General features: G+C 72.3%; 41 protein-coding genes. 22 read left to right on the top strand and 19 right to left on the bottom strand.

Annotated elements, in window-relative coordinates:
- Nucleotides 1–36: 36 nt before the first annotated feature.
- A complete protein-coding gene (locus tag ABZW18_RS22370) occupies nt 37–1,164 on the bottom strand; it encodes an aminoglycoside phosphotransferase family protein (RefSeq protein ID WP_356190017.1) in 1,128 nt (375 codons plus the stop codon).
- Nucleotides 1,165–1,398: 234 nt separating this feature from the next.
- Between ABZW18_RS22370 and ABZW18_RS22365 the strand changes: the two genes are divergently transcribed.
- Nucleotides 1,399–2,871, top strand: a complete 1,473-nt coding sequence (locus ABZW18_RS22365; RefSeq protein WP_356190015.1) for a hypothetical protein — start codon at nt 1,399–1,401, stop codon at nt 2,869–2,871.
- Between the two features lie 192 nt (nt 2,872–3,063).
- Here the strand turns inward: ABZW18_RS22365 and ABZW18_RS22360 are convergent, their stop codons facing one another.
- A complete protein-coding gene (locus ABZW18_RS22360) occupies nt 3,064–4,551 on the bottom strand; it encodes a SpoIIE family protein phosphatase (protein ID WP_356190013.1) in 1,488 nt (495 codons plus the stop codon).
- A 330-nt stretch (nt 4,552–4,881) separates the two neighbouring features.
- On the opposite strand from ABZW18_RS22360, the gene ABZW18_RS22355 reads away from it, so the two are divergent.
- The 5 genes from ABZW18_RS22355 (at nt 4,882) to ABZW18_RS22335 (ending at nt 14,070) form a co-directional block, all read left to right on the top strand.
- The gene (locus tag ABZW18_RS22355) at nt 4,882–6,309 is read left to right on the top strand and encodes a HEAT repeat domain-containing protein (protein ID WP_356190011.1); all 1,428 of its coding nucleotides are present in this window, start codon (nt 4,882–4,884) and stop codon (nt 6,307–6,309) included.
- 313 nt (nt 6,310–6,622) lie between these two features.
- The gene (locus ABZW18_RS22350) at nt 6,623–7,759 is read left to right on the top strand and encodes a glycosyltransferase family 1 protein (protein ID WP_356190009.1); all 1,137 of its coding nucleotides are present in this window, start codon (nt 6,623–6,625) and stop codon (nt 7,757–7,759) included.
- On the top strand, nt 7,756–9,036 hold the full coding sequence (locus ABZW18_RS22345) for a glycosyltransferase (RefSeq protein ID WP_356190007.1): 1,281 nt from the start codon (nt 7,756–7,758) through the stop codon (nt 9,034–9,036). Before ABZW18_RS22350 ends, ABZW18_RS22345 begins: the two co-directional genes overlap by 4 nt.
- A gap of 233 nt (nt 9,037–9,269) precedes the next feature.
- Nucleotides 9,270–10,220, top strand: a complete 951-nt coding sequence (locus tag ABZW18_RS22340; protein ID WP_356190005.1) for an SGNH/GDSL hydrolase family protein — start codon at nt 9,270–9,272, stop codon at nt 10,218–10,220.
- Nucleotides 10,221–10,464: 244 nt separating this feature from the next.
- On the top strand, nt 10,465–14,070 hold the full coding sequence (locus ABZW18_RS22335; RefSeq protein ID WP_356190003.1) for a hydantoinase B/oxoprolinase family protein: 3,606 nt from the start codon (nt 10,465–10,467) through the stop codon (nt 14,068–14,070).
- Between the two features lie 18 nt (nt 14,071–14,088).
- On the opposite strand, the gene ABZW18_RS22330 is transcribed toward ABZW18_RS22335, so the two are convergent.
- The 3 genes from ABZW18_RS22330 to ABZW18_RS22320 are packed head-to-tail and all read right to left on the bottom strand — an operon-like array spanning nt 14,089 to nt 16,339.
- A complete protein-coding gene (locus ABZW18_RS22330; RefSeq protein WP_356190001.1) occupies nt 14,089–14,961 on the bottom strand; it encodes a biotin-dependent carboxyltransferase family protein in 873 nt (290 codons plus the stop codon).
- Entirely contained in the window at nt 14,958–15,578 is a 621-nt protein-coding gene (locus ABZW18_RS22325) for an allophanate hydrolase subunit 1 (protein WP_356189998.1), read from the bottom strand. The genes ABZW18_RS22330 and ABZW18_RS22325 overlap by 4 nt, the downstream gene beginning before the upstream one ends.
- Entirely contained in the window at nt 15,575–16,339 is a 765-nt protein-coding gene (locus ABZW18_RS22320; RefSeq protein ID WP_356189995.1) for a 5-oxoprolinase subunit PxpA, read from the bottom strand. Before ABZW18_RS22320 ends, ABZW18_RS22325 begins: the two co-directional genes overlap by 4 nt.
- A gap of 264 nt (nt 16,340–16,603) precedes the next feature.
- Here ABZW18_RS22320 and ABZW18_RS22315 point away from each other — a divergent pair, with 264 nt between their 5' ends.
- From ABZW18_RS22315 to ABZW18_RS22285, 7 genes are all read left to right on the top strand, one after another.
- Entirely contained in the window at nt 16,604–17,317 is a 714-nt protein-coding gene (locus ABZW18_RS22315; RefSeq protein WP_356189992.1) for a GntR family transcriptional regulator, read from the top strand.
- Between the two features lie 113 nt (nt 17,318–17,430).
- Nucleotides 17,431–18,153: a DUF969 domain-containing protein gene (locus ABZW18_RS22310; RefSeq protein WP_356189990.1), complete on the top strand. Its 723-nt coding sequence runs from the start codon at nt 17,431–17,433 to the stop codon at nt 18,151–18,153.
- The gene (locus ABZW18_RS22305; RefSeq protein ID WP_356189988.1) at nt 18,150–19,118 is read left to right on the top strand and encodes a DUF979 domain-containing protein; all 969 of its coding nucleotides are present in this window, start codon (nt 18,150–18,152) and stop codon (nt 19,116–19,118) included. The genes ABZW18_RS22310 and ABZW18_RS22305 overlap by 4 nt, the downstream gene beginning before the upstream one ends.
- Nucleotides 19,119–19,128: 10 nt before the next feature.
- Nucleotides 19,129–19,773 (top strand): pyroglutamyl-peptidase I, encoded by a 645-nt coding sequence (pcp, locus tag ABZW18_RS22300; RefSeq protein WP_356189985.1) that lies wholly within the window; start codon nt 19,129–19,131, stop codon nt 19,771–19,773.
- 221 nt (nt 19,774–19,994) lie between these two features.
- Nucleotides 19,995–21,515 carry a hypothetical protein gene (locus ABZW18_RS22295; protein WP_356189982.1) on the top strand — a complete coding sequence of 507 codons (1,521 nt, stop codon included), beginning with the start codon at nt 19,995–19,997 and terminating at the stop codon, nt 21,513–21,515.
- 112 nt (nt 21,516–21,627) lie between these two features.
- Entirely contained in the window at nt 21,628–22,545 is a 918-nt protein-coding gene (locus tag ABZW18_RS22290; protein ID WP_356189980.1) for a hypothetical protein, read from the top strand.
- A 37-nt stretch (nt 22,546–22,582) separates the two neighbouring features.
- On the top strand, nt 22,583–28,267 hold the full coding sequence (locus ABZW18_RS22285; RefSeq protein ID WP_356189977.1) for a hypothetical protein: 5,685 nt from the start codon (nt 22,583–22,585) through the stop codon (nt 28,265–28,267).
- Between the two features lie 321 nt (nt 28,268–28,588).
- Here ABZW18_RS22285 and ABZW18_RS22280 read toward each other — a convergent pair whose 3' ends face one another.
- The 3 genes from ABZW18_RS22280 to ABZW18_RS22270 form a co-directional block, all read right to left on the bottom strand.
- A complete protein-coding gene (locus tag ABZW18_RS22280; RefSeq protein WP_356189975.1) occupies nt 28,589–29,236 on the bottom strand; it encodes a hypothetical protein in 648 nt (215 codons plus the stop codon).
- Nucleotides 29,237–29,238: 2 nt separating this feature from the next.
- On the bottom strand, nt 29,239–30,387 hold the full coding sequence (locus tag ABZW18_RS22275; RefSeq protein ID WP_356189972.1) for an L-histidine N(alpha)-methyltransferase: 1,149 nt from the start codon (nt 30,385–30,387) through the stop codon (nt 29,239–29,241).
- 110 nt (nt 30,388–30,497) lie between these two features.
- The gene (locus ABZW18_RS22270) at nt 30,498–30,992 is read right to left on the bottom strand and encodes a hypothetical protein (RefSeq protein WP_356189969.1); all 495 of its coding nucleotides are present in this window, start codon (nt 30,990–30,992) and stop codon (nt 30,498–30,500) included.
- A gap of 403 nt (nt 30,993–31,395) precedes the next feature.
- Between ABZW18_RS22270 and ABZW18_RS22265 the strand changes: the two genes are divergently transcribed.
- The 3 genes from ABZW18_RS22265 to ABZW18_RS22255 are packed head-to-tail and all read left to right on the top strand — an operon-like array spanning nt 31,396 to nt 34,874.
- Nucleotides 31,396–33,987 carry a nitrate- and nitrite sensing domain-containing protein gene (locus ABZW18_RS22265; RefSeq protein ID WP_356189967.1) on the top strand — a complete coding sequence of 864 codons (2,592 nt, stop codon included), beginning with the start codon at nt 31,396–31,398 and terminating at the stop codon, nt 33,985–33,987.
- Nucleotides 33,984–34,424, top strand: a complete 441-nt coding sequence (locus ABZW18_RS22260) for a roadblock/LC7 domain-containing protein (RefSeq protein WP_356189965.1) — start codon at nt 33,984–33,986, stop codon at nt 34,422–34,424. Before ABZW18_RS22265 ends, ABZW18_RS22260 begins: the two co-directional genes overlap by 4 nt.
- A gap of 30 nt (nt 34,425–34,454) precedes the next feature.
- Nucleotides 34,455–34,874, top strand: coding sequence for a DUF742 domain-containing protein (locus tag ABZW18_RS22255; protein WP_356189963.1), 420 nt, complete (start codon nt 34,455–34,457; stop codon nt 34,872–34,874).
- Between the two features lie 34 nt (nt 34,875–34,908).
- Here ABZW18_RS22255 and ABZW18_RS22250 read toward each other — a convergent pair whose 3' ends face one another.
- From ABZW18_RS22250 to ABZW18_RS22240, 3 genes are all read right to left on the bottom strand, one after another.
- Nucleotides 34,909–35,886 carry a glycosyltransferase family A protein gene (locus ABZW18_RS22250; RefSeq protein ID WP_356189960.1) on the bottom strand — a complete coding sequence of 326 codons (978 nt, stop codon included), beginning with the start codon at nt 35,884–35,886 and terminating at the stop codon, nt 34,909–34,911.
- A 187-nt stretch (nt 35,887–36,073) separates the two neighbouring features.
- A complete protein-coding gene (locus tag ABZW18_RS22245; protein WP_356189958.1) occupies nt 36,074–36,463 on the bottom strand; it encodes a hypothetical protein in 390 nt (129 codons plus the stop codon).
- 214 nt (nt 36,464–36,677) lie between these two features.
- Entirely contained in the window at nt 36,678–39,101 is a 2,424-nt protein-coding gene (locus ABZW18_RS22240) for a glycosyltransferase (protein ID WP_356189956.1), read from the bottom strand.
- A gap of 431 nt (nt 39,102–39,532) precedes the next feature.
- Between ABZW18_RS22240 and ABZW18_RS22235 the strand changes: the two genes are divergently transcribed.
- On the top strand, nt 39,533–40,141 hold the full coding sequence (locus tag ABZW18_RS22235; RefSeq protein ID WP_356189954.1) for an ATP/GTP-binding protein: 609 nt from the start codon (nt 39,533–39,535) through the stop codon (nt 40,139–40,141).
- A gap of 80 nt (nt 40,142–40,221) precedes the next feature.
- Here the strand turns inward: ABZW18_RS22235 and glpK are convergent, their stop codons facing one another.
- The 6 genes from glpK to ABZW18_RS22205 form a co-directional block, all read right to left on the bottom strand.
- On the bottom strand, nt 40,222–41,733 hold the full coding sequence (gene glpK, locus ABZW18_RS22230) for a glycerol kinase GlpK (protein ID WP_356189952.1): 1,512 nt from the start codon (nt 41,731–41,733) through the stop codon (nt 40,222–40,224).
- A gap of 41 nt (nt 41,734–41,774) precedes the next feature.
- Complete coding sequence (locus tag ABZW18_RS22225; RefSeq protein ID WP_356189949.1) at nt 41,775–42,491, bottom strand: MIP/aquaporin family protein; 717 nt, start codon at nt 42,489–42,491, stop codon at nt 41,775–41,777.
- Nucleotides 42,492–42,854: 363 nt separating this feature from the next.
- Nucleotides 42,855–44,561 carry a GGDEF domain-containing protein gene (locus ABZW18_RS22220; protein ID WP_356189947.1) on the bottom strand — a complete coding sequence of 569 codons (1,707 nt, stop codon included), beginning with the start codon at nt 44,559–44,561 and terminating at the stop codon, nt 42,855–42,857.
- Between the two features lie 338 nt (nt 44,562–44,899).
- Entirely contained in the window at nt 44,900–46,090 is a 1,191-nt protein-coding gene (locus tag ABZW18_RS22215) for a lipid-transfer protein (RefSeq protein WP_356189945.1), read from the bottom strand.
- A complete protein-coding gene (locus ABZW18_RS22210; RefSeq protein ID WP_356190019.1) occupies nt 46,087–46,503 on the bottom strand; it encodes a zinc ribbon domain-containing protein in 417 nt (138 codons plus the stop codon). Before ABZW18_RS22210 ends, ABZW18_RS22215 begins: the two co-directional genes overlap by 4 nt.
- 149 nt (nt 46,504–46,652) lie before the next feature.
- The gene (locus ABZW18_RS22205; protein WP_356189942.1) at nt 46,653–47,000 is read right to left on the bottom strand and encodes a DUF962 domain-containing protein; all 348 of its coding nucleotides are present in this window, start codon (nt 46,998–47,000) and stop codon (nt 46,653–46,655) included.
- Nucleotides 47,001–47,138: 138 nt separating this feature from the next.
- Between ABZW18_RS22205 and ABZW18_RS22200 the strand changes: the two genes are divergently transcribed.
- Both ABZW18_RS22200 and ABZW18_RS22195 read left to right on the top strand, forming a co-directional pair.
- Nucleotides 47,139–48,104 carry a serine hydrolase gene (locus ABZW18_RS22200; RefSeq protein WP_356189937.1) on the top strand — a complete coding sequence of 322 codons (966 nt, stop codon included), beginning with the start codon at nt 47,139–47,141 and terminating at the stop codon, nt 48,102–48,104.
- Between the two features lie 274 nt (nt 48,105–48,378).
- Complete coding sequence (locus ABZW18_RS22195) at nt 48,379–49,305, top strand: alpha/beta hydrolase (RefSeq protein WP_356189935.1); 927 nt, start codon at nt 48,379–48,381, stop codon at nt 49,303–49,305.
- Here the strand turns inward: ABZW18_RS22195 and ABZW18_RS22190 are convergent.
- Nucleotides 49,233–50,072, bottom strand: coding sequence for a M15 family metallopeptidase (locus ABZW18_RS22190; RefSeq protein ID WP_356189933.1), 840 nt, complete (start codon nt 50,070–50,072; stop codon nt 49,233–49,235). The genes ABZW18_RS22195 and ABZW18_RS22190 overlap by 73 nt on opposite strands.
- A gap of 71 nt (nt 50,073–50,143) precedes the next feature.
- Here ABZW18_RS22190 and ABZW18_RS22185 point away from each other — a divergent pair, with 71 nt between their 5' ends.
- Nucleotides 50,144–50,737: an NUDIX domain-containing protein gene (locus ABZW18_RS22185; protein WP_356189932.1), complete on the top strand. Its 594-nt coding sequence runs from the start codon at nt 50,144–50,146 to the stop codon at nt 50,735–50,737.
- Here the strand turns inward: ABZW18_RS22185 and ABZW18_RS22180 are convergent, their stop codons facing one another.
- Complete coding sequence (locus ABZW18_RS22180; RefSeq protein WP_356189930.1) at nt 50,738–53,092, bottom strand: glycoside hydrolase family 31 protein; 2,355 nt, start codon at nt 53,090–53,092, stop codon at nt 50,738–50,740.
- Between the two features lie 262 nt (nt 53,093–53,354).
- Between ABZW18_RS22180 and ABZW18_RS22175 the strand changes: the two genes are divergently transcribed.
- Nucleotides 53,355–55,373, top strand: coding sequence for an acetoacetate--CoA ligase (locus ABZW18_RS22175; protein ID WP_356189928.1), 2,019 nt, complete (start codon nt 53,355–53,357; stop codon nt 55,371–55,373).
- Between the two features lie 87 nt (nt 55,374–55,460).
- Nucleotides 55,461–56,363 (top strand): hypothetical protein, encoded by a 903-nt coding sequence (locus tag ABZW18_RS22170; RefSeq protein WP_356189926.1) that lies wholly within the window; start codon nt 55,461–55,463, stop codon nt 56,361–56,363.
- Nucleotides 56,364–56,389: the final 26 nt, after the last annotated feature.

Below are 56,389 nucleotides of genomic sequence, written 5' to 3'. Positions count from 1 at the left end.
CGGCGAACCGGGCGCGCCTCTCTGTGCTGTCCCCCGTCAGCGTGTGCCGACGGCAGCCCGTACGGCCCGGCGGGCCATCGCGCAGTCGTCGTGCAGCCGGCGCAGCAGCAGTCGCTGCTCCTCGCCCGACGATCCAGGCGCGGCCGGGGCCGCCGGAGCGGGGTCGTGCATCGTCCGCTGCACCGCCGTCTCGTAGGTGCGGATCTCCCGGGTCAGCACCAACATCAGGTTGACCAGGAAGGCGTCCCGCGCCGCGGGGCCCGCGACCTGGGCGAGCTGGCTGATCTGGCGGCGGGCGACCGGGGCGTCCCCGAGAACCGACCACAGCGTCGCCAGGTCATAGCCCGGCAGATACCAGCCGGCGTGCTCCCAGTCCACGAGAACCGCGCCCGCAGGCGAGAGCAGGATGTTGGACAGCTGCGCGTCGCCGTGGCAGAACTGCGCCTGCCCCTGCTTGCCGGGTGCGTGCGCCAGTCCGTGCAGCAGCTTCTGCAGATCGCCCATGTCACGGTCGGTGAGCAGCCCCAGCTCGTGGTAGCGCGCGATACGGCTGGCGTAGTCCATCGGGGCGTCGAACATTCCGGCGGGCGGCTTCCAGAGGTTCACCCGGCAGATCGCGCCCAGTGCAGCCCGTACGTCCGTCCGCGGCGGGGCTTCGACCGGATGCCGCTGCAGCGAAGCCACCCGCCCGGGCATCCGCTCGATCACCAGCGTGCAGGCGTCCGGATCCGCGGCGATCAACCGGGGCACCCGCACAGGCGGGCGGTGCCGGACGAACGCGCGGTAAGCAGCTATTTCGTGCCTGAACCGTTCGGACCAGGCGGGGGAGTGGTCCAGTAAGCACTTGGCGACGGCGGTACTGCGGCCGGTGGTGCCGACGAGCAGCACGGAGCGGCCGCTGCGCCGGAGCACCTGCACGGGGCTGAACTCCGGACAGATCCGGTGTACGGACGCGATCACGGCGCGCAGCTGCGCCCCCTGGGGGCCGGACAAGTCGATTCTCCCGCTGAGGGGTTGGGGGCCGAGCCCGGGCGCCCGCCGAGTACGTCCGCCGCCGTACACCGCCTGCGCTGCGGGGTTGGGGTCGAGATACGGCCCTCCGCCCGGCTGTTGCGGGCGGTGCGGCCGGGGCGGGGCGGACACGGAGGACGATGCTGCGTACATGGGCGAAACAGATCCCTTCGTGTGCCGACGAGTTGAGCGCGCCCCCGGCGCCGGAGGACGGCCCGCACCCTGGGGAATGCGGTCCGACCTCCGGGTCGGGGAGGCGCGTTCCTACAGGACACCGCCCTACGGGTGGCACACCATCTGGCGCACCCTGGCGAACCCTGGCGAATAGTCGCCTGGCTCATGACGGGCCGTTACTGTCAACTCAGCCGAGGAACCTGGGGGCTTGACGTGACCAAGGAACCCAACACCCGACTCGCGGATCTGTTCGGCCTCGCCGGCTGGTCCAAGGGAGAGCTCGCGAGGCTGGTCAACCGGCATGCGGCGGCCATGGGGCACCTGCAGCTGGCGACCGACACCTCCCGGGTGCGGCGTTGGATCGACACCGGTGAAGTGCCGCGCGATCCCGTGCCCAAGGTACTGGCTTCCCTGTTCACCGAGCGACTCGGTCGTGTCGTGACCATCGAGGACCTCGGGTTCGGCCGGCACGGGCGCGCGGGATTACGGCAGTCCGCTGACGGACTGCCCTGGGCGCCCGAACGGACTGCCATGGTCCTCACCGAATTCACGGGAATGGACCTCATGTTCAACCGACGCGGCTTGGTGGGCGCGGGCGCCGCGCTCGCCGCAGGCTCAGCACTCACCGGCGCCATGCACGACTGGCTGCACACCGACCCGGCCCTCGCGGCCGACGGTCCCCGTACCGGCGATCCGCTCGCCGCCGACTCCGCCACCTTCGACCGTTACGAGGCGGCCCCTGTCGGGTCGCAGGAGATCGAGGCCCTCGAGCGCTCGGTCGAGGTCTTCCGCGCCTGGGACGCGGCCCGCGGCGGCGGGCTGCAGCGCAAGGCGGTGGTGGGCCAGCTCAATGAGGTGGGCGGCATGCTCGCCTACCATCACCCCGACCACCTCCAGCGCAGGCTGTGGGGGGTCGCGGCCAATCTCGCCGTACTCGCCGGCTGGATGTCCCACGACGTGGGCCTGGAGCCCACCGCCCAGAAGTACTTCGTGATCGCGGCGCACGCCGCGAGGGAGGGCGGCGACCGGCCGCGGGCGGGCGAGGCCCTGTCCCGGGCCGCCCGTCAGATGGTGCACCTCGGCCGGCCCGACGACGCCCTGGACCTGATGAAACTGGCCAAGTCCGGCTCGGGCGAGGAGACCCTGCCCAGAACCCGCGCCATGCTGTACACCATCGAGGCCTGGGCGCAGGCGTCGATGGGGCGCGGCCAGGCCATGCGGCGCACGCTGGGTGAGGCGGAGGAACTCTTCGCCTCGGACAAGGGCGATGTCCCGCCGCCGAGTTGGATGCAGATGTTCGACGAGGCGGATCTGCACGGTATGCAGGCTCTCGCCTTCCGTACGCTCGCGGAGCACGAGCCATCGGCCGCCGTCACGGCCCAGCGGCATGCCAAGGAGGCCCTGCGGCTGCGCGAGGGCGGCCGCCAGCGTTCGCAGATCTTCGACTACATCTCCCTGGCCTCGGCCTGCTTCATCGCCGACGACCCGGAGCAGGCCGACCGGTACGCCAGGCTGGCATTGGTGTCGATCGGGGAAACCTCCTCGCATCGCACCTGGGACCGGCTGCGCGAGATGTACCGGCTGACGGGTCAATTCTCCGGCTACGCCCGCATCGAGGACCTCAGGCAAGAGATCCAGCGGGCGCTGCCGAAGGGGATGGCCAAGGGCAGGAACGCATCCGTGTAACCCACGGCATCCGTTCGACCAACAGCGACTGCACCGAACGACTGAACCCGGTTGACCGGTCACCGGGGGTCGCCTACAGGCATACCCTCCGGCAGACTCGACGAGCCGACAGACTCGTCGGGCCGAGGCACTCAACTGGGAGGCGCTCAACCGGTTGGTACTCAACCGGTCGGCAATCCGTCGGCCGGAGCATCATGAAGAGCCGATCCGGGCGACCAGCACACAGGCGTCGTCCTCGCGCTCGGCGTCACCCAACTCCTCGACCACGATCCGTACGCACTCCTGCGCGCTGCGGGCCGCCGACAGCCGCGGCGCGAGGTCCAGCACCCGCTGGGCCCCTGTGGAGCGATCTTCCGGGTCGGTGTCGTGGACGCCGGTGACGCGTGGTGAGAGACCGTCGGTGTGCAGCACCAGCAGGTCACCGGGCTCCAACTGCTCCTCGGCCTGTCCGTACACGGCGCCCGAGGTCGCGCCGAGCAGTACGCCCTCGGGGGACCGGAGCGCGCACCCCGTCCCGTTGCGGAACAGCAGCGGGGCGGGGTGTCCTGCCTGCGACCAGACCAACGTCCGGCGACGGGCGTCGTACCGGCAGCAGACGGCGCTGCCGAGGGCGGGCTGGGAGGAGGCGTCGAGCAGCTGGTTGAGCCAGCCCATCAGCGCCCCGGGCTCCGCCCCGGTGACCGCCATGCCGCGCAGCGCACCGAGCAGCATGGCCATGCCGGAGGTTGCGGTCACGCCGTGCCCGGTGAGGTCGCCGACGCTGAGCAGCGTCTGCCCGTCGGGCAGCGGGAGCGCGTCGTACCAGTCACCACCGATGAGGGTGCTGCTGGCGGAGGGCAGATAGTGCGCGGCGAGGTCGAGGGAGTCCGGACCGCCGTGCGGGAGGCGCAGGGAGCCGCGCCATGGCGGCAGCACGGCTTCCTGCAGCTCGACCGCAACCCGGCGCTCGGTCTGCGCGATATGCCGTTGGCGCTGCAGCGAGTCACGGGTCTCGCGTACAGCCCGCTGGCTGCGCCGCAGCTCGCTGACGTCCCGCAGTACAGCCCACATCGAGGCCGTGCAGCCGTCGGCGTCGAGCACCGGCTCGCCCATCATGTGCAGTGTCCGCACCGTGCCGTCGGCTCGTACGATGCGGAATTCCCCGTCGATCGGCCTGCCGTCCACCAGACAGTCGGTGACCATCGCGGTCAGCAGCGGCTGGTCCTCGGAGGACAGCCAGGAGGGCAGCTCGTCAAGGGAGAGGGGGCCGTCCTCGGGGGACCGGCCGAAGATCCGGAACAGCTCGTCGGACCAGTCGACCTCGTCGGTGAGGAGATTCCACTCGGCGCTTCCGACGCGGCCCACGGGCGCGCTCCGCCGGGTTTCGGGCGGCGGCAGCGGTAGGGACAGCCCCGTGCCCGCGGATGCGGTGGTGGGAGACGTGGTCGCGGGCTCGAGGTTGGGAGGCAGGCCCTCGCGCAGCTGGCCGAGCTGCTGCCCCAGATCGTCGAGCTGGTGGACCGCGAGATCGCAGAGCGCACGCTGCCAGCGGATCTGTGGATCGTCCTGGTCCGACACGGCATCGCGCCGTACGGCGTCGACCCCGCCGCGCAATCGCCGGGTCTGCGAGATCAGTGCGTCGACCGCTCCGCGCTCGGGCGGCTGGGCGGCGGAACGGTCCGCAAACGTGTGGGACGGCATCACGTACTCCGATACAGGCGCGGCCAGTTCTGACGGAAGGGGCCGGTTACGACTGTTGCACAGGGAGCGATGACCCGTAAGGGATTTGGCAACACCCGATTCGGCGGTGCTTCTGGCATATGCCTCAGGCCCTCCTGGGGGCCCTCGCGGGGGCGCCCGGGGCTGCTGCGGCCCGGACTCGGCGGAATGCCGCGGTCCGGGTAGGCTGCGGCGCGCAAGGCAACGGAATCCCACACCGTTCGCCAGGAGTGGACCCCGTGGACACCGGCAAGGATGCCGGTCAGCGGAAATCCCGTTGCCAGCGAACCCACCGCACCGGATGCTGACCTCATGTTCGATCCAGACATAGCGCCCAGCGGCACCCTGCTCGGCCTCCTCCAGCGAGGCCGCGGCGACGGGACCCTGCACGCACTCGCGGCGCCGCGCGCCGAGGCGCTTGCCGCGCTGCACCACTGTGTGCTGCACGACCCCCGGCACGACTGGCAGATCGAGAACCGCTCCCTCTATTACGCGCGGCTCCACCTCGAGCTCGACGGCGGACTCGACGAAATCGAACAGCATCTCTTCCACCCCGGTGACCTGATCGACACCGCGGAGGAGCGCACCGGCCTCGCGCTGGCCGTCCTCGGCCACCTCGCCTCCTACGGCCGCGAGGACGCCCTGCAGCTTCTCCGCCGCTACGCAGCCGCCGGCGGCAACTGGACCTGGGCGCTCGACGAGCTCGCCCTCCGCGACGACGATGCGGCGCTGCGGGCCCTCGGTGGCCCCGTGCTCGCCAGATTCCCGCGCACGCCCGAGGGCGAGGCCGAGCTGGCAGCCGCCGTACGGGACGCCTTCGAACCCCGCCCGTGGCGGCTGTGGGCCGACAGTACGGAGGATCCGGCCTGCGCCGCCCGGCTGCGGGCCGCACGGGAACAGGGCTGCTTCGACCGCTGGCAGCGCCAGCTCCGGCCCACCGGGCCGCGGCCGGGCTGGAGCGTCCGGGAGGTCCTCGACTGGGCACAGCAGGGCCTCGACCAGCACCCCTCCCAGCCCCGTCATGCCGCTGCGGCCCGCTGTCTCACCGCAGTGGCGGGACCCGAGGACCGCCCGGAGATTGTCGCCGCGGCCGTCGGGGGGCCGGACGGCGCCCGCTGCACCGCACTGCGCTTCCTGGCCGAACAGCAGGATCCGGAGGCGTTCGACCTGCTGGACGCCGCCGCGGCGAGTCCGTCCTCCGTCGTCGCCGAAGCCGCCATCGCCTCCTTCGAACGCATGCGCAGTATGGCCGCGCTGGAGCGCGCTCGTGGCTGGGCGCACCGCACCGACGCCGTGGGTACGGCGGCCGCCGGCATGCTCGCCTGCCGGGGTGGCCGCGGCGACTCCGAACGCGTGCTCGCCGCGCTGCGCAGGACCGTACGGACCGAGGGTGCGGACGCCGGCGAGCTGTGGTCGCTCGTCGACGGCACGGGCCGGCTGTCGATCGCCTGCGCTGCGCCTGTACTCCGCCATATCTACCGCGAGACCTCCTCGTCGCATCTGCGCGGCAGGGCGGCCCGTGCTCTGGCCGCCACCGACCCCGGCTTCGCCGCCGGATTCGCCGTCGAGTGCCTGTGGGACTGCGAGGAGAGCACGCGCGAGCTGGCCGCCCGGCACGCGGCGATCGGGGACACCCGCGTCGTCGAGCAGCTGCGACGGCTCGCCGCGGATCCCGCGGAGGAGGCGGAGGTCCAGACGGCCGTCCGCAGCCGGATCGGGCCGGATATGCCCGCGGTCTGACGCGGCCGCGGCACTCCGCGCTGGGCCCTGCGGCCTGTTTCCTTCCTCCCCCTCGCAGCCCGGCCCGTGGCGCTGCTCCGGGCTCCCTCCGGCGATCCGGCTCGCGCTGCGCCGTACGTCGTACGGTGCACGGGAGGATGCGCGGCGGGCTTTGCGGCAGGTGCAGCGGTAGGAGAAATGGGCCTTCGTCACCGCTCATCCGCCCACTTCGGCCATGCTTCCTGCCATCGAACGGTCAAACGCTCATGGGACGTTCCCCCGGCGGAAAGATCCACGTGGCCGGGGAAACGTCCCGGGCGTCGACAACTCGGGTATGCGTGTCGTCATCGTCACCGAGTCCTTCCCACCCGATGTCAACGGCGTGGCCCACTGCGCCCTGCAAACCGCCCGGCACCTCGTCCGGCGCGGCCATGACCCCCTGGTGATCGCTCCGGCAGGGCCGCACGAGGCCCCCACCGGACCCGATGGCCTGTCCATCGACCCCTGCCCCGTCGTCCGGGTGCCCTCGCTCCCGCTCCCCGGCTACCCGCAGGTGCGGGTGGCACTGCCCAGCCGGAGGCTCGCCGCCGCGCTGGCGGCGCACCGCGCCGACGTCGTCCACCTCGCCAGCCCCTTCGTCCTCGGGGTGCGCGGTATGGCGGCCGCCGCCAAGCTCGACATCCCCGCCGTAGCCGTCTACCAGACCGACATCGGCGGCTATGCCCGCACCTATGTGGGCGCGGGCGAGGGCGCTGCCTGGCGGCGGATCCGCACCGTCCACAGCGCCGCGGACCGCACCCTCGCCCCCTCCTCCTCCGCCGTCCGCGACCTGCTGGAGCACGGGGTGCCGCGGGTCCGCCTCTGGCCGCGCGGAGTGGACACCGAGCGCTTCGATCCGGCACTGCGCGACCCGGAGCTGCGCCGCTCGCTCGCCCCGGGCGGTGAACAGCTCGTCGGCTACATAGGCCGGCTGGCCCCGGAGAAGCACCTCGACCTGCTGGCCGAGGCCGGGGCACTCCCGGGGGTCCGGCTGGTCGTCGTCGGAGACGGCCCCAGCGCCCCCGGACTCCACAGCTCCCTGCCGGGCGCGCACTTCATGGGACGCCGCACCGGAGACGAACTCGCGCGGATCTTCGCCTCGCTGGACGTCTTCGTGCACACCGGGCCGTACGAGACCTTCTGCCAGACCGTGCAGGAGGCGATGGCCAGCGGTGTGCCGGTCGTCGCACCGGCAGCCGGCGGACCGCTCGATCTGGTCGACCACGGGCGTACGGGCCTGCTGGTCGCGCCGGGTGACGCGGGCGCCGTACGGGACGCCGTGCGCTCCCTGGTGGCCGACCCGGCCCTCAGGGCGGAGTACGGACTGGCCGGGCGCGCGGCCGTGGAAGGGCGGACCTGGGAGGCCATCGGTGACCGGCTCCTGGAGCACTACGCCGAGGTGCTCAGCGAACGTACGGCGGTGGCGGCATGACCGGTCCGATGACCCGGAGAGGCTCGCTGCGTATCGTCCGGCTCGCCAACTTCGTCACACCCGCCTCGGGCGGACTCCGTACCGCCCTGCGTGAACTCGGTGCGGGCTACCGTGCCGCCGGGCATGAACCCGTTCTCGTCATACCCGGCGAGCGGGAACGGGACGAACTCACCGCCCAGGGGCGGGTGATCACCCTGCCGGGCCCGCTCGTCCCCGGCTCCGGCGGGTATCGCGTGCTGACCGACCGCCGGAGGCTGGCCCGGCTGCTGGAAGGGCTCGCCCCCGACCGGCTGGAGGTGTCCGACCGCACCACCCTGCGCTGGACGGGGGAGTGGGCGCGGCGTGTCCGCGTACCCGCCCTGATGGTCTCCCACGAGTCCGTCGACGGTGTCCTGGGCACGTGGGGGGTCCCGGAGGGCGCCGCACGGCAGGCGGCGGACCGCCTCAACCGGCGTACCGCCCGGGCCTATTCGCGCGTCGTGTGCACCACCGCGTGGGCGGAGCGCGAATTCACCAGGATCGGCGCGCGCAATATCGTGCGCGCCCCTCTCGGTGTCGACCTCGACGGCCGCTCCCCGGAGCGGCGCAGCGCCTCCTTGCGCGACCTGTACGCCGCCCCCGGCGACGTGCTGCTCGTGCTCTGCTCCCGGCTGTCGGTCGAGAAGGGGCCCGGTACGGCGCTGGACGCGCTCGCCGTTCTGCGCAGACGCGGGGTCCGGGCCGTACTGGTGGTCGCCGGGGACGGTCCGCTGCGGGCGCGGCTGGCCGAACGCGCGCGTGCGGAGCGCCTGCCGGTGACCTTCCTCGGTCATGTAGCGGAACTCGCCGACGTGGCGGCACACCAGGCCACGGCGGATATCTGCCTCGCCCCGGGACCGGTGGAGACCTTCGGTCTCGCCGCCCTGGAAGCGATGGCCTGTGGGACGCCGGTCGTCGCCAACGCGGGTTCCGCCCTGCCCGCGATCGTCGGCACCGGCGGCGCCGTCGCACCCGGCGAGGGAGCTGCCTTCGCCGACGCGGTGCAACGGCTCCTCGCCCGCCCGGAACAGGACCGCCGGGCGGCGGCCCGCGCACGCGCCGAACGCTTCGGATGGTCCGAGGCCGTCGAGGCATTCCTCGCCGCGCACGGCGCCGACGCGTCCGTGTCCCGCGAGAACGAAGGGGACGTCGCACCCAGGGTGGAGGACCGCACCACTGTCGTACGTGGCGCCGCCAGGGTCCCGGCCCCACGCGCCACGACCGAGGGCCGTGCCGGAGCAGGGGGAGCCGCCGCGTGAAGCCGCCGACGGCTCGGACCCGTGATGAGGTGCCCGTTCCCGGCGGGCGCGGGGCAGGGCGCGGCGTACCTGGCTCCGTGGACACGGTAGGCGCTCCTCAGGAGCCGCCGCGCGATCCCTTCTCCGGGGACTCACCCTTCGGGGACTCACCTTTCGGGGACTCACTCTTCGGTGATTCGCCGAACGAGGGAACCGGTGCCTGCGGTCCCGGTGGCCACGGGACAGTTCCTGGTGTGCAGGCGGCCGCCGCACGCGCGCGTGCGGCGGCGGACGGCGCAGCTGTCCGTACCGCCGCCGGACGCCTCCCGCAGGCGGTCCGCTACGCCGCCCTGGGCGACTCGCTCACCGAGGGTGTCGGAGACCCCGCCCCCGGCGGCTGGCGCGGCTGGGCCGCCCTGCTCTCCACCGGCCTCTCCGAGGAGGGCGGGCAGCTGTTCAACACGGCGTGCAGCGGAGCCCTCACCCGGGACGTCGCGCAGGAACAACTCCCGCTCGCCCGCGCCTACCGGCCGCATCTCGCGTCCGTCCTTGTCGGGGTGAACGACACACTGCGCGACACGTTCGACATCGACCGGATCACCGGCAATCTCGACACCGTCCTGGGCACTCTCCACCGGGACGGCACCGTGCTGCTGACTGCCTGTCTGCCCGACCCCGGCCGCATGCTCGGGCTGCCCGCGCTGCTGGGGCGCCCGCTCGCCCGGCGTATGCGGGCGGTCAACACCGTGGTGCACGCCCTCTCCCAGCGCTACGAGGCGCTGCATCTGCACGCGGCCGACCCCCCGTGGGTCGCCGACCGAGCCGCCTGGAGCGTCGACCGGCTGCACCCCAACGAGCTCGGGCACCGGATCCTGGCCCGTGAATTCCACGCCCTGCTCACCGAGGCCGGACTCACCGCCGCGCCTCCGCCGTCCGCCGGGACGGACACCGCAGGACCCGGCGCCGCCGCCCAGGCCTGGTGGATGGCCACGCGCGGCTCCCGGTGGGTGGTGGCCCGCTGCCGTGATCTGCTGCCCGACCTGATGCGGCTGGCGGCCGCTGAGGGCAGGCACCGCCTCGTGGGCAGCACCGCGGTCCTCGATCTACGCTCCCACCGCGCCGCCCTGCACGCCCTCGCGGCACTCGCCCCAGCGCAGCCGCTGCGAGGCCAGCCGGAAGAAGGGGCGAATGCTTCCCTGGTATGACAGGGGCATGGCAAGCACGGTGAACGGTCAGGGACCAGGACTCCTCGGCCCGCGTACGACCGTGCCCGCCGGAAGCGGTGGGCAGCCTTGTGCCCGCTCACGGAGCCCAGCCCGTATGCCGACTGCCGGGGCGCCGGTCCGTCGCCGGCCCGTAGCGCGGCGTGGGCGGGGGAAGAGGAAGCGGACGGCGTGCCCCGCAGAACGCTCCACGGAAATCCGCGGGAAGCGCTGCGACAATGGCCGGATGACAGGACGCTGGGAGTTCTGGATCGACCGCGGCGGGACCTTCACCGATGTCGTGGGCCGGCGGCCCGACGGCCGACTCGTCACCCGCAAACTGCTGTCGCACAACCCGGCGCGGTACCGGGACGCGGCGGTCGCCGGGATCCGCCTCATGCTCGGACTCGGCCCCGAGGAGCCGGTCCCGGCGGACCGGATCGCGGTCGTCAAGATGGGCACCACCGTCGCCACCAACGCCCTTCTCGAACGCAAGGGTGAACCCACCGTGCTGGTCGTCACGGAGGGCTTCCGGGACGCGCTGCGCATCGCGTACCAGAACCGGCCGCGGCTCTTCGACCGCCGGATCGTGCTCCCCGAAGCCGTCCACGACCGCGTGATCGAGGTCCCGGAGCGGGTCGACGCGCACGGCGTCGTCGTACGGCCACTGGGCCTCGGCGCCACGGCCGCGGCCCTGCGCGAGGCGTACGACGACGGCTACCGCAGCGCCGCTGTGGTCTTTCTGCACGGCTACCGCCACCGCGCCCACGAGCAGGCGGTCGGCGAGGCGGCCCGGCAGCTCGGCTTCACCCAGGTCAGCTGCTCCCACGAGGTCAGCCCGCTGATGAGGATCGTCTCCCGCGGCGACACCACGGTCGTCGACGCGTATCTCTCCCCGATCCTGCGTCGCTACGTCGACGACGTCGCCACCGAACTGCGCGGCATCCGGCTGCTGTTCATGCAGTCCAACGGCGGGCTGCGCGAGGCCACCCACTTCCGGGGCAAGGACGCGGTGCTCTCCGGCCCCGCCGGCGGCGTCGTCGGTATGGCGCGCTCCGCGTCCGAAGCTGGATACGACCGTGTCATCGGCTTCGACATGGGCGGCACCTCGACCGATGTGTCGCACTACGCTGGGGAGTTCGAGCGCGTCTTCGGCACCGAGGTCGCCGGGGTGCGGATGCGCGCTCCCATGATGAACATCCACACCGTCGCGGCGGGCGGCGGGTCGGTCCTGCACTTCGACGGGCGGCGCTACCGGGTGGGCCCCGACTCGGCCGGAGCCGAACCGGGCCCCGCCTGTTACCGGGGCGGCGGCCCGCTGACCGTGACGGACGCCAACGTGATGCTCGGCCGGGTGCAGCCGGGACACTTCCCCGCCGTCTTCGGGCCCGGCGGCGACCAGCCGCTCGACGCGGAAATCGTCCGCCGGAAGTTCACCGACCTCGCGGAGGAGATCGCCGGGGTGGTCGGGGACCGGCGGAGCCCCGAGGACGTCGCCGCCGGTTTCCTCGAGATCGCCGTGCTCAACATGGGACACGCCGTCAAGAAGATCTCGGTGCAGCGCGGCCGTGATGTCACCCGCTATGCCCTGACGAGTTTCGGCGGCGCGGGCGGCCAGCACGCCTGCGCGGTGGCCGACGCCCTCGGCGTCGACACGGTGATCGTCCCGCCGCTCGCCGGTGTGCTCTCCGCCTACGGCATCGGGGTGGCCGACGCGACCGCCATGCGCGAGCAGTCCGTCGAGACCGAGCTGGACGAGGCGGCGATGCCGCGGATCCACGAGGTGTGCGACGGGCTGGCCCGGCAGACCCGGGACGAGCTGCTCGCGGACGGCGTGCCGGGGGAGACGGTGGGCACCTCGGCCCAGGTGCACCTGCGCTACGCGGGCACCGACTCCAGCATCCCCGTCCCGCTGGGAACCGCCGCCGCCATGAGTGAGGAGTTCGTGCGGGTACACCGCGAGCGGTACGCGTTCACCATGGACAAACCCCTCGTCGCCGAGGCGGTGTCGGTCGAGGCCGTCGGCGCGGCCGGCGAAACGAGCGGATACACCGCTCTCGGGCCCGCGCGGGACGGCGCTCTGCGCGCGGTCGCGACGGCGCGGATGTTCACCGGGGGGCGGTGGCAGGACACCGGGCTGTACGAGCGCGCCCGGCTGGCCGTGGGGGACACCCTCCGGGGGCCCGCGATCATCGCCGAGGACGACGCCACCACCGTGGTCGACCCCGACTGGCAGGCCACCGTGGACGAACAGGCACACCTCCTGCTCACCCGCGTCCGGCCGCGGCCCGGCACGGTGGCGGTCGGCACCGACGTCGACCCGGTCATGCTCGAGGTCTTCAACAGCCTCTTCATGTCCATCGCCGAGCAGATGGGCCTGCGGCTGGAGAACACCGCCCACTCCGTCAACATCAAGGAGCGGCTCGACTTCTCCTGCGCGCTCTTCGACGCCGACGGCAACCTGATCGCCAACGCCCCGCACATCCCGGTGCACCTCGGCTCGATGGGCGAGTCCATCAAGGAGGTGCTGCGGCGCAACGAGGGCGCACTGCGGCCCGGTGATGTGTACGCCATCAACGACCCCTACCACGGCGGCACTCACCTGCCGGACGTCACCGTGGTCACCCCCGTGTTCGACGCGGCGGGCGAGGACCTGCTGTTCCTCGTCGCCTCGCGCGGCCACCATGCCGAGATCGGCGGGCTCACCCCCGGCTCTATGCCGGCCATGAGCCGGACGATCCACGAGGAGGGCATCCTCTTCGACAACTGGCTCCTGGTACGGGACGGCAGGCTGCGTGAGCAGGAGACCCGCGACCTGCTCACGTCCGGCCCGTACCCCTCCCGCGCCCCGGACGCCAACCTCGCCGACCTGCGCGCCCAGATCGCCGCCAACGAGAAGGGGATCCGCGAACTGCGGAACATGATCGAGCAGTTCGGGATGGATGTCGTCCGTGCCTACATGGGGCATGTGCAGGACAACGCGGAGGAGTCCGTGCGCCGCATCATCGCCGGGCTCGAGGACGGCTCGTACCGCTACGAGACCGACAGCGGCGCCGTCATCCAGGTCTCGCTGCGGGTGGACCGTACGGCCCGCACCGCCGTCCTGGACTTCTCCGGGACCTCCGACCAGCAGCCGGGGAACGCGAACGCGCCGAGCTCGGTGGTGATGGCCGCGGTGCTGTACGTCTTCCGCACACTCGTCGCCCGGGACATCCCGCTCAACAGCGGCTGCCTGAAGCCCCTGGAGGTCCGGATTCCCGAGGGGTCGATGCTCGCGCCGACCTACCCGGCCGCGACCGTCGCGGGCAATGTCGAGACCTCACAGGCCGTGACGGGCGCGCTCTACGCGGCGCTGGGGGTCCAGGCCGAGGGCTCCGGGACGATGAACAACGTCACCTTCGGCAACGACCGTGTGCAGTACTACGAGACGGTGGCCTCCGGCTCGGGCGCCGGTGACGGCTTCGACGGCGCCGACGCCGTCCAGACCCATATGACCAACTCGCGGCTCACCGACCCCGAAGTGCTGGAGTGGCGCTATCCGGTGCGGGTGGAGGACTTCTCCGTACGGCAGGGCAGCGGCGGGCGCGGCCGGTGGCACGGGGGCTGCGGGGTCACCCGCCGCATCCGCTTCCTCGAGCCGATGACCGTGGCGCTGCTCTCCGGGCACCGGAGGGTGGCCCCGTACGGCATGGCGGGCGGCGAGCCCGGCGCGCTCGGTGCCAACGCGGTCGAGCGGGCGGACGGGACGCTCACACCGCTGGCCGGCTGCGACACGGCCGACGTCGCTCCCGGGGACGTGCTGGTCGTACGGACGCCGGGGGGCGGCGGGTTCGGCGGCCCGGAGGGGAAGTGAGGCCGCCGGCCCCGGCGTTCAGCGGCGCACCGGTACGAAGCGGACCGGGGTGCCCGGTGCGGCCTGGGCCGCCGCGTCCAGACGGGCCTCCGGGACCACGCCGACCACCGGGTAGCCGCCGGTGGTCGGGTGATCGGCGAGGAAGACCACGGGGCGGCCGTCCGGAGGCACCTGTACCGCTCCCAGCACCATGCCCTCGCTGGGGAGTTCGCCGTCCCTGGAGCGCTCGAGAGGCGGCCCCGCGGTGCGCAGCCCGATGCGGTTGCTGACGGACGACACCTGGTAGCAGCCGGTGGCGAGGGTGTGCAGCGCCGCGGGGGTGAACCAGTCGTCGCGCGGTCCGAGGAGTACGGGCAGCACGAGTTCCCGCGGGGGAGCCTGCCAGGGAAGGGCGCCCGCGTCCGCCGTCGTCACCGGCCCGTTCGCCTCGCCGAGCGGCAGCACCGCGCCGACGGCCAGCGGTTCCGGACCGAGGCCGGAGAGCAGATCGGTCGAGCGGCTGCCGAGCACGGGTTCGACGGCGATACCGCCCGCGAAGGCCAGGTAGCTGCGCAGCCCGTGGGTCGCCGCTCCGGCCTGGAGAACCGCCCCGGCCGGAACCCGTACGGCGGCTCCCCACGCCACGGGCCGGTCGTCGACGGTGACCGGGCACGGCGCACCCGTCACCGCGACCGTGACCGTGCCGCGGACCCGTACGGCGCAGCCGCTCACGGTGGTTTCCAGCGTGGCGGCCTCCGGGGGGTTTCCGACCAGCCGGTTGGCCAGGCCGTGCGCCCCGCGGTCCAGCGCGCCGGCGCGCCCCACCCCCAGATGCGCATGCCCGGAGCGGCCCAGGTCCTGAACGGTCGTCAGCGGGCCGGCGCGCAGGACTTCCAGCTCCCGGTCCGTCATCCGGTGTCCTCCGGTACGAAGCGGACCCGGGTGCCCGGTGCGAGGAGCGCGGCGGGCTCGCGCGCCGGGTCCCACAGGACGGCGTCCGTCGTCCCGATGAGCTGCCAGCCGCCGGGGGAGGACCGCGGGTAGATGCCGGTGTACGGGCCGGCGAGGGCGATCGAACCGGCCGGAACCCTGGTCCGCGGTGTGGCGTGGCGGGGCACGTGGCGGTCCGCGGGCAGACCCGTGAGGTATCCGAAGCCGGGCGCGAATCCGCAGAAGGCCACCCGGAATTCGGTGCCGGAGTGGATACCGGCGGCCTCGCTCTCGGTGACGCCCCAGCTGGCCGCCACTCCGGCGAGATCGGGGCCGTCGTAGCGCACGGAGATCTCCACGGCCTTCTCCCGGCCGCGGGTGAGCGGCGGGATGTGCCACTGGACCAACTCGGCGGCGAACCGGCGGGGATCGTCGAGCCCGCTGATCAGAACGGTCCGGGCGGCGGGCACGATCTCGCGGGTGGTCGGGAGCGCGTTCCGGGCGCGGCGGCGCAGCAGCTCGGCGTGGAGCGCCTCGGCCTCCTCGCCGCTGCCGAGTTCGATGAGCAGCCCGTGCCCGCCGACCGGGAGCGCCCTCATACGAAGGCCTCCACCCGTACCCCGGCCGCCTCCAGCTCCGTACGAACGGCGCGGGCCAGCTCGGCCGCCCCCGGCGTGTCGCCGTGCAGGCACAGGGAGCGCGCACGGACGCCGACGTGCTCGCCGTCGAGCGCGGTCACCACGCCCTCCAGGGCGAGCCGTACGGAGCGGCGGATCACCTCCGCCGGGTCGCTGACGACCGCGCCGGGCAGGCGCCGGGAGACGAGGGTGCCGTCTGCGGTGTAGGCGCGGTCGGCGAACGCCTCGGAGACGACCGGCAGTCCGGCCTTCTCGGCGGCGGCGTGCAGCCGGGAGCCGGGGAGCCCCAGGACGGGGAGGTCCGCACCGGCGAACCGGATGCCGTCGACCACCGCCGCCGCCTGCTCCTCGTCGACGGCGGCGCGGTTGTACAGCGCGCCGTGCGGTTTGACGTAGCTGACGCGCGCACCCGCCGCACGGGCGAAGGCCTCCAGGGCGCCGATCTGGTACGCGACCTCGTCCGCGAGCTCCTCGCGCGGCACCTCCATCGGGCGCCGGCCGAAGCCCGCGAGGTCGCGGTAGGAGACCTGGGCGCCGATGCCCACGCCGCGCTCGGCGGCCATTGCGCACACCCTGCGCATGGTGCTCGGGTCCCCGGCGTGGAAGCCGCACGCGACGTTGGCACTGGTGACGACGGAGAGCAGGCTGTCGTCGTCGGTGAGACTCCAGCGGCCGAATCCCTCACCGAGGTCGGCGTTCAGATCGATCACCGGGTCGGTCATATGTGTCCGTTCCAGAAGTACCGGGCGCGCCGGCCGGTTGTGCCGGATGGTTGTGCCGGGGGTGGTGGTACCGAGCAGTGATGAACCGGCCGGCCCGTATCCGTAGAGACACTCCCCCTGAGGGCAGCCGGGCCGGCCGGCCACTCCGGCCAAAGATAGGGATCGTTGAACGATCCGACAAGAGGTGTGTTGTCTCGCCTTCGGTTCTGGGATTGACTCCTGCTGTTCATACGTGGCTGATCAGGATGAAAGGGGAGGTGCGGCGTGGCCAAGGAGGACGACCGGCGGCTCGCGGAGGCATCCGGGCTGGAGACCGACCGGGTGCTGCTGGGGCGTACGAGTACCGCGGAGCGGGTCGCCGCGATCCTGCGGGACCGCATCGCCGAGGGTTACTTCCCGCCCGGCACCCGGCTGTCCGAGGAGAGCATCGGAGGGGCGCTGGGCGTGTCGCGCAACACCCTCCGTGAGGCGTTCCGGCTGCTCACCCATGAGCGGCTGCTGGTACACGAACTCAACCGCGGTGTCTTCGTGCGTGTGGTGACCGTCGAGGATCTGCTCGACATCTACCGGGTGCGAGCGCTGGTGGAGTGCGCGGCGGTGCGCGGGCTCGGGGAGCCGCCGTTCCGGCTGGAAGCGGTCGAGTCGGCGCTCGCGGCGGGGGAGCAGGCGGCCCGCGACCAGGCCTGGCAGGACCTTTCGACCGCCAATATCCGCTTTCATCAGGCACTCGTCGCCCTCGCGGAGAGCCCGCGCACCGATGAGCTGATGCGCGGGGTGCTGGCCGAACTCCGGCTGGTCTTCCATGCGATGGACGACCCGCGGCGTTTCCACGAGCCGTATCTGGCCAGGAACCGGCAGATTCTCGCGGCACTGCGAGCCGGTGATGTGACGCACGCGGAGCGGCTGCTCGCCACCTACCTGGAGGATTCGCGACAGCAGTTGTCCCAGGCCTATTCCCAGCGCGTTTCCGAGGCGTGACCGCGCGCATTTTCCACAGGACCACCCTCTTGTCGGATCGTTGAACGATCCTCTAGCCTCCCGTGCAGTCTCCTCACGTCCCCGTGAGGTCCAGTGCGCGGAAGGCGGGACGCATGATCGTTCTCCTTGGCGTCCTCGTGGTGATCCTCGGATTCGCCACGCGGCGCAACCCGTTGTTGGTGGTGGGGGTCGCCGGCATCGTCACCGGGCTGCTGGGCAAGCTCTCGCCACGCGAGGTTCTCGCGGCCTTCGGTGACGGATTCGCCTCCAGCCGGGCGGTGACGATCTTCGTCATCACCCTTCCGGTCATCGGTCTGCTGGAGCGCAACGGGCTGCAGGAACAGGCCCGTACGCTGATCGCCAGGCTCGGCAAGCTCACTACCGGCCGGTTCCTCACGCTCTATCTGGGACTCCGGCAACTGACCGCGGCCTTCGGACTCACCAGCATCGGCGGACCCGCGCAGAGCGTCCGCCCGATGGTCGCGCCGATGGCCGAGGGAGCCGCGGAACGGCGCCACGGGCCGCTGCCCGAGCGGGCGCGGGAGCGCATCCGCTCGTACTCCTCGAGCGCCGACACGGTCGGGCTCTTCTTCGGCGAGGACTGTTTCCTCGCGATCGGCTCGATCCTGCTGATCACCGGATTCGTCAACACCACCTACGGCGCCCACCTGGAGCCGCTGAGCCTGGCGCTGTGGGCGATCCCCACCGCCCTGTGCGCCTTCCTGATCCACGGGGCCCGGCTGCTGCGCCTGGACCGCACCCTGGAACGCGAAATCACCGCCGCGAACGCCCCGTCCACTGCCGCCGGCAGCCGCACCCCGGAGGGGGCCAAGTGATCAAGGCCGAGTGGTTCTACTGGCTCGTCGGCGCCGTGTTCCTCGCCATGGCCGTGCAGATGGCGGCCGACCGCACCAATCCCAAACGGTACGGGACCGCAGGATTCTGGGGCCTGTTGGGCCTCTGCTTCTGCTACAGCACCTGGGTCGTGGACAAGAAGGCTCCGGCTGAACCGCTGGGGATCGCCGTCCTCGCCATGGTCTGCCTGGCGGGCTTCGGGCTCACCGGACGCGGCGCCCCGCGCACCACGACCGGTGAGCAGCGCACCGCTTCGGCAGCCCGGCTCGGCAGCAAGCTCTTCGTCCCCGCGCTCACCATCCCGCTTGTCGCGGTGATCTGCGCCTCCCTCGTCAAGCACTGGCACATAGCGGGCGAACCGGTCCTGGAACCGGAGAGCGAGACCATTCTCGGCCTCGGTATCGGCGCCATCGCCGGCCTTGTGGTGGCCATGTTCGTGGTGCGCGAGCGGAATGCGGCCGTGCCGCTGCACGCCGGGCGCGGTCTGCTGGAGGCGATGGGCTGGGCGCTGCTGCTGCCACAACTGCTGGCGGTACTCGGCTCGATCTTCCAGGTCGCCGGAGTCGGCACGCAGGTCGGCAGGATCACCGAACAACTGCTGCCGGACGGGCAGAAGTACGTCGCCGTGGCCGTCTACTGCGTCGGAATGGCCCTGTTCACGGTCGTCATGGGCAATGCGTTCGCGGCGTTCCCGGTGATGACCGCCGCCATCGGCTGGCCCGTCCTCATCCAGCAGATGAACGGGGACCCGGCCGTCGTACTCGCCGTCGGGATGCTGGCCGGCTTCTGCGGCACCCTCGTCACGCCCATGGCCGCCAACTTCAACCTGGTGCCCGCCGCGCTTCTCGAACTCAAGGACCAGTACGGGCCGATCAAGGCACAGATCCCCACGGCCGGCGCACTGCTGGTCTGCAATGTCGCCATCATCTCGCTTTTCGCCTTCTGAGGAGGAGCCCGTGACCCGGGTGCTCCTGACCGGTTTCGAACCCTTCGGCGGCGAGGACGTCAACCCGTCCTGGGAGGCGGTCTCTCTGGTCGCCGCCGACCCGCCGTCCGGCGTGCAGGTGACGGCCGTACGGCTGAGCTGTGCCTTCGGTACGGCGTTGGAGGAGCTGCGGGCGGCGGTGGACCGTACGGACCCCGGCCTCGTCCTGTGCGTGGGACAGGCCGGGGGCCGCCCCGGCATCACCGTCGAACGGGTCGCGATCAACGTCGACGACGCCCGTATACCCGACAACGCCGGGCGGCAGCCGGTGGACGAACCGGTCGTCGAGGGCGGCCCCGCCGCGTACTTCGCCACGCTGCCCGTCAAGCGGTGCGTCGCGGCGGTCCGTGCGGCCGGACTGCCCGCCGCCGTGTCGCAGACGGCCGGCACGTTTGTGTGCAATCACGTCTTCTACGGGCTCGCGCATCTGATCGCCACCCGGAAGCCCGCCCTCCGAGGGGGTTTCGTCCATATCCCGTACGCCCCTGAACAGGTGGTGGACCGGGCCGAGCCGTCGCTGCCCGTGAGCTCGGTGGCCCTGGGCCTGCGGACGATCGCCGCGACCGCGGCGAGCGTCGGGACCGATCTGCGGATCCCCGGAGGAGCCACGCATTGACCGCTCCGGGCGGGATGGGGGACAGGGTGCCGTCCTGCCCCGCACTCCCGCCGCACCCCCTGCCGCCCCGCTGGGCAGCCCGTCGTACGGACGGCGTGCGCCGGCGGCCACCGGCTGTGCCCGGCAGGCGTGGACCGTGCAGGAGGGCGCGGACCGAGGACGCGGATCCCGGATCCGCGCCGTTTCGTCCGTTGTCGGTGCGACCACCTAATCTGTGCGTCGTGACATCTCCAGCAGCCGCCGTTCCGCCCCAGTTCAGCGGGCCGGCGCGGCCGGCCCCGGGCCCGGCCGCCGACGAAGGCCTGGCCCGGCGGCTGCGCGCGCTCGCCTGCACCGCACCGCTGCACGACCTGGACGTGCGCAAGGCCAACCTCGCGGGCGAGTACACGGTCTACGCGATGGCCGAGGTGGCGCTCGCCGCCATCGACCTGGTCACGCTCAACATGGACTTCGACACCGGCGCCGACCACGAGCAGATAGTGGCCAGACTGCTGCCGCGCGTCGCGGCACAGGCGCCGGGGCGGCCCGTGGCCGAGCACGAGCGGGTGGCCCGCTGGGTGCTGGAGAATCTGATCAATGTCGGCAGCGTGGACCGCGGATTCCGCGCCGTCTACGGCACGTTCGGCCCGGACGGTGCGTACGTCCGGCGCGACTACGACTTCAAGCTGATCGAAGAGGTACCCGGCCACGGCGGCAGCGTCTATCTGCGGACCACCGACGAGGCGGTCAACGTCCTGGTCGGCGCCCTCGACACCGATGTGACCAGCGCGCAGATCGCCGCCGAGGTGAAGCTCGAGGTACTCATCAGCCGCGGACGGCTGGCCGACGCACAGCTCGCCGCCGAACAGGCCCGCTACCGCACGGTCCAGTACGCGGAGACCCTGCGCAGGACCCTCGACGCGACCCGGCGCAACGTCCGCGCCGTGGATTGGCTGCTCACCGTACCGGACATGATCGCCGAGGCACTCGACCACGTCGCGGACCGCTACCGGCACGAGAACGCGATCCTGACGAACATCCGCCGCGCCCGCGACGAGGCCGAGGAGGCCGAGCACAAGCGGCGCGCCGCCGAGCTCGTCGACATCGTCAAGGACTGCATCCGGCGCCACACACAGCTGCAGTCCCGGCTGCTGGAGGCGGGTCCGCTGTTCCGGGCCGAGCAGGACCGGCAGGCGTTCGCCGCCCCCGCCTCCCGCTCCGGCCTCGACCTCTACGGTCAGCTCGTCGCCCCCGTACTGCCGCTGCCGGTCGAGCAGGCGATCCGGGTCACCGACGCCTTCTTCGCCCGGGGGACCGGGCTGCGCACCCCGTCCGCGGTCCGGGTCGGGGACCTGGTGGACCTTCTCCTCACGCCGCCCGTCGAGCGCGAGCACCTCGGCGCGGAGATGCCCGAGCCGGATCTCGTCGCCACCCCCGACGACAGCCGGTTCAGCGAGGAGCAGCTGGCCTCCGCCATGGAGCTGCTCGACCTCGCCCCCGACGCCCCGCGCCGGCTGTCGGGGCTGCTCGCCGAGGCCCGCCGCCGGGACCCCGAACTCCCCTACCTGGTCGCGCTGCTCGCGGTGCACGCCGCCAGCCCGCCGGTCGGTACGGCCTACCGGCAGGGCGAGCGAAGGCTGTTGTTCGCGGTGGACGACGGCACGGAGCTGGACGACCCGGAGTTCGGCGGCGCCGACCTCATCGTCGGCACGGCCCTCCTGGACGCGGCGGGCATGGCGGCGGACCGATCGGAGGCCGCCTAGTGCGTACGGCGTGCCGAGAATCCGCGGGTCGCGTCCGCCATGGCACCGCCGAAGCCGCATCCTGTGCGACGCGCGCGACCAGTGAGACCGTCCCCCGCAAGGAGCCTCTTCCGTGACCGAGTACGACGCCGACGACAGGGCACAGCCGGGCCTTTCGTCCGCCGCGGGCGAGCCGGGCCACGGCACGCCGAGCGCGGCGGGCCCCGCACCGGTCACGCCCGCGGACGCGGCGGACGCCGCGCGGCTCGTCGCCTTCGGGCTCCAGCCCAAGCTGCTGCCCGCCCGCGACGCGGAGTACGCCGAGCTGCTGCGGCGGCACCGCGACGAACCCCCCTTCGCCAGGCTCGCCGACGCGGTCGCCGCCGGGCTCGGGCTGATCGTCCTCGAGGTGTCCACCCGCGCCGGCATGGCCGTGGCCGCCGCCGAGGACTCCGTCTTCGCGGTCCGCATGGGCGACTACGCGCGCCGGGCGTCACCCGACTCCGCCGACCGGTTCCTGCACGGACTGGCCCACCTCGCGGTCGCCGCCATGGCCTTCCCGCGTCCCGAGGATCTCGCGGACGACGGCTACATCGGCCGGATCACCGTCAACGGCGTGGAGGCGTTCGTACGCCAGGCCTGCCGCCGCCTGGAGGAGCGGGCCGGAGAACAGGGCGAGAACACCGACCCCGCCAGCGACGCCCCCGGCCTCGAAGCGGCCTGGCGCGTCTACGCGCGCCGCAGCGCCACCGGCGCCACCAAGGACGCGCGCCGGCTGGCCGGTTCGACCACCGGCATCATCGGCAAGGCCGTCGCGTTCCTCACCGAGTCCGGCTTTCTGCAGCGCACCGGGGACGACGCCGGCGGCACGTACCGCACCACCGCCCGGTATCAGCTCCAGGTCCGCGACCTGGCCGGCAGCGCCGCCATGGCCGAGCTGCTGGAGCTGGGCGTCGTCCCGGTCGGCGACGGCACCGCGACCCTGCTCCCGCCGGACGACACCGACGACCTCGACCTGGCCGCGGACGCCGGCCTGCCGTTCCATTCCTGATCGTCTTCCCGTACGACCACAACGAGAGTCCGCCGCCATGTACGAGCTGTCCCGGGTCCGCCTCTACTCCATCGGGCCTGCCGGTGCGCGCTACGCCGACACCGTGCTCGACCTGCGTGGCGTCGGTGAGCCGGTGGCCAGCCCCGCTCCGGCCCAGGCGGACTTCTTCGAGGACGAGCCCACCGGCCCGCCGCGCCGCCCCGCCCCGGCGGGCGTGCTCTTCCTGGAGAACGGCGGCGGCAAGTCCGTACTCCTCAAGCTGATCTTCTCGGTCATGCTGCCCGGCCACCGCAACACCCTCGGCGGGGCGAGCTCCGGAGTGCTGCGCAAGTTCCTGCTGGCCGACGACTGCGGGCATGTCGCCCTGGAGTGGCAGCACACCGTCACCGGGGAGTGCGTGGTCGCCGGCAAGGTCAGCGAGTGGCGGGGCCGCCAGGTCTCGGGCGACCCGCGGAAGTTCGCCGAGGCGTGGTACTCCTTCCGGCCCGGTCCCGGCATGAGCCTGGACTCCCTGCCGGTCGCCGAGTCCACCGCCGTACGGGCCCCCGTCGAGGGCGCCTCCGGCGCGCAGGGCCGCCGCCGCACGATGAAGGGCTTCCGCGACGCCATCACCGAGGCGGGCAAGGCCTACCCCAACCTCGACGTCGTCTGGGAGGAGATCCACGAGCGATGGAACGAGCACCTCGGCGAACTCGGCCTCGACCCCGAACTCTTCCGCTACCAGCGGGAGATGAACGCCGACGAGGGCGAGGCAGCCGGTCTGTTCGCCGTCAAGAACGACTCCGACTTCACGGACCTGCTGCTGCGCGCCGTCACCGACACGCGTGACACCGACGGACTCGCCGACCTCGTCCACGGCTTCGCGCACAAGCTGGGCCGCAGAGCCGAACTGATGGCCGAACGGGACTTCACCGCGGGCTCCGTCGACCTCCTCGGCCGTATCGTCGACGCGGCAGCCGAGCGCGAGCGGGCCCGTGAAGTGCACGCCGGGGCCGAGCGCCGCACCCGTACGCTCGCGCGGCGGCTGTCCGCGCGGGCCACGGAGGAGCGGGGGCGCGCCGCCGACCTGGCCCAGCAGGTCACCGCGGCCGCCCACACCGTCACCCAGGCTGAGGAGGCGCGCGGCCGCAGCTCCCTGATCGCCGCCGAACTCGCCTACCGCAACGCCTCTCTGGCGCTCTCCCGGGCCGAGAAGGCCGCCGCGGCCCAGCGCCGTGAGCTGGGTGACGCACGGACGTTGCTCTCCGCCTGGCAGGCGGCCGAGGCGGTGCTCCGGCACCGGGCCGCCGCCGACCGAGCCGCGCGCGTCGCCGTCGCGATCCGGGAAGCGGAGCGGGACGCCGCCCCGGCACTCGCCGCCCGCGCCACCGCCGCCGCCGAACTCGTACGCGCCCTGCACACGGCGGCGGAGGACGGCGAACGGGTGGCGTCGGGGGAGGAGGAGCGCTCCACCGCCCTCCAGGCGGCAGGCGAATCCGCGCACCGCGACGCCACGGCCGCAGCCACCGAGGCACAGCGCGCCCGCAGCGAGGCCGGGCACTTGCGGCAGCGGCTCGCCGAGGTCGAGCAGGAGACCGCCGAGGCGGTACGGGCCGGCTGGCTCGACGTCCCCCAGCTATCGCTGGGAGGTGCCCCCACCGCGCCCGATGCCGATCCTGTCCGTGCCGCGCTGGCGGCGAGCGATGCCGAGAAGTCGGCGGTGTCCGCCTGGGAACCGGCCCGTGAGGCAGCGCAGCGCACCGCGGAGCAGGCCAAGGAGGCGGCAGCCGCCGAGTCCCGCGCCGAACTGGCCGCCGCCCGCGCCGCGGACGCGGCCGACGCCGCCGAAGCCGCCCACATCGCGGAGCGCCGCACCGCGGAATCCATCGGTGAGGACGAGCGGCTGGCCGAACTGCTGAGCCTGCCGCACCCGACGGGCACGGGCGTACCGCAGCCCCGCCGCAGCGGCGGCCCGCGCCCCGGGGCTGTGTCACCGCCCCGCCAGCGCAGTGCGGAACCTCCGTTTCCGGGCCCGGCCACCCACGCGGCGACGGACGGAGAACCCTCGCGCGGCGTCAGCGCCGCACTGCCGGACCCTGATCCGGCTCCTGGCGGCGACCCGGTGGCATCCGACCCGTCCGGCCTTGCCCGTACGTCGGCTGACGCCTCGGGACACGACCTTCCCGACTCCGCCGGCCGGCCGGACGCACCGGCGCCGGGCGCGGCTTCCGACGCCGGTGGACCGGCCGGTACGGCGTGGCACGGATCTCCTGGGGGCGGTTCATCGCACGGCGCGCGTTCCGGTGCCGCGGGGGACGGGGGCTCGGCGGGCGCCGGTACGGAGGGCAATGCCGCTGCCCCGCCCGGCGTTGACCGGGGCCTTGCGGGCGAGGGGTACGGGCACGGCTCTTCGTCGGTGGACAACGCGTCCACGAGGGGTGGGGCCGAGCAACCGGGAAGCCGTAGTCCTGGCTCCGACGAGCTGCCCGCAGCGCCGATGCCGGAGGCCGCTTCCGGCACGGCACGAGCGACTCGTCCCGCGTCTCCGGGAGCCCCCGCCGGAAGGTCTTCGGACGCCGCGCACGCTGCGGCGGCTCCCGTCGGCGCGGACGGCAACACCACGGACGGGCCAGAGCCGGGTGGCGCCGACGGCAGGCCCGCGGGCAGCGGGGAGCGGCCGGAAGCCGGCGCCGCGGAGGCAGGTCACGGCAGCGGCGCCGAGGGCGGTGCCGACACGAACGAGGCGTCCCGGAACGGTGCGGGAGACGGCGGACTCGCGGGCCGCCGGTCGGGTACGGACGGCCGAATCGCCCCCGGAACCGACGCCCCCGGAACCGACGCGTCCGGAACCGACGCGTCCGGTGGCGGAGAGTCCGGTGCGGCCCAGTCCGATGGCGGCGCCCCCCGCGCGGATGGGGCGGGCACGCACCCGAGCAGCCGCCGCGCCACACCCCCCGGCCGCAGCCGCCCCGCCGCCGAAGGGCCCCTCACCGCCGACGAGTTGGACCGCAGCGCCGACGCCCTGCGCGACATGCTCGACGAGAGCATCGCCTCCGCCGAGCGGCAGCTGTTCGAACTGCGCACAGCGGCCGCCGACGACGCCCGGATCCTCGGAGCGCTCGGCGACGGCGGGCTGCTCCCGCCGGGCCCCGACGTGCTGGCCGCGGTCGAGTACCTCGGCGAGCACGGCATCCCCGCGCTTCCGGGCTGGCGCTACCTGGCCCAGGCCGTCGACCCCGCGGACCACGCGGCTGTGCTCGCGGCCCGGCCCGAACTCGTCGACGGCGTCGTCATCACCGACCCGGACACCCATGCCCGGGCCCGCGAAATCCTGGCCGGAGCCGCGCTGCTGCCGCGGTCCACCGTGGCCGTCGGCACCGCCGCCGCGCTGCTGGCACCCACCCCCGCGCCCGGCGCCGCGGACACCGTCGTGTTCCTCGTACCGCCGAACCCGGCGATGCACGACGAACGGGCTGCCGACGACGAGCGGCAGTCGCTGCGGGCCCGGGCGACGGCCCGGGACGAGGACATCCGGGCGCTCGCCGCCCGGCTGGCCGGCGACCGCGCCCTGGCGGCGCGGCTCGCGTCCTGGCGCACCGGCTGCCCCGCCGGGCACCTGGCTGAGCTCGCCGCCACGGCGGAGGCCGCCCGCCAGGCCGCCGACGCCGCCGGCCGGCAGTCGGCGGAGGCGCGTCTGGCCCGTACGGAGGCGGACGAGGCCGCCGCGGAGGCGGCCCGGGTCCGCGACGAGCGGCAGGAAGCCGCGCAGCACGCCCGGCGCGCCGCCGATGCCCTGGCCGGCCTCGCCTTCCGGCTGCGCGAGCGTTCCGGCTGGCAGAGCCGGTTGCGGGAACTGGCCGACGAGGCCGCCGAGTCGGAAGAGCGGGCCGCGGTCTGCCTGGAGCGGGCACGCGCCGCGGACGAGGACCGGCGAGCCGCCCAGCGCGCCGCCGACGACGCCCGCCGCACCGCCCGCGCCCTGCGGGCCGAGCGCGCCGAGATCGCGGGAGCACCCGACAACGCCGACACCGACACCGATACCGACACCGACGCGGACACGCCGGCGCCGCGCACCGCGCTGCCCGCACTCCGTGAGGCGTACCGCGCCGCCTCGCAGCTCTACGAGAAGGTCGGCGTCGGAGCCGATCTGCGCGCCGAGCAGGCCCGGGCCGAGAGCGACGAGAGCGCGGCCCGCGCCCAACTCGACCGGCTCACCAACAAGGTCCGCACCCGCGCCGCGCAGCTCCTCGAAGGCACCGACGGCGCCGACGGCCCGTCCCGCCAGGCGGCCGCCGCCCGCGCCGAATCGCTCGTCCAGCTGCTGGAGTCGCGCGCCTCCGCCGCCAGCGAGCAGCTCGGCCGGCTGCGCGGCGAGGCCGAGCGGCAGGCGCCCGCCGACGGCGAGGCCCACACCGAGCTCCCCGACGACCTCGTACCGGCCGACGCCGAGCACGCCCAGACTCTGTGGCGCACCGCGGCCACCGAACTCGCCGCCCGTACGGACGCGTTGGAGACGGCACGCGGCACGCACGCGGAGCTGCTGCACGCCCACCGGGCGGCCGAGGACGCGGCAGGCGGCTTCGACGACACGGCGACGCTGCTGCGGGACCTCCTCCGGGAGCCCGCCCACCCCGCCGAGAGCACCGAAGGCGCCGAGCGGCCCGAGGCGTACCGAGGGGGTCTGGACGGGGCGCGGCAGGCGGCCGCCGAGGCCCGGCGCTCGCTGCGCGGCTGCGCGACCGACCTGTCGGCCGCCGAGTCGACCGTACGGGAAGCGAGCGACGTGCTCGTCCGGCACGCGAACTCCACCCGTTACGAGCAGGTCCGTACCCCTGCCCGCCAGCAGATCCGCGAACTGCCCGGCTCCGCCCTGCCCGAGCACGCGGCGGCCTGGGCCGAGGCCTTCGCCCCCCGGCTGCGCGTCCTCACCGACGAGCTGGCGCAGCTGGAGCGCAACCGGGACAGCATCGTCGACCGGCTCCGCGGTCTGGTGGAGTCCTCGCTCGCCACCCTCCGCTCCGCGCAGCGGCTCTCCCGTCTCCCCGAGGGGCTGGGGGAGTGGTCGGGCCAGGAGTTCCTGCGGATCCGCTTCGAGGAGCCCGACCAGGCCACACTCACGGAACGGCTCGGCGAGGTCATCGACGAGGCGACCCGCGCCGCCGTGAAGAAGAACTCCGACCTGCGCCGCGACGGCATGTCGCTGCTGCTGCGCGGCGTCGCGGCGGCCCTCCAGCCGCGGGGCATCGCGGTGGAAATCCTCAAACCCGACGCCGTGCTGCGCGCCGAACGGGTCCCCGTCGGACAGATGGGCGATGTGTTCTCCGGCGGTCAGCTGCTCACCGCGGCCATCGCGCTGTACTGCACGATGGCCGCGCTGCGCAGCAACGACCGAGGCCGCGACAAGCACCGGCACGCCGGCACGCTCTTCCTGGACAACCCGATCGGCCGCGCCAACGCCACCTATCTGCTGGAGCTCCAGCGGGCCGTCGCCGACGCGCTGGGAGTGCAGCTGCTCTACACCACAGGCCTGTTCGACACCACGGCGCTCGCCGAGTTCCCGCTGGTGATCCGGCTGCGCAACGACGCGGACCTACGGGCGGGGCTGAAGTACATCAGCGTCGAGGAACATCTGCGCCCCGGCCTGCCGCAGCAGACGGCGGCGGAGGAGACGGTGCACGGCGAGATCACCGCGACCAGGATGTTCAAGCGCCCGCCGGTCACCGCGGAGTCCCGAGCGGACTGACGCCGGTGAGGCGGGATGATCTGGCTGCCGGCCGTGGTGGGTGGAGAAGACCCCGTCCCTACGGTGTGGGTGGAGAAGACCCTGTCCCTACGGTGCAGCCACGCCACGGCGTGGGCCAGTGTGCCCCAGTGACGTCGAGCACGTCATGGGCACGGTGTTCTCCTTCGACGTCCGCGGGGTCGCGACGCCCGCGGTTCGACGTCCTGCGGTGCGAAGGCGCGAAGGCTGGGACATGAGCACCGCGGGTCGATGGTCGCGGGCGTCCACGCGGGCACGACGGGCGACGCCGCAGGGCCGTACGCCACAGCGGCCCGGGGTCGGTCAGGACCCGCCGCGCGCCGCGGCGAGTTCCTCCAGCCGCTCGGCGACGCCCTCGTCGTCCCCGTACCGCTCACGGAGCTGCCGTTCGATCCGGTCGCGGATGGCCCGCGCCCGGTGCAGGTGCCCGTCCTCCCTGCGCAGGTCCCGGTCCACCCGCAGCAGTTCGGCGCTCTTCGCCTCGACGACGAAGCTGCGCAGCTCGGCGAGATCGAGCCGCCGGTTGAGCTCGTTGACGGTGTCGCGCCACTCGTGCAGCAGCGCCACCAGCCCGCTGTGGGCCGGGTCGGCCAGCACGCCCGAGATCAGCGCCGCGTCCGTCGCCGACAGCACCGGACGCGGGAAGACGCGGTGCACCGGGCCGGCCGGGTCGAGCGGCCGGAACCGCGCGTCGTCCAGAATCCCGGTGTTCTTCACCAGCTCGTCGGCGAGCGCGTGCAGCGTCTGGCGCTCCCGCTCCTGCGCCGCCGCCCGCCGCTCCGCGAACACTCCGCTGATCGCGGCGACGAGCGCCAGCGTCTGGATGACCGGCTCCCACTTCCCGTCGAACGGCGCGGCGACCAGCCAGCTCGCACAGACCCCGAGGGCGAGGGCGAGCGCGCCGAAGGTCAGCACCGAATAGCCGGAGCGCCGCATGGGCCGCAGTGCCACGGTCAGCGGAACGGGTTCGGGGGAGGAACCGGACGGTTCCCGGTGGCCCCGGACTGCAGCAGCACCAGGTCCATCCCGAACTGCGGTTCGCCGAAGGCGGCGTTGAAGCCCGAGCCCGTACGGCCGACCTCCACCGCCTCCGCGTCCGCCAGCATCTTGTCCACCCCCGCCCGGGAGTACTTCCGGGTGGTCAGCAGCCGGATGGTGTCCTCGTCCGGGAACTCCACACTGCTGCGGTCGGGGAGGGTGAGCCGCAGCTGCCCGCCCGTACGGTTCCGGTACACCACCTTGACCAGCAGCGCGCGGTCGTCCTCGACGGCCGCGTCGAACGACACGCTCTCCATGTCGATCTGCAGGTCGGTGTACTGCATCACCGCGCTGGTGACGAACTCGCCGAATCGCGGGCTCGCACGGTACTCCCGCGCCGCGGCGCTCGCGCTGTCCTCGTCCAGCCGATCGGTGCTCGCCACCTCCAGCATGAACCGGTCCTGCGGCCGCAGCAGCTGCCCCGTCAGCAGCGCCAGCAGCGCGGTGTCGTCCTCGAAGTTGGCGAGCGTGTTGCCCAGCAGCGAATAGACCACCGGTTCGTCGCCCACCAGGCGCTCCACCAGCCGGCGCAGCCCCATCACGTTCTGCCCGGCGGAGAAGTCGAGTTGTACGGGCACCACGCTGCCCGCGGGAACGCCGAGGTTGCGCAGTGCCTCGCGCTGGCCCAGCCGCAGCATCTCCGGGCTCACATCGACGGGGATGTAGCACAGATCCGGATGGTTCCGGCGCAGCCGCTCCAGGACCGTATGGTCCTTGTGCCCGGTGCCGGTACCCAGGCTCACGTAGTGGTAGCGCTGCCCCTCCAGCCCGCTGCCGATCTGCTGCCAGCGCCGGGTGAAGGACTCGATGCTCTCCCGCATCACGGGATAGAAGAGGTCGGAGCAGGCGTGCACCCACGCCACCGTGGACTCCACACCCCAGTACGAGAAGCCGGACGAGATGCGCTTGCCGTCACCCGTGCGCGAGAACGGTGCCCGCAGTTCGCCGGTCAGCTGGGAGAACTTCTGGGACTGGTCCTCACCCACCATGCACAGGGTCCAGGAGAACCCCGGATCGGCGAGCGCTCCTTCGAGTCGTTGAACGGCCTGTTCGCGCACCGCCATGGCCGGCGTACCCCCGTTGTGTGGTCCGAATTCCTGGTGCCACCACGGTAGTTGCCGCAGGCGCCGTCACTTCCCGAACCTACATGTTCACCGTGTGGGAGGGGAATGGATCAAGCCTGCGAGAGCCGCCGTCGTGGCCGCGCCCGCGCCGCCGCACGGGCTGCCCGCCGGGCCCGCCGCCGCTCGCGCCGCAGCGCACGCGCGGTACTGCTGGGCATGGACACCACGCCGTGCCGCTGATTCCAGACCTGCCGGGTCACCCAGACGTCCAGGACGCTCCACGTGGCGACCACGGTGCCGGCGACCGTACTCAGCACCGCGGGGAAGGCGAGCCACACGCCCGCCATCGTGCACAGGAACGCGATCATGGCCTGTATCAGGTTCACGGCGACGATGACGACCGCCCGCACGGCGGCCGCCCTGACCGGATCGGGTAACCGGGGCCGGACGGCGGGCTCCACGGTCCACAGGGGCGGCCGGCTGCTCGGGCGAGCGTCATCGGCGGAACCCGCGGAACTGCCGAAGTCGGCGTAGATGTCGCGATTCAGCGCCTCGCCGCGGGATTCGGCGGGTACTGAGGTGTCAAAACGCGGTCCGGTGTCCATCTGACCTTCACTCCCCCCGCGAGGCGGACTACTCGATGCCGGGTGCGAGGAATCCGGCCCAAGGGTCGGCTGCCCGGCGTGCACTGGTTCGAAAAGCGGGGCGTACGAGAAATTCCACCCGCATCCTCTGAACAGGATCACGAACGGAAGGGGAAGGAGGTTCCCAGGAGGGGAGCAATTCCGGCCGAACGCCGGTCGGAACATGGCGTTCCCGGCAGGTTTGGTGGGCCACGAGTGAGGCTGTGATGTACCGGAATCGACGGACAACTGCCGATGAAACGCCTCGGTATGTCCATCTGCACGTCCGGACGGGTCTTCGAGTTGTGCCCCGGTCAGTAGTAGGCTCGCGCCGTTTATTGACGGAACACCGCCCCCGGGTACCGGGGTTGACGTAGGGGAGGCCATGCGCTTTCGCGGGAAGTCCATCCGCAGGAAGATCGTGGGGCTGCTTCTGGTGCCGCTGGTGTCCCTCACCTCCATCTGGGCCTTCGCCACAGTGATCACCGGCCGCGAGGCCGGGCAACTGCTCGGTGTCGCCCAGATCGTGGACACGGTGGGCGATCCGACCGAGGACGCCGTGCAGGTGCTCCAGCAGGAGCGCCGGCAAACCCTCGTGTACCTCGCCGACCCCCGCCGCTCGGACGGTCTGGCCCGGCTGCACCGGCAGGAACGCGCCACCGACAAGGTCGTGGAGCGGCTGCGCGTGAACTCCGCGGCCGACGGCGTGCGCGACGATCTGCCGCCCGGCTCCGGTTCGCAGCTGACCGCCGTCCTGGACGGCTTGGACGGCCTGGACACCCTGCGCGGCAAGGTCGAAGAGGGCACGATCACCCGCAACGGCGCCTTCGCCGCGTACAACGAGCTCATCGACCCCTGCTACGACTTCCTCAGCGCTCTCCACGCCCTGCAGGACGTGGAGATGGACAAGCAGGCCCGCGCGCTGGTGGGCCTCACCCGCGCCAGGGAAGCCCTCTCCCGCGAGGACGCGCTGCTCGCCTCGGCCATCGCAGCCGGCAGTCTGAACCAGCGCGACCTTCGCTCCTTCTCCGACCTGGTGGCCAACCGCAAGCTGCTCTACACCACCAGTCTGAGCGACCTCCCCGCCGAGGACTGCGCGGTCTTCGAGAAGTACTGGGACGGGCCCGACACCGTGGACCTGCGGTCCACCGAGGAACGGGTGATCGACGCCGGCCACGCCAAGGGTCTGGAGACCATCAACGGTGAGCGCTGGGAGGCCGCCGTCGGCACGGTCCTCGACGACCTCGACCGGATGGGCACCGAGGCCGGCCACCGCTACCGGGACCGCGTCCAGCCGGTCGCCATGGGCGTCCTCGTCAAAGCCGCCGTGGCGGGCGTCTTCGGCTTCGCCGCCGTACTCGTCTCGCTCATCGTCTCGGTACGCATCGCCCGCGGCCTGGTCCGCGATCTGACCCGGCTGCGCAAGGACGCGCACGAGGTCTCCGGCGTACGGCTGCCCAGCGTGATGCGCCGGCTGGCGGCCGGCGATCACGTGGACGTCGAGACCGAGGCCCCCCGGCTGCAGTACGGCCAGGACGAGACGGGCCAGGTCGGCCAGGCGCTCAACACCCTCCAGCGGGCCGCCGTCGAGGCCGCCGTCAAGCAGGCCGACATGCGCCGCGGTGTCTCCGACGTCTTCGTCAACCTGGCCCGCCGCAGCCAGGTCCTGCTGCACCGGCAACTCACGCTCCTCGACACCATGGAGCGGCGCACCGAGGACACCGAGGAGCTCGCCGACCTGTTCCGCCTCGACCACCTCACCACCCGAATGCGCCGGCATGCCGAGGGCCTGGTCATCCTCTCAGGAGCCGCTCCCTCCCGGCAGTGGCGCAAGCCCATCCAGCTGATGGATGTCGTCCGCGCGGCCGTCGCCGAGGTGGAGGACTACGAGCGCATCGAGGTGCGCAGGCTGCCGCGGCTCGCCGTCAGCGGCCCCGCCGTCGCCGACCTTACCCACCTCGTCGCCGAACTCCTCGAGAACGCCACGGTCTTCTCGCCCCCGCACACCGCCGTCCAGGTGCTCGGTGAGCGCGTCGCCAACGGCTTCACCCTGGAGATCCACGACCGCGGCCTGGGCATGACGCCCGACGCGCTCCTCGACGCCAACCTCCGGCTCGCCGAGACCCCCGAGTTCGAACTCTCCGACACCGACCGGCTCGGGCTGTTCGTGGTCAGCCGGCTCGCCCGGCGCCACGCCGTACGCGTCTCGCTGCAGACCTCGCCGTACGGCGGCACCACCGCGGTCGTCCTCATCCCCGCCACCCTGCTCACCGAATCGGGCGGCGAGCTCGCCGGCGGCTCGGGAACCGGCGAGGAGACCGGTGAGCACGAGATCCCCGGAGGCAAGCTCGCGGCGCTCGCCCAGGTGCCCGTCCCGCTGTCCGCGGCGCGCCGGAAGGCGCCCCTGCTCGACGGTCCGGTGGAGCTCGAAGCGCCGCTCACCGCCCTCGACGAGGACGACGAGGCCCTGATCTTCCGCTCCGGGACCCGTGAACGTGAGGCAGCGCAGGGCCCCGCCTCCGCATCGGGCGAGCAGCACGAGCAGGCCCGCGACAACGGCGCCGACGGCTTCGGCCCCGCGCCGTTGCCCCGCCGCCGCTCGCCTGTCCTGGTCTCCGACCACGGCCGGCCGGTCGAGGCCCGGGAGCGCCGCGGGGGAGTGGAGCCGGGCGGGGCGAAGGAGCGGCCCGAGCCGGTGGAGTCCACCGGATTGTCCGGGGCAGGGCTGCCGCGCCGCGTACGGCAGGCCAGTCTCGCGCCCCAGCTGAAGGCCGAGCCCGCACCACGCCTCGGCGACGAGGACTCCCGGTCCGACGCTGAGGTACCCGAGCGCGACGCCGAGGAAGTGAGGTCCCGGATGGCCTCCCTCCAGCGTGGCTGGCAGCGCGGCCGGGCCCACACCGGCGAGGACGCCGAATCCGCCGGGACTGCCCGGGACATCGCACCAGGAACGACATCTGAGGGGAACGGTCGATGAACGCACCGAACGTCACGGCTCGCAACGCCTCGACCAGCGCGGCGGGTGAACTCAACTGGCTCCTCGACGAGCTCGTCGGGCGCGTGAGCAGCATCAGCAAGGCCCTGGTGCTCTCCGGCGACGGCCTGGCCACGGGCGCGTCGAAGGACCTCACCCGGGAGGACAGCGAGCACCTGGCCGCCGTCGCGTCCGGGTTCCACAGCCTCGCCAAGGGCGTGGGCCGCCACTTCGAGGCGGGCAAGGTCAGGCAGACCGTCGTGGAGCTCGACGACGCGTTCCTGTTCGTCACCGCCGCGGGCGACGGCAGCTGCCTCGCGGTGCTCGCCGACGCCGATTCCGACATCGGTCAGGTCGCGTACGAGATGACGCTGATGGTCAAGCGGGTGGGCGTGCACCTGGGGGCCGCGCCGAGGTCCGGCCCGACCGTCGGAGGGTGACGGGCGGCCATGAGCGGAGACGGGGGTCTCATGAGCGGTCAAGGGCGGGATCCGGCCCGGTGGTTCGACGACGCCGCGGGACCGGTCGTACGGCCCTACGCCATGACGCGCGGCCGCACGCGCAGCGGGACAAGGGACAAGCTCGACCTGATCGCGGTGGTCGTCGCCCTGGACAGGACGGATACCCCGGGGGGCTTCGCCGGCGACCCGGGCGCCGGCGACCACACGCTGTCCCCGGAGCATCTGGACATCGTCGGCCAGTGCCGGGACACACCGCAGTCCGTCGCGGAGATCGCGACCGGCCTCGATCTTCCGATCGGGGTCGTCCGGGTCCTCATCGGCGACCTGATCGACGCGGAACTGGTCCGGGTAACCCGTCCCGTACCGCCGGCGGAACTTCCGGACGAGAGCATTCTGCGTGAGGTGATCAGCGGGCTGCGGGCGCTCTGAGCGGGCCCGTCGGAGCCTGGTGCCGGCGGTCGCCTCACACCGTGGAACGGGCGACCGGGGTCTGCCCCCTCTCCGGAGCGGGAATCCCGCCGGGAGCCGTACCGCTCCGGTCCGTCAGAGCCTTCTCCAGACGCTGGATGTGGTGGTACTGCAAGCGGGCTGTGCGCTGCAGGGCCATGACCGACTGGAGGAACTGGTCCATCTCGGCAGCCCGGGTGAGGATGTCGTCGGGCACCCGCTCATCGCCCAGCCAGCTGTCCGTGTCCTGGTGGAGTACGGCTTCCGCCCATGCGCGGGTCACCGGCTTGAACAACCCCGGATGGTTGGCCACGATCCGCGCTCGGATGGCCAAGTCGTTCTCGGCGGCTTCCAGATGCAGACCGGTGTCCTTGTTGCGCGCTCCGAACAGCGGCTCGTGGATGTGGTGGGCATCGAAACCGTGTTCGGCACAGCCGACCCAGAAGTCCCAGTCCTCTCCGGCGCGCATGTCCTCGTTGTAGCCGCCCACGGCCACCCAGGCCTCGCGGCGGTAGAGCGAGCAGTAGAACATGATGAGCCGCTGGAGGAGCAGTTCCCTGCTGTAGGCGGGGAGCGGCATGACCTGCGGAGGCAGGTCGTCCTCGGTGAAGGCGAAGAGGTCGGTGGAGGCGATGGTGACGTCCGGATCGCCGTCCAGGACCGCGACGGTCTTCTCCAGCATGGTGGGGGCGATCACGTCATCGGCGTCCAGTGGCAGGATGTAACGGCCGTTGGCGGCAGCGATGCCGGTGTTGCGCGCGGCGGAGACTCCGGCGTTCGCCTGCTCGAGCAGACGGATGCGGCGGTCGGGGTGCCGAGCGACGAGGGAGGCGGCCACCGCCGCGCTGTCGTCGGTGCTGCCGTCGTCGACGATGACGAGCTCCCAGTCACAGAACGTCTGGGCCAGCACGCTGTCCAACGCCTGGGGCAGATAGCGGCCGTAGTTGTGGCAGGGGATGATCACGGAGACCGCGGGGCTGGATGGGTGACTCATGTGCCGTCTTTCGCTTCGAACGGGAGGGGAACGGTGGATCGATGCGCTGCTGCTGCTGCTGCGAGGCGATGGCAAGGTGAGGGTGCGGAGGCGCTTGTGGCGCGGTGCCCCGTACGTCCGCCGGGCTGTGTCCGATGCCCCTCAGGATGCCCGCGGGCCCCGGACACAGCCCTGCCGTGCTCCCGGCCTAGTCGACGACCGACTCCACCGCTTCCTCCAGGCGCTCGAACTGATAGACCTGCGGCTGGCCGAAGTCGAAGAAGACGGAGTTGCCCACGGGCGGGCACTGCCAGTTGCCGTAGTCGACGATGGTGACGTTGCCGATCGGCGGGCAGCAGTGCCCATTGCCGTAGTCGACGATGGTGACGTTGCCGACCGGCGGACAGCACTGCCCGTTCCCGTAGTCGACGAAGGTGAGGTTGCCGACCGGCGGGCAGACCGGTCCGTTGCTCTGGTCCGCTTTCTCGTGCGTGCCTGCCGATACGTCCTTGTCCACGACGGAGCTGGCGTACGCCGCTTCCGCGGTGTTGAGAAGTCCGGCGGTTGCCATGGCGGCGGGAAGGGCCAGAGAGGTCATGAGGCGGGTTTTCACGATGGCGCCTTTCTTTTCTGAGAGCCGGGACCGGTTTGCGATACCGGCCAGCCCAACGGTGGGGCAGTGGGCTCACAGTAAAATTGCGCACATAACGCGTCCAAAGCAGTTACTCCATGCTGCCTAACCAGGTGGCACCGCTGAATTCCGGGCCTCCCGAGCGCGCAATTGAACAAACGCGCTCGGGCCCCGTACAGCGTTATCCCGGAGCGGAAACCGCCCCGCTGTGCGGCACCTCCGAGGGGCCGCCCGGGTGATGGAGCAGCCCCGCCGGGTGGTGGGGGTGCAGCACTTCCAGATTGGGCAGCGCCCAGCAGGCGGTGCCCATGTCCCGGGCCATCGCGGCCATCCCCTCGGTCTCGATGAGTTGCCGGTAGGGGAAGGTCGGGAACACCAGGCCGTCGCGGTGCAGATCGGCACGTACCAGGAGTGCGGTGCCGCCGACCGAGTCGACACGGATGAGGTGGTGCGCACGCAGCTCGTCCAGATAAATCCGGCCGAATCCCTTCGGGGGCTGCAGGATCCCGTCGCGCATCCACTGCGACCAGTTGAGGGCACCGGCCCTGGGCTGCAGTACGAAGGTGTTGAGGTCGTACGTGGGCCCGGCGGGCTCGGTGACGCAGTGCGGGACGACGATGTCCTTGCCCGCGCCGAGCAGGCGCTGGACGAGGTCGGGCGGGCAGCCGGTCACGTCGCAGTCGAGCCAGAGCACCCACTGCTCGTCGGCCAGGGCACGGGCGACCAGATGGTTGCGCGCTCTGGCCAGCACCGACCTGCGTTCCCGCTGGATGCCCGCCTCCCAGCGGGGACCCGTCGAGCGGAAGCCGAAGTCCTGCCGTACGAGCGTGACGCGCCGGTACGTCGCCTCCAGTTCGGGGAGAGCGCGCTGCAGCATCTCCCAGGTGCCGTCCCGGCTGTCACCTTCCAGCAGGCCGAGGGAGACGGCCTCGCGCGGGTAGTCCAGACCCAGCAGGTCGTCCAGGTAGCCGGGCAGGAACGTGGCCGCGTCCTTGACCGGGGTGAGTACCAGAATCGGAGGCCGCTCGCTCGACGGCACGGGCGCGGGCTCGCACACCCGTGGCTCGGGCGGTTCGGTGGCGCCGGGACCGGTCTCGGCGTGGACGAGATCCCTCGGATCGATCGGCAGCCGGTTCGCCATCGCCAGCACCTGTTCGGCGTATCCGGCCTCCGAACACACATCGGTCGCCACATCGAAGTGCCGCGCGAAGTGTGCCGCGTCGAAGGTGTTGTTCTCATGGAACACATAGGTGTACAGCTCAGGGCCGTCCACCGAGACGACCCGACGGGTACGCGCCAACTGCTCGGCCACCGGGGTGTCTTCGCCCCGCCGCTGCTCCGGGTAGCGCGGCATGCCGTCCTTCGCGCACACCATGGAGCCCTCCCAGAGCCGCGCGCAGGAGAGCGCGAGCTTGCGCCGGGCGGGCCACCACAGCCGTTCCCTGGCGAGGAAGCACGCCTCGGCGCCCAGCGCGAGGATCGCCGCCATCTGTACGTCGATCCGTTCCGGGTCGTAGAGGTCGTCGTCGTCCCACTGGGACACATACGCCCCGGTGGCCCGCTCCACCGCGACATTGCGCAGGGCTCCCAGCGGCAGCCCGTCCGGCGGGAGACGGTGGAACCGGATGCGCGGGTCGCCCAGGCCCCGGACGTACCGCTCGAGACTGTCGCTGGTGCCGTCGTCCAGCACGACCAGTTCCAGGTTCGGATAGGTCTGTGCGAGGAAGCACGCGATCGCCCGCTGCGCCAGCGGCGCGCGGTCCTTGGTCACCATCAGACACGACACCGTGGGTGCCGGTGCCCCGGCGGCCCACCGCCGGCGTTGGGCGTCCAGGTCGATCACGCCGTCGGCGAAGGCCTGCATGTCCTGGCTCGCCCGGAATCCGACCCTCCTGCCCGTGGATGTCCGTGGTGTCCAGGTGGTGTCCGGAGTCCAGCTGCCGGCCCAGTGGTGTACGGCGTAGGCCCGGTCCCGGTCGACATCCTGCGGTCCGAACAGCCGTGTCGCGTAAGGACTCACCTCGGGATAGAGCAATTCCGAGGCGAGCACCGTGACGGAACCGGGGTCCGGGGAGGATCCGATGGCGCGCGTGAGGAAGAACGGGCCCGTGGCGTCCAGAGTGCTGGGCATTCTGTGCGCACCGACCAACTGCCGGTGCACGTGCGCCCAGAAGGGATGGCCCGGCCGTGACGCGATGAAGGCATTGCCGACGATGCGATCGAAACCACGACGCCGGGCCAGCAGCAACTGGGTGTGCGCCTCGGGCTCGCAACCGAGCACGAGGTCGCGTCCGGCGAGGATCTCGGTCAGCGGCCGCAGACATTCGAAGTCCAGATCCACGTACAGCCCGCCGAAATGGTCGAGCAGAAAGTACCGGATGGCATCCGCCCGCATGATCGCCTCGGCATAGCCGTCGTAAATCGGCAGGAACCACGGGTAATGCTCTTCGAGGAACGCGCGATTGTCCGCGTCGGTCCACAGCCGGTACTCCCACCCCGGGTGGTGCCGCTGCCAGGACTCCGCCCACCCCCTCCATTTCGGGGGTACGTCCGCGTCCTTCCACGTCTGGTGGATAAGTGCCGGAATTCTCGTTTGCGCAGGCATCCGCACAGTATGCCCGGACATCTCCGGGCAGCATTCCCGGCTGAACGGGCATTTCTCGTCCGGTCTCGGTCATCGGGTGCCCTGCCTCATGAAAGAGCGGAAGGCCATCAATACGACCACCCGCTCGGCGCAATGGAATGCGGGCACATTCGGCGTAGTGAGTGGCGATGGCGGTCGGCCGGCTGTTCACCGGGAAGGAACGGGAACGTCCCCTGACCACCGGAACGGGACCGTGCGGCGGTCAGGGCCCGGTAGGCCGCCGCGCAACCGCAGTCCTTGATCGGCGCGGGACGGGCAACGATGCCATACCGCACGGGAGTTGCCCGGCGGTCCCGTTGTACTGTTCCCTTGCTGGTATCGGCCGTTTACCGGTCCCAAAGAGCCAAGAATGCCTCTGAACTGCATAAATGGTAGACCAGGAGAAGAGATCAATGGTCTTCGGGCGCTCTGAGCAACGCCGAAAGCCCTCTGTCGAACCGGTGACGCTCAAGATCCTCGTAGCGGGCGGCTTCGGTGTCGGCAAGACGACGCTGGTCGCCTCGGTCAGTGAGATCAGACCCCTGCGCACCGAGGAACTCCTCACCGAGGCGGGCCGGCCGGTCGACTCGACCGACGGGATCGAGGCCAAGCGCACGACCACCGTCGCCATGGACTTCGGCCGGATCTCACTCCGCGAGGACCTGGTGCTCTATCTCTTCGGCACCCCCGGCCAGGACCGCTTCTGGTTCCTGTGGGACGAGTTGGCCCAGGGCGCCCTCGGCGCGGTCGTGCTCGCCGACACCCGCCGCCTCGGCGATTGCTTCGCCGCGATCGACTACTTCGAGCGGCGGGCCATCCCCTTCACCGTCGCCGTGAACTGCTTCGACGGGGCCGAGCGGCACGCACCCGGAACCGTCCGCGACGCCCTCGACCTCGACCCCGGCGTCCCCGTGCTCCTGTGCGACGCACGGGACCGGGACTCCGCCAAGGACGTGCTCGTCTCCGTCGTCGAGCACGCCATGGAGACCGCGGCGGCCCGCCGGCTGCCCGCCACCACCTGACGCACGCGTCCGGCCCGTACCCCATGTCGGGGTACGAGCCGCGCGCACCGTGCGGGGCCGGCTCCGTGCGGGGCCGCGCTCTACACCTCGCCCTCCCCGAGCCAGCCGAAGCTGCGCTCCACCGCCTTGCGCCAGTTCTGGTACTCACGCTCGCGCTCCTGCGCCTCCATCCGCGGCGTCCACTCCTGGTCGCGCTGCCAGTGCGCCCGCAGCTCGTCCAGGTCCTGCCAAACGCCGGTGGCCAGTCCGGCCGCGTACGCCGCGCCCAGGCAGGTGGTCTCGGAGACCACCGGCCGGATGACCGGCACGCCGAGCACATCCGACTGATGCTGCATCAGCAGCCCGTTCGCGGTCATGCCTCCATCCACCCTCAGCGTGGTGATCTGCACACCGGAGTCCTGGTACATCGCGTCCACGACCTCGCGCGTCTGCCAGCTCGTCGCCTCGAGGACGGCCCGCGCCAGGTGGGCCTTGGTGACGTACCGGGTCAGGCCGGTGACCACACCACGGGCGTCGGAGCGCCAGTACGGGGCGAACAGGCCGGAGAAGGCCGGCACGATGTACGCGCCGCCGTTGTCGTCGACGCTCGCCGCGAGGGTCTCGATCTCGTCGGCTGATGTGATGATGCCGAGCTGGTCGCGGAACCATTGCACCAGCGCGCCGGTGATGGCGATCGAGCCCTCGAGACAGTAGACGGGCTGCTCACCGCCGAGCTGGTAGCCCATGGTCGTCAGCAGGCCGTTCTTCGACGGCACGGGCCGGTTGCCGGTGTTGAGCAGCAGGAAGCTGCCGGTGCCGTAGGTGTTCTTGGCCTCGCCGACGCCGTAGCAGGTCTGGCCGAAGACCGCCGCCTGCTGGTCACCGAGCGCGGAGGCCACGGGGACTCCCGCCAGCCGGCCGACGGCCGTGCCGTACACCTCGGAGGAGGAGCGGATCTCGGGCAGTACGGCCTCGGGGATGTTCATCGCCCGGAGGATCGCCGGATCCCACTGCAGACTCTCGAGGTTCATCAGCATCGTGCGGCCGGCGTTGGTCACATCGGTGACATGCACCCCGCCGTCCGTGCCGCCGGTCAGATTCCAGATGAGCCACGAGTCGATGGTGCCGAAGGCGATCTCGCCGCTCTCGGCCCGGTTGCGCAGGCCCGGGACGTTGTCGAGCAGCCAGGCGGCCTTCGGCCCGGAGAAGTAGCTGGCGAGGGGCAGTCCGGTCGCGTCCCGGAACCGGTCCTGCCCGTCCGAGCCGCCGAGTTCGTTGCACAGCGCGGCGGTCCGGGTGTCCTGCCACACGATGGCGTTGTGCACGGGTCTGCCGGTCGCCCGGTCCCACAGCACAGTGGTCTCGCGCTGGTTGGTGATGCCGAGCGCGCTGAGTTGGTCGGCGCGCAGCCCCGCCTTGCCGAGCGCGCCGGCGACGACCGCCTGCACCTTGGACCAGATCTCGGTGGCATCGTGCTCCACCCAGCCCGGTTTGGGGAAGATCTGCCGGTGTTCGCGCTGGTCGACGGCGACGATCGCGCCGTCCTGACTGAAGATGATGCATCGGCTGGAGGTGGTGCCCTGGTCTATTGCGGCGACGAACGTGTCCGTCATGGACGTCTCCTGACTCAGAGGGCTCAGATGACTCAGAGGGCTCAGAAAGCTGCGTTGAAGATCAGGCCGGACAGCACTGCTCCGATCAGCGGGCCCGCTACCGGCACCCATGAGTAACTCCAGTCGGAGGTACCCTTGTTGGGGATGGGCAGTACGGCGTGGATGATCCGCGGGCCGAGGTCGCGGGCCGGGTTGATGGCGTACCCGGTGGGCCCGCCGAGCGAGAGTCCGATGCCGACGACGAGGAAGGCGACGATCAGCGTCTGGGTGCCGGACCGGCCGAGGCCCTCGGTCAGTCCGAACGCCAGGATCGGCAGTACCAGGGCCACCGTCGCGATGATCTCGGTGATGAGGTTGGCGACCGGGTTACGGATCTCCGGGATGGTCGAGAAGATCCCCAGCGTCGGCTCCTCGTTGGCGCCGAACTGCGCGTAGTAGACCAGCCAGGCGAGTACGGCGCCGAGACTCGCGCCGACCATCTGGCCGAGGAGATAGAGCGGCACCTGGTCCCACTCGCCGGTGTCGACGGCGATGCCGACGGTCACGGCCGGATTGAGCTGGCCTCCGGACAGCGGCCCCGCCGTGTATGCCCCGGCCAGTACGCCGAAGCCCCAGCCGAAGGCGATGACGACCCACCCCGAGGCCCGCGCCTTGGAGTGGCGCAGCGTGACAGCGGCGCACACACCGGCGCCGAAGAGGATCAGGATCGCGGTGCCGATGACCTCACCGACGAATATGTCCCCATGGGAGAATTCCATTTGCGGCTCCTTGGCCCTCGCCGGGGGTGCTCGCCCCGGTCCTCCGTACAGGGTGCGTTTCCCGTGCCCGCGGAGCGCCGGCGGCGGGGGTTCCGAGCCCGCCCCGGCGGCCGCGCGACGAGCGTGCCGGCACAGCGGAATCGCCCATGGGTGGTGGGCCGTTCGGCCTGGCAGTGACCTGCGGGGCCGGTGGCCGGGGTGCGGCGACGCCGACTGACATCCGGCAGTGTTCACCGGTGCTGTGAGAGCGTCAAGGTCGCGTACAGCAACGGCTGTGAGGGTGCCCCGCGGCCCTCGCACGCGCGCGTGGGCACGCCGACACCGCAGGGACAGGTAGTACCAGCCGGGACGGCAGGACAGGATCTAACCGGGGGCGGGCACCCCGCGGACGGCACCGGTGGCGCCCGCGGCGCTTCCGGGACCGGGCACGCGTGCGAGGGTTCCCCGCCGTACCTCGTGCCGTAGGGACCCGGGCCGGCCCAGCACCCAACTCGCCCCGCGCAGCGCCTTGGCCCTCTTCTTCAGCGGGGCCAGGCAGGCCGCGGCCTGGTGGTGGTCGGCCACGCTGCCCGGCGGGCACAGCACCGTGGCGAGTGACATGGTGACGGGTATCCCGGCCACCGACCAGGGGGCGTCCAGTGCGGCCGAGGCCAGTGGTTCCAGCGCGTCCGGGTCGGCCAGCAGCAGGAAGTCGTCGCCGCCGATATGCCCGACGCGCGATGTCTGCCGCCCGGCGGCGGCCTCGGCGAGCGTACGGCCCACCGCCCTGATCAGCTCATCGCCTGCCGCGAAACCTGCCCCGTCGTTGACCTGCTTGAATCCGTCCACGTCCAGCCAGCTCAGCGCGAACTCCCGGCCGTCCGCGATGCGCCGGTCCACCTCGGAGTTGACCGCGTCGGAACCCGGCAGCCGGGTCAGCGGGTTGAGCCGGGCCGCCTCCTCCACGCGGTTCTCCGCGAGCACCCGGACGATGTCCGCGAGGTGCACCACGCCCACGCAGCGGCCCTTCCCGTCGACGACCGTCACGTCGTCGCCGGTGCGGCTGCGTTCGTCGGCCGCCACCACGTCCAGCACCTGCCATGCCGTCGCGTGCGTGCCGACCGTACGGGGCAGGTCGGCGAGGCGCACCGCCGGGCGGTCCGCATACAGGGCGTGCCCGTACCGCCCGGAGAGCGAGAGCAGGAAACGGTCCCGGTCCACGGTGCGTACGGGCGCCCCGGCGGAGTCGACCAGCACCACGCCGGACACTTCGGGGGATGCGGTGAGCAGCGCCCGTACGTCCCCGGCGGAGGCGGACACCGGGAGCAGCGCGGCGGGATGCAGGAACTCCAGTACCAACGGCCTGGTGGGTCCGGACGGTCCGGCGGGCACCGACGGGGGCGGGGCCGGGCGGTACACATCGGCGGCGGGCAGACGCGCGGCAGGCGCGAAGAGGTCGCCCTGGGCGAGCTGCGCGCCGGTCTCGCGCGCTGCCGCGTACTGCAGTTCGGTCTCCACGCCCTCGACGGAGAGCTGACCGCCGGAGTCGTCGCAGAACCGGCGGAGCCCGGCGACCACGGCCCGGTACCCCGGGTCCTCCGGCAGCCGTGCCACGACCGACGCATCGACTTTGACGAGGTCGGGGGAGAGCCCGGCGAGCAGCCGCAGCGGCAGGTCGCCGTCGCCGACACCGTCCGCGCAGATCCGGAAGCCCTGGTCGCGCAGGGACGCCACGGCCGACAGCAGGGCCGGCCACGGGACATGGGTGAAGGGGGCGCCGAGGTCGACGGTCACTTCCCAGGGGAGCCTTCCGCTGTCGCGCACGGCCTTGCCCAGGGAGGCGAGCCCGCCGAGGTCCGCGGCCGTCCCGGCGAAGACGTTGACGTGCAGCGGGAGCAGGGTCTCCAGCCGGGTCGCCGACCGTACGGCGAGCGCCGCGAGCTCCCCGTCGAGGTCGGGATTGCGGCGTGCCTGGGTGAGCACGTCCCCCCGCTCCGGGCGGGCGAGTATCTCCAGGGCCGCCACAGATCCGGTCGTGAGGTTCACGACGGGCTGGAAGGCGAAGCGGAGATGGTCCGTCCAGGAGGGCACACCAGCATGATGGCCGCAACTCGCGTGCGCGGGCGCACGGTTCACGCGGAGTTCACGCTCCCTTCCGGAGGGTAGGGGCTGCGGAGGCGGGTGGTGCCGGGTGAGGGCGCAGTACGCGCGACGGCCACCGCCGCCGGACCCGCTGTCGCCGACCGGCCGCCCACCACCGCCGCCGGACCTGCCGTTGCCCGTTCGGCCGCCCACCACCCGGCCGTGCGCCGGTGGTCCGCGCAGGGGATCCTCCCGCGCGTTCCGCGGCAGAGCCGAGCGCGCGTCGTCGCACCGGAGCCGCCCGGCGCCCGGTCGTGGCGGTCCTCACCCAGGCCCCGGGGGGGCGCTCAGCGGACGGCGATCACCGACGATCCGTGCCCGAACAGCCCCTGGTTCGCGGTGATTCCGGCCCGCGCTTCCCGGACCTGCCGGTCACCAGCCTGGCCGCGCAGCTGCCAGGTCAGTTCGCAGACCTGGGCGATGGCCTGGGCGGGGACGGCCTCGCCGAAGGAGGCCAGCCCGCCGCTCGGGTTGACCGGGAGCCGGCCGCCGAGCGCCGTGGCGCCCTCACGGAGGAGCTTCGCGGCCTCACCCGCCCCGCACAGGCCCAAGTCCTCGTACCACTGCAGCTCCAGGGCGGTGGACAGGTCGTAGACCTCGGCGAGCGAGAGGTCCTCCGGTCCGGTACCGGACTCCTCGTAGGCTGCGCGGGCGATCGACGCCCGGAACGCCTCCGGCGACGGCTCGACGGCGGCAGCCGAGTCGGTGGCGATGTCCGGCAGGTCCAGCACCGTCCTCGGGTAGTGCGGCGAGGCGGTGGAGACGGCTCGAATACGAACCGGGTCACGGACGCCGTGCCGGCGAGCGAAGTCCATGCCGGACAGCACCAGTGCCGCGGCGCCGTCGGAGGTGGCGCAGATGTCGAGCAGCCGCAGCGGTTCGGCGACGACCGGGGAGGCGGCCACGTCCTCGGCCGAGACCGCCGTGCGGTAGCGGGCATGGGGGTTCGCCGCACCTGCCGCCGCGTTCTTCACCTTGACCTGGGCGAAGTCTTCGGCCGTGTCGCCGTACAGGGCCATACGGCGACGTGCGTACAGCGCGAAGTACGCCGGGTTGGTGGCGCCCAGGACGCGGAAGCGCAGCCAGTCCGGATCGTCGGGCCGGTCCCCGCCCGCCGGGGCGAAGAAGCCCTTCGGTGCCGCGTCCGCGCCGAGTACCAGCACGGCATCGGCCATCCCCGCCAGGATCTGCGCCCGCGCCGTGTTCAAGGCCTGCGCGCCGGAGGCACAGGCCGCGTACACACTCGTCACCCGGGCGCCCTGCCATCCCAGGGCCTGGGCGAACGTCGCGCCCGCCACATGGCCCGGGTAGCCCCCTCGCACGGTCGCCGCGCCCACCACGGAGTCGATGTCCTGCCAGCCGAGCCCGGCGTCCGCGAGTGCCGCGCGGGCGGCGGCGGTGCCGTAACGGACGAAACTGCGGCCCCACTTGCCCCAGGGGTGCATTCCGGCGCCGAGCACCGCGACGTCGCCGCTCATGCCGGGCCCTCGCCCACGGGCCGCCAGTGCCAGGTCGTCCAGACACGCTCCTCGTCCTCGCTCAGGACGCCGGGGACCACCTCGACCTCCATGCCGACCGCCAGAGCGTCCACGGTCACCCCGGGCGCCGCATGGCCGAGTACGACCATGCGTTCGGCCGCCAGTTCCACCGCGACGAGCGTGTACGGCTCCCACTCCCGGGCGGGGTCCGAGACGTACGGCGCGGGAGGCCGGTAGCGCCCATCGGTGTAGGACCACACCCGGCCCCGCCGGGAGAGCGGGACCTCGGCCAACTCGGCTCCCGCGCAGGAGGGGTTGCGGCAGAAGTGGTCCTCCCGGGGAAAGAAGACCGAGGCGCAGGCGGTGCAGCGGGTGCCGAGCAGCCGGAAGCCCTCGGCGTCCGCGGCGGACAACGCGTCCTCGGCGCCGGCCGCGTCCGGCGGACCGCTCCCGTGGCCGCTGCTGAACCAACCGGTCACCACGGGCGTACGCGTACGCGGCAAGGCCCCTCCCGGCATCAGACCTGACGGTACGTCAGGAGTGCCTCAGAAGTGTGCCACGGTCAGGTGTTCTCGGCGAGCCACTTGGCGGCGGTCTCGGCCAGCTCGTGATCCCGCCCCATGAGCATCATCCGGATCATCTGCGCGTCGCCGCGCAGCGACCACAGGGGGTGCCCGAAGGTGGCGGGGTTGTTCTTCTCGATGAGGAAGTGGGCGGGCCAGGCGGTGCCGTAACCGATGACCGGAAGCGCGGGAAGGTAGCGCTTGCGGCCGCGCGCCAGGCCGTATGCGCTCAGCGTGAGTCCGGTCAGGGTGCCGGTCAGATGGATCCAGCGGGTGGCCGCCTTGGAGTGCATGGCCACGTAGTAGGGCCAGAACTCCTCGTACGACGTGAACGTCTGCTGCGTCATGGCCGCACCGTAGTGCCGTGCGGGACAACAGTGAAGAATTCCGTCGCCGTCCCCTATGGTCGGGTGGCTGAATCCGCGAGATGGGCCGGTCGGTGCGGCCGCACAGGGCAAAGCGGAACGAAACGGGACGGAAGCCATATGCGTGGACCCTTGATATCCGGCACCGCGGCGCGCGTGCTGCCTGCGGCTATGGCTGCCGGTTCGCTCGCCGCGGTACTCGCGACGGCGGGCCCGGCAGCCGCGGCGGGCGTGAGCACCGCGGCCCGGGGGGCCGCCGCAGGGCCGCAGGTCCTGTGCACATCCGAGCAGCCAGGGCTGGCCGACCGGCTGTCCAAGGACGTCGCCGCGGCCCTGAGCGGACGGCAGAGCACCACGGCCGCCGCGCTGTACGACCGCCGCACCGGAACCCGGTGCACGCTCGCGGCGGACCGGAGCTTCGACTCCGCGAGTGTGGTCAAGGTCGCTGTCCTGGGGGCGCTGCTGCGGCAGGCCATGGAGGAGCAGCGCGTCTTCACGCCGCGCGAGCTGGAACTCACCCACGCGATGATCACCACCTCGGACAATGACGCGACCTCCGCTCTCTGGCGGCAGATCGGAACCGCGGGCATCGAGCGCTTCCTGCGCCTGGCCGGGATGGACAGCACGGTTCCGGGCACGGACGGAAAATGGGGCCTCACTCGGACCACCGCCGGCGACCAGCTGAAACTGCTGGAACTGCTGACCGCGAGCAACCCGGTCCTCGACGAGCAGGCGCGTGCCTACGCGCTCGACCTGATGAACCAGGTCGTCCCGGGGCAGCGCTGGGGCGTCCCCGCCGGAGCCCCGGGCACGGCGACGATCGCGGTGAAGAACGGCTGGCTGCCCCGCTCCACGCACGCGTGGCGGGTGCACAGCATGGGTGCCTTCACCGGCCGCGGCCATGACTACGGCATCGTCGTCCTCTCCCAGGACAGCCGCACCATGAACTACGGCATCGAAACCATCCAGGGCGCCGCCCGAGCCATCCACCAGGACCTGACCCCGGCGTCCCCGGCCGCCGGCCGGTACGTTCCGACCGTGCCGCTCCGCACCCCCGCCCCCCCGGTGGCCCCTGACGGACCGTAGACCGGTCGGCGGGGCAGCACCTGGGCACACCGGGGGATACGAGTCCACCCGCGGCGGGTCCGGACCGGCTCCCGGCGGGCCCGGTACGCCGACCGCGCGGCGAACCAGAGAGACCCGGCCACGGCTGCTCGGCGCCCGAAACAAGCGGGAGGGCGGTCCGGGACCCACATGAGTCCCGGACCGCGGAGCCGCTCCAGGCCATGTGCCGCCGATCCCGGCCGGCATGGGCGTAAACCGCTTGCTGCGCTCGTCACGCGGTGATGAGGATGGCGCCATGCCTGCTTTCACCGCTCTCGACGGGACTGAACTCGCCTATCACGTCGTGGGCGAGGGCGAGCCGCTGCTCTGCCTGCCCGGTGGACCCATGCGCGCTGCCGCATACCTCGGAGATCTCGGTGGACTGTCCAGGCAACGCCGGCTGGTCATGCTCGACCTGCGTGGCACCGGCGATTCCGGTATCCCCGCCGACCCGGCGACGTACCGCTGCGACCGGCAGGTCACCGACGTCGAGGCACTCCGCGATCACCTCGGGTTGGACCGCGTCGATGTTCTCGCGCACTCGGCGGGCGGCGATCTCGCCATTCTCTACGCGGCCCGGCACCCGCAGCGCATCCGCTCCCTCACTCTGATCACCGCCCGTGCTCGCGCCCTGGGCGTCGACTTCACTGAAGAGCACCGCCGGGAGGCGGCCGCGTTGCGCACGGCTGAGCCCTGGTTCAGGGCCGCGCACGATGCCTATGAAGCTGTCTGGGCCGGCTCCGCGACTGATGCCGACTGGGATGCCCTTGCCCCGTTCTTCTACGGCCGTTGGGACACAGCCGCTCAGGCACACGCCGCGTCCGACGTTGAACAGAGCAACGCGGAGGCCGCGGAGATGTACGCGTCCTCCGGTGCCTTCGATCCTGCCGCAACCCGCGCCGCTCTTGCCGTATTGGACGCGCCGGTCCTGGTTCTCGCAGGTGACGTGGACAGCGGCCCGCTTCCCCGCGTCGCTGCTGCCATTGCGGAGATGTTCCCCCAGGCCGAACTGGCCGTCCAGCCGGACGCCGGCCACTTCCCGTGGCTCGACGACCCCCTCCGCTTCTCCCGGACCGTCGCGACATTCACAACGACCCAACCCTGCGGCCATCACATGATCGGCCGGACCAGAACCTGGTGCGGCGCCGGAAGCGACCGCCGTGACACCGGGAAGTCGAAGTAGGTGTCGGGGAAGACTTCGGGCTTGTGGGTGAAGTGCCACCACTCCTCGGGAAGATTGACGAAGCCCCGGCTCTCCAGAGTGTTCTTCAGCAGCAGCCGGTTCGCGCGCTGCTTGCCCTTGATGCGCGGATCCATGCTGTGCGACAGGGTGTCGAAGCAGTCGAAGCCCGTGCCCATGTCGACGGAGTTGTCGGGGAAGCGCTCCTTCTGCGGTGCGTAGCAGGGGACGAGAGGCTCACCCGGCACATACGGGCGGGTCGGGCGGGCCGGCAGCTTCACGATCGTCAGATCCACCGTGCTGCCGCGGCTGTGCCCCGACTTCTCGGCGATGTAACCGTCCGCGAAAAGCCGCGACTTGTCGACTTGCGGATAGAACTCCTCCTTCATGGCCCGGTCGTCGAGATCCTTCGCCCAGTCGACGAACTGGTCCACCGCCCGCTGCGGCCGGTAGCAGTCGTACACCTTGAGCGAATAGCCCCGGCGCAGCAGCGCCCTCTGCGCTGTGTGCAGCGCCTTCGCCGCGGGAGCGGTGAGGATGCACAGCGGTTGGCGGTAGCCGTCGATGGGCTCGCCCACGAAGTTGTGCCGTGTGATGTAGCGCATCTCCTCGCGGATGGTCGGGTCGACGTCCCGCAGGGCGACGAACTCCTTGGGCGCCTTCGGCTCCGGCTTCGCCCGGGCCGTGGCCGCCGGGGGAGCGGCGGTGACGGCGATCAGCGCGGCCGCGGTGAGAGCCAGGGCGCGGAGTGCGGCAGGGAGTCGTGACATGCTCATTGGATCTATCAGGCGGACCGGCCCGTGGGAAGGTGTACGGGGCCGGAAGCGGATACAGTCCGCGCGTGGCCGACCTCGAACCCCAGTCCCACTGCTCGTCCTGCGGGGCCGCCTACCCGTCCGGCCTCAACTGGCCCCGGCAGTGCCCGGACTGCGGCAACACCGTCTACCGCAACCCCCTGCCGGTCGCCGTGGCCCTCCTGCCCGTCCGGGGCACGCCCGGCAACGGCGCCGGCGCCGGACCAGCCAGCGGCCCAGGCCCAGGCATCCGCACCGGCACCGGACTCGTCGTCATCCGCCGCACGATCGAACCCGGTCGAGGCGGGATGGCCCTGCCCGGCGGCTTCATCGATCACGGTGAGGACTGGCGGGACGCTGTCGCGCGCGAGTTCCGCGAGGAGACCGGCATCCCCGCCGACCCCGGTCAGGTACGACTCGCCGACGCGCTCAGCTCGCCCGCCGGCCATCTGCTGATCTTCGGCCTGTTCCCCGAGCTCTCCGCCGAAGACCTCCCGCCTTCCGTCCCCACCGACGAGACGGAAGGCTGGGAAATCCTGGAAAGACCGGCTCAACTCGTCTTCCCCCTGCACACCTTGGCCGCCCGGGCCTGGTTCGACGGCCGTTACGACCACCTGCCTGCACCCTGGCCCGTGCCCTGATCAGCCCGCCGACCCCCGTACACGCACCGGATACCCGGGTTCCTCACCGTCCTCCCGCAGGACGACCACCCCGCCGTCCGCGACCCTCGAGGTGAAACGTTCGACCCGGGCCCGCTCCCATCCGTCCCCGGCATCGGAGATCACCAGCCCGCCGCCCTTGCGGCCCGCCGTCGGCGCCCACACCTCCAGCTCCACGCCCCCGTCCTCCGCCACGACGGGCAGTACCGAGCCCGCCCGCGCCAGCACGGGAATCCGCCCCAGCGGAGCATCCAGCAGGACCTGGCCCGGTCCCTCGTGGGCCTCCCCGGTGGCCGTGTCGTACCAGCGGCCACGCGGCAGCCGTACCGCCCGCCGGGTGCCGCCACGCTCCAGCACCGGTGCCACCAGCAGTGCGTCGCCCAGCAGAAAGGTGTCCCCGCAGTCGCGCAGCCCCCGGTCCTGCGGTGCGCCCCACCACACGGGGCGCACATACGGCGCACCCGTGCGCTGCGCCAGATGGGACAGGGTGACGAAATACGGCAGCAGCCTCTCCCGTTCGCGCAGTGCCACGCGCGCGTGCTCCAGGACCTGCGGCCCGAACGCCCACGGCTCCCGGCGCCCGGCGAAGAACGCCGAGTGGGTACGGAACAGCGGCAGCCACGCCGCCAGTTGGAACCACCGCAGATACAGCTCCGGGGACGGCGAGCCGGTGAAGCCGCCCACATCCGGACCCGAGTACGGCACCCCGCTCAGCCCCAGCCCCAGCACCAGAGCCAGCGATGCCCGCAGCCCGGGCCAGCCGGTGGTGACATCGCCCGACCAGGTGCCGCCGTACCGCTGCATCCCGGCCCAGCCGGAGCGGGAGAACAGGAACGGCCGCTCCTGCGGCCGCAGTTCGCGCAGCCCCTCGTACCCGGCCTGTGCCATCTGGAGGCCGTAGACGTTGTGCGCCTCCCGGTGGTCGCCGCCCCGGCCCTCCAGGGCATGCCGTGACGAGCGCGGCAGGGTCGGATCGCCGAAAGCCGCGAAGGACACCGGCTCGTTCATGTCGTGCCACACGCCGGAGAAGCCCTGCGCCAGCCGCTCCGCGTACAGGCCGCCCCACCACGTGCGCACTTGCGGGTCCGTGAAGTCGGGGAACACCGACTCGCCCGGCCACACCACTCCGCGTACCTCCCGGCCGCGCGCGTCCCGGACGAACGCGTCCGACGCCGACCCGCTGTCGTACACCGGATAGCCCGGCTCCGCCTTCACCCCCGGATCGATGATCGACACCAGCCGCACCCCCTCCGCGCGCAGCTCCTGAGCCAGCCCCGGCAGATCGGGGAAGTGCTCGGTGTCCACCGTGAACACCCGGTGCCCCCGGAAGTGGTCGATGTCCAGATGCAGCGCGGACAGCGGCAGCCCCCGCTCCCGGTAGCCGGCCGCCACCCGGCGGACCTCCTCCGAGCCGCCGAAACCCCAGCGGGCGTGGTGGTGTCCCAGCGCCCAGCGCGGGGGGAGCGCGGGTGCGCCGGTGAGCGCGGTCCAGCCCCGCAGCACGCGCGCGGGGGAGCCGACCACGGTCCAGGAGCGCAGCGGTCCGCCGTCCATCTGCAGTTCGCAGGAGCCGGGCCGGTCGTGACCCGAGCCGGCCCCCTCCTCGCCCTCGCGCAGCCGCACGCGCCCGTCCCACGTACTGTCGTGGAACACCAGATGGGTGCCGGCGTCCGCGACGACCATCCGCACCGGCATGGTGATGTACAGCGGATCGTCGCCCGGCCCGAACGCACCCCCCGGGTCGGTGTTCCACAGCCGGTACGAGCCGTCCCGCAGCCGGGGGCCCGACGCCCGGCCGCCCAGACCGAAGAACCGCGCGTCGGCCGGAACCTCCGACCGCTGCACCCAGCGCGTGCCGGCGTCCTCCGTACCCGCGACCGGATCCCACCAGCGCGGCGGCAGATCCCGCCGCAGCACCACCCCGCCCGGCGTACGGATCTCCACCGCCCCGTGACGCGACACCACCACCGTCACCCGCTCGGAGACGACCCGCCAGCCGCCGTCCTTGTCCGGCTCGAGCACCGCGCGGGCGTCGGCCGCCGGACAGCCGCGCGCCAGCGCGTACGACGGCTCCGGCCCTGCGCCGTCCCAGCCGCAGAAGACAGCACCGCCCGTCGCCACCCGCACCCGCAAGGAGGAGCGCGTGAAACGGACGATTCCGCCCCCCGGCTGCGGCTCCGCGCCCTGCACGAGCCCCGGCACGCGCGCCCGCTCCGGCCCCCTCCTCGGCAGCCCCGCCGCATCGGCCCGCTGCCGCAGCCACGCCGCGCGCACCGAGCGCAGTCCCTGCGCCGTACCGAGCACCTTCACCGACCGCACCAGTTCACGCGCATCCATGCTGCTCACCCTGCCACTGGCGGTGGACCGTACGGGGCACGTTCAACTGCCGTTCACCGTGGTGGGGGCACACTCGTCACCCCCCGAATGTGGGTGGGCCGCCCTGGTGCCGCAGTCGATCACATGGCATCGTCCTGCTCAGCCGCGTCACGCGCACGCCCCTCGAACCGCCGAGGGGATCCCCGACGCCCGTGCGCGCGGCATGCCGCCCACCAGGCGGCGCGAACCGAGCAGCCAACGCGTACAGCCCGGGAGCCGTGCCATGAGCTCAGCGAACACCGCACCGACGCCTGCTCCGCAGCCGGAGCCGCTGTGGCAGCCAGGAGCCGATCGCGTCGCCGGCGCGCAGGTCACCCGCTTCCAGGAGTGGGCCGCCGACCGGTACGGCGCGCCACGGGCGGTGCCGGGTGACCCCGTAGCGAGCTACACCGCGCTCCACCGCTGGTCGGTCGATGAGCTCGAGCGCTTCTGGCAGGCCGCAGCCGAGTGGTTCGACGTGCGCTTCGACAGCCCGTACGAGACGGTGCTCGCCGACGCCGCCATGCCGGGCGCCCGCTGGTTCCCCGGAGCCACCCTCAACTACGCCGAGCACGCCCTGCGCGCCGCAGCGGACCCCGAACGAGCCGGCACCCCCGCACTCCTCCACGTCGACGAGACCCACGAGCCGCACCCGGTGTCATGGGCCGAACTGCGCCGCCAGGTCGGCTCACTCGCCGCCGAACTGCGCCGGCTCGGTGTACGGCCCGGCGACCGCGTCAGCGGCTATCTCCCCAACGTCCCCCAGGCCGTCGTCGCGCTCCTCGCCGCCGCCGCGGTCGGCGCCGTCTGGACCTCCTGTGCCCCCGACTTCGGCGCCCGCAGTGTCCTCGACCGCTTCCAGCAGGTCGAGCCCGTCGTCCTCTTCGCCGTCGACGGCTACCGGTACGGCGGCAAGGAACACGACCGCGCGGAGACCGTCGCCGAGCTGCGCCGCGAACTGCCCACCCTGCGCGCGGTGGTGCACATCCCTCTGCTCGGCACCCCCGCCCCCGACGGAGCCCTGGAGTGGGACGGCCTCGTCTCCGCCGACGAGGAGCCGGTCTTCGAGCAGGTCCCCTTCGACCACCCGCTGTGGGTGCTCTACTCCTCCGGTACGACCGGCCTGCCCAAGGCCATCGTCCAGTCCCAGGGCGGCATTCTCCTCGAACACCTCAAACAGCTCGGCCTGCATACGGACCTGGGCCCGGAGGACCGTTTCTTCTGGTACACCTCCACCGGCTGGATGATGTGGAACTTCCTCGTCTCCGGCCTCCTCGTCGGCTCCACCGTCGTCCTCTACGACGGCAGCCCCGGCTACCCCGACACGGCCGCCCAGTGGCGCATCGCCGAGCGCACCGGTGCGACACTCTTCGGCACCTCGGCCGCTTACGTCATGGCCTGCCGGAAGGCCGAGGTGCACCCCGGCCGCGACTTCGATCTCTCCCGCGTGAAGTGCGTCGCCACCACCGGCTCGCCGCTGCCGCCCGACGGATTCCGGTGGCTGCACGACGAAGTCGCCGAGGACATGTGGATCGCCTCCGTCAGCGGCGGCACCGACGTCTGCAGCTGTTTCGCCGGCGCCGTCGCCACCCTTCCCGTCTTCATCGGCGAACTCCAGGCGCCCTGCCTCGGCACCGACCTCCAGGCATGGGACCCGCACGGCGAACCGGTCACGGACGAGGTCGGCGAACTGGTCGTCACCAACCCGATGCCCTCCATGCCGATCCGCTTCTGGAACGACCCGGACGGCAGCCGCTACCGGGAGAGTTACTTCGAGATGTTTCCCGGCACGTGGCGGCACGGCGACTGGATCACCGTCACCGCGCGCGGCACGGTCGTCATCCACGGCCGCTCCGACTCCACGCTCAACCGGCAGGGCGTCCGGATGGGCTCGGCCGACATCTACGAAGCCGTCGAACGCCTCCCCGAGATCCGCGAATCCCTGGTCATCGGCGTCGAGCAGCCCGATGGCGGCTACTGGATGCCGCTCTTCGTCCACCTCGCCGAAGGCGCCGCCCTCGACGACGCGCTCGGCGACCGCATCAAGCGCACCATCCGCGAACAGCTCTCGCCGCGCCACGTCCCCGACGAGATCATCGAGGTCCCGGGCGTCCCGCACACCCTCACCGGCAAGCGCATCGAGGTCCCCGTCAAGCGGCTGCTCCAGGGCACCCCGCTCGAGAAGGCCGTCAACCCCGGCTCCGTCGACAACCTCGAACTCCTCCGCTTCTATGAGCGAGTCGCCCGCGATCACTCCGCGTAGCGACTGCCCCCGCAGTTGTCACACTCCGTTGTCAGACCTCCCGATTACGGTGAGTGAGCATTGACCGTAATGGGCTGAGGGGGAGTCATGACACGGACCGGGAACGACGGGAAATCACCGACCGCACGGCACACGCTGCGCCGAGAAGCGCCCAGCACCGTGGCGCTGCTGGCAGGAGAGGAGGACTTCGCGGCCATGCGGCGGTACGCGACATTCGCCTTCGACGACCACGCCGCGTATCTGAAGGAGATGGAGGGCCTGCTGCGCGCACTCGCGTCACAGGGTGTGCACACCACGGTCGCCCTCTTCGACCCGGTCGAGTACGGGGAGTTCTGCGAGGACGTCCGACTCGATCCGGACCTGCCGCACAGCCGCACGCGGTACACCGCCGACGTGGCGGCCCTGGGCGCCACCGTCCCGTACGAGGGGCAGCCCATCGATCTGCTGGTGCCGGAACTCATCGGGGTGGCGGACAGGCACTCCACGCTGGAGAGCGCGACGGCCGTGCTGGCCGGGACCGGTGACTGCGCCGACTGCGGCCGGGACGTGGGGCGTTCCGCGTACGCCCGTGCCTCGCAGGCTCTGATGAGGATGGTCGAAGCAGTCGGCCCCGGGACGCACCACGCGGTGTGCAGCGTGCCGGTCGACGGCGCACCGCTCATCGCGGTCCTGCACGCCGAATGCCGGGACGACGGGCTGGTGCACCTGGTGGAGCCGGAGGCACTGGTCTTCTGCACGGTACTGGCTGCGGGCATCGCCACGGACAGCCCCGGCGGCATCGTCATCCGCAGCAGCGGTTCGGCGGACAAGGGCCCCGACCTGGTCCGCGGCTGGGCTCTGCGCGGCGGCTGGCCCCGGGCTCTGAGCGAGGCCGAGGTGTTCGCCGCGTACTGCACCGACGCGGACACCGGGGAACCGGTGCCGCCCGAGCCAGGAGTCGTCTACCGGCCGGGCATCGAACTGCCGCTTCCGGAGGAGGGGGACCGCTGAACGGCGGTGGCCGTCCCGCACCGAGC

Origin of the sequence: Streptomyces sp. NPDC004647, from assembly GCF_040609575.1 — a bacterium.
Lineage (GTDB): Bacteria > Actinomycetota > Actinomycetes > Streptomycetales > Streptomycetaceae > Streptomyces.
The sequence above is the reverse complement of the archived record's forward strand: the minus strand, read 5'-3'. Positions and strand labels throughout refer to the sequence as shown.

Bases quoted from the DNA above. Each gene is read 5' to 3' on its own strand.
- ABZW18_RS22235 (WP_356189954.1), top strand. From the start codon at position 39,533: ATGGTCTTCGGGCGCTCTGAGCAACGCCGAAAGCCCTCTGTCGAACCG.
- ABZW18_RS22320 (WP_356189995.1), bottom strand. From the start codon at position 16,339: ATGACCGACCCGGTGATCGATCTGAACGCCGACCTCGGTGAGGGATTC.
- ABZW18_RS22285 (WP_356189977.1), top strand. From the start codon at position 22,583: ATGTACGAGCTGTCCCGGGTCCGCCTCTACTCCATCGGGCCTGCCGGT.
- ABZW18_RS22250 (WP_356189960.1), bottom strand. From the start codon at position 35,886: ATGAGTCACCCATCCAGCCCCGCGGTCTCCGTGATCATCCCCTGCCAC.
- ABZW18_RS22225 (WP_356189949.1), bottom strand. From the start codon at position 42,491: ATGGAATTCTCCCATGGGGACATATTCGTCGGTGAGGTCATCGGCACC.
- ABZW18_RS22345 (WP_356190007.1), top strand. From the start codon at position 7,756: ATGACCGGTCCGATGACCCGGAGAGGCTCGCTGCGTATCGTCCGGCTC.
- glpK (WP_356189952.1), bottom strand. From the start codon at position 41,733: ATGACGGACACGTTCGTCGCCGCAATAGACCAGGGCACCACCTCCAGC.
- ABZW18_RS22245 (WP_356189958.1), bottom strand. From the start codon at position 36,463: ATGACCTCTCTGGCCCTTCCCGCCGCCATGGCAACCGCCGGACTTCTC.
- ABZW18_RS22240 (WP_356189956.1), bottom strand. From the start codon at position 39,101: ATGCCTGCGCAAACGAGAATTCCGGCACTTATCCACCAGACGTGGAAG.
- ABZW18_RS22330 (WP_356190001.1), bottom strand. From the start codon at position 14,961: ATGACGGACCGGGAGCTGGAAGTCCTGCGCGCCGGCCCGCTGACGACC.
- ABZW18_RS22350 (WP_356190009.1), top strand. From the start codon at position 6,623: ATGCGTGTCGTCATCGTCACCGAGTCCTTCCCACCCGATGTCAACGGC.
- ABZW18_RS22270 (WP_356189969.1), bottom strand. From the start codon at position 30,992: ATGGACACCGGACCGCGTTTTGACACCTCAGTACCCGCCGAATCCCGC.
- ABZW18_RS22170 (WP_356189926.1), top strand. From the start codon at position 55,461: ATGACACGGACCGGGAACGACGGGAAATCACCGACCGCACGGCACACG.
- ABZW18_RS22180 (WP_356189930.1), bottom strand. From the start codon at position 53,092: ATGGATGCGCGTGAACTGGTGCGGTCGGTGAAGGTGCTCGGTACGGCG.
- ABZW18_RS22275 (WP_356189972.1), bottom strand. From the start codon at position 30,387: ATGGCGGTGCGCGAACAGGCCGTTCAACGACTCGAAGGAGCGCTCGCC.
- ABZW18_RS22175 (WP_356189928.1), top strand. From the start codon at position 53,355: ATGAGCTCAGCGAACACCGCACCGACGCCTGCTCCGCAGCCGGAGCCG.
- ABZW18_RS22355 (WP_356190011.1), top strand. From the start codon at position 4,882: ATGTTCGATCCAGACATAGCGCCCAGCGGCACCCTGCTCGGCCTCCTC.
- ABZW18_RS22325 (WP_356189998.1), bottom strand. From the start codon at position 15,578: ATGAGGGCGCTCCCGGTCGGCGGGCACGGGCTGCTCATCGAACTCGGC.
- ABZW18_RS22360 (WP_356190013.1), bottom strand. From the start codon at position 4,551: ATGCCGTCCCACACGTTTGCGGACCGTTCCGCCGCCCAGCCGCCCGAG.
- ABZW18_RS22370 (WP_356190017.1), bottom strand. From the start codon at position 1,164: ATGTACGCAGCATCGTCCTCCGTGTCCGCCCCGCCCCGGCCGCACCGC.
- ABZW18_RS22200 (WP_356189937.1), top strand. From the start codon at position 47,139: ATGCGTGGACCCTTGATATCCGGCACCGCGGCGCGCGTGCTGCCTGCG.
- ABZW18_RS22265 (WP_356189967.1), top strand. From the start codon at position 31,396: ATGCGCTTTCGCGGGAAGTCCATCCGCAGGAAGATCGTGGGGCTGCTT.
- ABZW18_RS22255 (WP_356189963.1), top strand. From the start codon at position 34,455: ATGAGCGGTCAAGGGCGGGATCCGGCCCGGTGGTTCGACGACGCCGCG.
- ABZW18_RS22190 (WP_356189933.1), bottom strand. From the start codon at position 50,072: ATGTCACGACTCCCTGCCGCACTCCGCGCCCTGGCTCTCACCGCGGCC.
- ABZW18_RS22215 (WP_356189945.1), bottom strand. From the start codon at position 46,090: ATGAGCGGCGACGTCGCGGTGCTCGGCGCCGGAATGCACCCCTGGGGC.
- ABZW18_RS22335 (WP_356190003.1), top strand. From the start codon at position 10,465: ATGACAGGACGCTGGGAGTTCTGGATCGACCGCGGCGGGACCTTCACC.
- ABZW18_RS22205 (WP_356189942.1), bottom strand. From the start codon at position 47,000: ATGACGCAGCAGACGTTCACGTCGTACGAGGAGTTCTGGCCCTACTAC.
- ABZW18_RS22260 (WP_356189965.1), top strand. From the start codon at position 33,984: ATGAACGCACCGAACGTCACGGCTCGCAACGCCTCGACCAGCGCGGCG.
- ABZW18_RS22195 (WP_356189935.1), top strand. From the start codon at position 48,379: ATGCCTGCTTTCACCGCTCTCGACGGGACTGAACTCGCCTATCACGTC.
- ABZW18_RS22310 (WP_356189990.1), top strand. From the start codon at position 17,431: ATGATCGTTCTCCTTGGCGTCCTCGTGGTGATCCTCGGATTCGCCACG.